Source organism: Streptococcus oralis (assembly GCF_003943415.1).
Lineage (GTDB): Bacteria > Bacillota > Bacilli > Lactobacillales > Streptococcaceae > Streptococcus > Streptococcus oralis_BJ.
This window is the reverse complement of sequence record NZ_RJPK01000007.1, coordinates 1-57,671: the sequence shown is the minus strand read 5'-3', so window position 1 is coordinate 57,671 and position 57,671 is coordinate 1. Positions and strand designations below refer to the sequence as shown.

The 57,671-nt window shown below is 41.5% G+C and carries 36 protein-coding genes and 2 pseudogenes; 35 read left to right on the top strand and 3 right to left on the bottom strand.

Annotated features, from left to right (window positions below):
- Nucleotides 1-180: 180 nt before the first annotated feature.
- From spxB to manA, 4 genes are all read left to right on the top strand, one after another.
- Nucleotides 181-1,956: a pyruvate oxidase gene (gene spxB, locus D8801_RS08675; protein ID WP_125406299.1), complete on the top strand. Its 1,776-nt coding sequence runs from the start codon at nucleotides 181-183 to the stop codon at nucleotides 1,954-1,956.
- A 110-nt stretch (nucleotides 1,957-2,066) separates the two neighbouring features.
- The gene (locus D8801_RS08670) at nucleotides 2,067-2,414 is read left to right on the top strand and encodes a VOC family protein (RefSeq protein ID WP_125849222.1); all 348 of its coding nucleotides are present in this window, start codon (nucleotides 2,067-2,069) and stop codon (nucleotides 2,412-2,414) included.
- 218 nt (nucleotides 2,415-2,632) lie between these two features.
- Nucleotides 2,633-2,893, top strand: a complete 261-nt coding sequence (locus D8801_RS08665; protein WP_001291473.1) for a SemiSWEET family transporter — start codon at nucleotides 2,633-2,635, stop codon at nucleotides 2,891-2,893.
- Nucleotides 2,894-3,150: 257 nt separating this feature from the next.
- Entirely contained in the window at nucleotides 3,151-4,095 is a 945-nt protein-coding gene (gene manA, locus D8801_RS08660) for a mannose-6-phosphate isomerase, class I (RefSeq protein ID WP_125849220.1), read from the top strand.
- Nucleotides 4,096-4,135: 40 nt separating this feature from the next.
- Here manA and D8801_RS08655 read toward each other — a convergent pair whose 3' ends face one another.
- Nucleotides 4,136-5,476, bottom strand: coding sequence for a sodium-dependent transporter (locus tag D8801_RS08655; RefSeq protein WP_125849270.1), 1,341 nt, complete (start codon nucleotides 5,474-5,476; stop codon nucleotides 4,136-4,138).
- 358 nt (nucleotides 5,477-5,834) lie between these two features.
- Here D8801_RS08655 and D8801_RS08645 point away from each other — a divergent pair, with 358 nt between their 5' ends.
- Nucleotides 5,835-6,575, top strand: coding sequence for a MerR family transcriptional regulator (locus tag D8801_RS08645; protein ID WP_125849218.1), 741 nt, complete (start codon nucleotides 5,835-5,837; stop codon nucleotides 6,573-6,575).
- A gap of 28 nt (nucleotides 6,576-6,603) precedes the next feature.
- On the opposite strand, the pseudogene D8801_RS10070 reads toward D8801_RS08645, so the two are convergent.
- Nucleotides 6,604-6,843, bottom strand: a pseudogene (locus tag D8801_RS10070) (NUDIX hydrolase); the annotation flags it as partial.
- Between D8801_RS10070 and D8801_RS10025 the strand changes: the two are divergent.
- The 12 genes and pseudogenes from D8801_RS10025 to D8801_RS08575 form a co-directional block, all read left to right on the top strand.
- A pseudogene (locus tag D8801_RS10025) lies at nucleotides 6,831-6,974 on the top strand (GNAT family N-acetyltransferase); the annotation flags it as partial. The pseudogenes D8801_RS10070 and D8801_RS10025 overlap by 13 nt on opposite strands.
- Nucleotides 6,975-7,136: 162 nt before the next feature.
- On the top strand, nucleotides 7,137-7,847 hold the full coding sequence (gene ccdA2, locus D8801_RS08630) for a thiol-disulfide oxidoreductase-associated membrane protein CcdA2 (protein ID WP_125849216.1): 711 nt from the start codon (nucleotides 7,137-7,139) through the stop codon (nucleotides 7,845-7,847).
- Nucleotides 7,848-7,860: 13 nt separating this feature from the next.
- Entirely contained in the window at nucleotides 7,861-8,424 is a 564-nt protein-coding gene (locus D8801_RS08625) for a redoxin family protein (RefSeq protein WP_125849214.1), read from the top strand.
- A 9-nt stretch (nucleotides 8,425-8,433) separates the two neighbouring features.
- Nucleotides 8,434-9,546 carry a peptide-methionine (R)-S-oxide reductase MsrB gene (msrB, locus tag D8801_RS08620; RefSeq protein ID WP_125849212.1) on the top strand — a complete coding sequence of 371 codons (1,113 nt, stop codon included), beginning with the start codon at nucleotides 8,434-8,436 and terminating at the stop codon, nucleotides 9,544-9,546.
- 262 nt (nucleotides 9,547-9,808) lie between these two features.
- Nucleotides 9,809-10,546 carry a response regulator transcription factor gene (locus D8801_RS08615; protein WP_125849209.1) on the top strand — a complete coding sequence of 246 codons (738 nt, stop codon included), beginning with the start codon at nucleotides 9,809-9,811 and terminating at the stop codon, nucleotides 10,544-10,546.
- Complete coding sequence (locus D8801_RS08610) at nucleotides 10,543-12,234, top strand: cache domain-containing sensor histidine kinase (protein WP_125849207.1); 1,692 nt, start codon at nucleotides 10,543-10,545, stop codon at nucleotides 12,232-12,234. The genes D8801_RS08615 and D8801_RS08610 overlap by 4 nt, the downstream gene beginning before the upstream one ends.
- Before the next feature lie 110 nt (nucleotides 12,235-12,344).
- Nucleotides 12,345-12,908 (top strand): TIGR01440 family protein, encoded by a 564-nt coding sequence (locus D8801_RS08605; protein ID WP_125399049.1) that lies wholly within the window; start codon nucleotides 12,345-12,347, stop codon nucleotides 12,906-12,908.
- Between the two features lie 2 nt (nucleotides 12,909-12,910).
- Nucleotides 12,911-18,994: a ZmpA/ZmpB/ZmpC family metallo-endopeptidase gene (locus D8801_RS08600; protein ID WP_125849205.1), complete on the top strand. Its 6,084-nt coding sequence runs from the start codon at nucleotides 12,911-12,913 to the stop codon at nucleotides 18,992-18,994.
- Nucleotides 18,995-19,060: 66 nt separating this feature from the next.
- Nucleotides 19,061-20,776 carry an aminodeoxychorismate synthase component I gene (gene pabB, locus D8801_RS08595; protein WP_125849203.1) on the top strand — a complete coding sequence of 572 codons (1,716 nt, stop codon included), beginning with the start codon at nucleotides 19,061-19,063 and terminating at the stop codon, nucleotides 20,774-20,776.
- A gap of 118 nt (nucleotides 20,777-20,894) precedes the next feature.
- Nucleotides 20,895-23,006: an Ltp family lipoprotein gene (locus tag D8801_RS09875; RefSeq protein ID WP_260468152.1), complete on the top strand. Its 2,112-nt coding sequence runs from the start codon at nucleotides 20,895-20,897 to the stop codon at nucleotides 23,004-23,006.
- Nucleotides 23,007-23,109: 103 nt separating this feature from the next.
- Entirely contained in the window at nucleotides 23,110-24,069 is a 960-nt protein-coding gene (locus tag D8801_RS08580; RefSeq protein WP_125849201.1) for an ROK family glucokinase, read from the top strand.
- Between the two features lie 98 nt (nucleotides 24,070-24,167).
- Nucleotides 24,168-25,007 (top strand): thymidylate synthase, encoded by an 840-nt coding sequence (locus tag D8801_RS08575; protein ID WP_125849199.1) that lies wholly within the window; start codon nucleotides 24,168-24,170, stop codon nucleotides 25,005-25,007.
- Between the two features lie 42 nt (nucleotides 25,008-25,049).
- On the opposite strand, the gene D8801_RS08570 is transcribed toward D8801_RS08575, so the two are convergent.
- Complete coding sequence (locus tag D8801_RS08570; protein ID WP_001051782.1) at nucleotides 25,050-25,220, bottom strand: DUF3042 family protein; 171 nt, start codon at nucleotides 25,218-25,220, stop codon at nucleotides 25,050-25,052.
- Between the two features lie 120 nt (nucleotides 25,221-25,340).
- Here D8801_RS08570 and miaA point away from each other — a divergent pair, with 120 nt between their 5' ends.
- The 18 genes from miaA to D8801_RS09975 all read left to right on the top strand — a co-directional run.
- Nucleotides 25,341-26,225, top strand: coding sequence for a tRNA (adenosine(37)-N6)-dimethylallyltransferase MiaA (gene miaA / locus D8801_RS08565; protein ID WP_125849197.1), 885 nt, complete (start codon nucleotides 25,341-25,343; stop codon nucleotides 26,223-26,225).
- Nucleotides 26,218-27,456, top strand: a complete 1,239-nt coding sequence (gene hflX / locus D8801_RS08560) for a GTPase HflX (protein WP_125849195.1) — start codon at nucleotides 26,218-26,220, stop codon at nucleotides 27,454-27,456. Before miaA ends, hflX begins: the two co-directional genes overlap by 8 nt.
- The gene (locus D8801_RS08555) at nucleotides 27,449-28,072 is read left to right on the top strand and encodes a cystathionine beta-lyase (protein ID WP_125849193.1); all 624 of its coding nucleotides are present in this window, start codon (nucleotides 27,449-27,451) and stop codon (nucleotides 28,070-28,072) included. The genes hflX and D8801_RS08555 overlap by 8 nt, the downstream gene beginning before the upstream one ends.
- A 14-nt stretch (nucleotides 28,073-28,086) precedes the next feature.
- Nucleotides 28,087-29,016 (top strand): ribonuclease Z, encoded by a 930-nt coding sequence (gene rnz / locus D8801_RS08550; protein WP_125849191.1) that lies wholly within the window; start codon nucleotides 28,087-28,089, stop codon nucleotides 29,014-29,016.
- A gap of 21 nt (nucleotides 29,017-29,037) precedes the next feature.
- Nucleotides 29,038-29,793, top strand: a complete 756-nt coding sequence (locus D8801_RS08545; RefSeq protein WP_125849188.1) for an SDR family NAD(P)-dependent oxidoreductase — start codon at nucleotides 29,038-29,040, stop codon at nucleotides 29,791-29,793.
- A 248-nt stretch (nucleotides 29,794-30,041) separates the two neighbouring features.
- A complete protein-coding gene (gene bgaA, locus D8801_RS08540; protein ID WP_125849186.1) occupies nucleotides 30,042-37,283 on the top strand; it encodes an LPXTG-anchored adhesin/beta-galactosidase BgaA in 7,242 nt (2,413 codons plus the stop codon).
- Between the two features lie 677 nt (nucleotides 37,284-37,960).
- Complete coding sequence (locus tag D8801_RS08535; protein WP_125849183.1) at nucleotides 37,961-39,220, top strand: accessory Sec system protein translocase subunit SecY2; 1,260 nt, start codon at nucleotides 37,961-37,963, stop codon at nucleotides 39,218-39,220.
- Between the two features lie 6 nt (nucleotides 39,221-39,226).
- A complete protein-coding gene (gene asp1 / locus D8801_RS08530) occupies nucleotides 39,227-40,825 on the top strand; it encodes an accessory Sec system protein Asp1 (protein ID WP_125849181.1) in 1,599 nt (532 codons plus the stop codon).
- Nucleotides 40,812-42,392 carry an accessory Sec system protein Asp2 gene (gene asp2, locus D8801_RS08525; RefSeq protein WP_125849179.1) on the top strand — a complete coding sequence of 527 codons (1,581 nt, stop codon included), beginning with the start codon at nucleotides 40,812-40,814 and terminating at the stop codon, nucleotides 42,390-42,392. The genes asp1 and asp2 overlap by 14 nt, the downstream gene beginning before the upstream one ends.
- Nucleotides 42,389-43,423: an accessory Sec system protein Asp3 gene (asp3, locus tag D8801_RS08520; RefSeq protein ID WP_125849177.1), complete on the top strand. Its 1,035-nt coding sequence runs from the start codon at nucleotides 42,389-42,391 to the stop codon at nucleotides 43,421-43,423. The genes asp2 and asp3 overlap by 4 nt, the downstream gene beginning before the upstream one ends.
- The gene (gene secA2 / locus D8801_RS08515; protein WP_125849175.1) at nucleotides 43,413-45,800 is read left to right on the top strand and encodes an accessory Sec system translocase SecA2; all 2,388 of its coding nucleotides are present in this window, start codon (nucleotides 43,413-43,415) and stop codon (nucleotides 45,798-45,800) included. The genes asp3 and secA2 overlap by 11 nt, the downstream gene beginning before the upstream one ends.
- Before the next feature lie 68 nt (nucleotides 45,801-45,868).
- Entirely contained in the window at nucleotides 45,869-48,211 is a 2,343-nt protein-coding gene (locus tag D8801_RS08510) for a hypothetical protein (RefSeq protein WP_125849173.1), read from the top strand.
- A 56-nt stretch (nucleotides 48,212-48,267) separates the two neighbouring features.
- Nucleotides 48,268-49,443, top strand: coding sequence for a family 1 glycosylhydrolase (locus D8801_RS08505; RefSeq protein ID WP_000620805.1), 1,176 nt, complete (start codon nucleotides 48,268-48,270; stop codon nucleotides 49,441-49,443).
- A 256-nt stretch (nucleotides 49,444-49,699) separates the two neighbouring features.
- Nucleotides 49,700-50,386 carry a hypothetical protein gene (locus D8801_RS08500; protein ID WP_004246484.1) on the top strand — a complete coding sequence of 229 codons (687 nt, stop codon included), beginning with the start codon at nucleotides 49,700-49,702 and terminating at the stop codon, nucleotides 50,384-50,386.
- A gap of 14 nt (nucleotides 50,387-50,400) precedes the next feature.
- Nucleotides 50,401-51,930, top strand: coding sequence for an accessory Sec system glycosyltransferase GtfA (gene gtfA, locus D8801_RS08495; protein ID WP_125849171.1), 1,530 nt, complete (start codon nucleotides 50,401-50,403; stop codon nucleotides 51,928-51,930).
- A 27-nt stretch (nucleotides 51,931-51,957) separates the two neighbouring features.
- Nucleotides 51,958-53,286, top strand: coding sequence for an accessory Sec system glycosylation chaperone GtfB (gene gtfB, locus D8801_RS08490; RefSeq protein WP_125849169.1), 1,329 nt, complete (start codon nucleotides 51,958-51,960; stop codon nucleotides 53,284-53,286).
- A 68-nt stretch (nucleotides 53,287-53,354) separates the two neighbouring features.
- A complete protein-coding gene (locus D8801_RS08485) occupies nucleotides 53,355-53,531 on the top strand; it encodes a hypothetical protein (RefSeq protein WP_000066115.1) in 177 nt (58 codons plus the stop codon).
- Between the two features lie 430 nt (nucleotides 53,532-53,961).
- Nucleotides 53,962-57,671: KxYKxGKxW signal peptide domain-containing protein (locus tag D8801_RS09975; RefSeq protein ID WP_260468151.1), on the top strand; the 3,710-nt coding region annotated here is incomplete at its 3' end.

Genomic DNA, 57,671 nt, shown 5'->3' with positions numbered 1-57,671 from the left:
ACAGATATTAAAAACGTTTCCAGTCTGTGCTGTAATAGAGAATGAAGACTTCTGAGCACATTCTTAGGATACTCAAAGTAAATGTGGTAAATTAGGATTGTAAATTTACTGAATCGCTTTCAAACAACATATAAAAGCGCTTTTTGTAAATGTATGAAATTATTTTGAAGGAGAGTTATTATGACTCAAGGGAAAATTACTGCATCTGCAGCAATGCTCAACGTGTTGAAGACATGGGGCGTAGACACAATCTACGGTATCCCATCAGGAACACTCAGCTCACTTATGGATGCTTTGGCTGAAGACAAAGATATCCGCTTCTTGCAAGTTCGCCACGAAGAAACAGGTGCTCTTGCAGCGGTCATGCAAGCTAAGTTTGGTGGCTCAATCGGGGTTGCAGTAGGTTCAGGTGGTCCAGGTGCGACTCACTTGATCAACGGTGTTTACGATGCAGCTATGGATAACACTCCATTCCTTGCTATCCTTGGATCACGTCCAGTTAACGAACTCAACATGGATGCCTTCCAAGAATTGAACCAAAACCCAATGTACAACGGTATCGCTGTCTACAACAAACGTGTAGCTTACGCTGAGCAATTGCCAAAAGTAATCGACGAAGCTTGCCGTGCTGCAGTTTCTAAAAAGGGTCCAGCTGTTGTTGAAATCCCAGTAAACTTCGGTTTCCAAGAAATCGACGAAAACTCATACTACGGTTCAGGTTCTTACGAGCGTTCATTCATCGCTCCTGCATTGAACGAAGTTGAAATCAACAAAGCTGTTGAAATCTTGAACAATGCTGAACGTCCAGTTATCTATGCTGGTTACGGTGGTGTTAAAGCTGGTGAAGTGATCACTGAATTGTCACGTAAAATCAAAGCACCAATCATCACAACTGGTAAAAACTTTGAAGCTTTCGAATGGAACTACGAAGGTTTGACAGGTTCTGCTTACCGTGTTGGTTGGAAACCAGCCAATGAAGTGGTTTTCGAAGCAGACACAGTTCTTTTCCTTGGTTCAAACTTCCCATTTGCTGAAGTTTACGAAGCATTCAAGAACACTGAAAAATTCATCCAAGTGGACATCGACCCATACAAACTTGGTAAACGTCATGCCCTTGATGCTTCTATCCTTGGTGATGCAGGTCAAGCAGCTAAAGCAATCCTTGACAAAGTAAACCCAGTTGAATCAACTCCATGGTGGCGTGCAAACGTTAAGAATAACCAAAACTGGCGTGATTACATGAACAAACTCGAAGGTAAAACTGAGGGTGAGTTGCAATTGTACCAAGTTTACAATGCAATCAACAAACATGCTGATCAAGACGCTATCTACTCAATCGACGTAGGTGACACTACTCAAACATCTACTCGTCACCTTCACATGACACCTAAGAACATGTGGCGTACATCTCCACTCTTTGCGACAATGGGTATTGCCCTTCCTGGTGGTATCGCTGCTAAGAAAGACAACCCAGATCGCCAAGTATGGAACATCATGGGTGACGGTGCATTCAACATGTGCTACCCAGACGTAATCACAAACGTTCAATACGACCTTCCAGTTATCAACGTTGTCTTCTCAAATGGTAAATATGCCTTCATCAAGGACAAATACGAAGACACAAACAAACACTTGTTTGGTTGTGACTTCCCTAATGCTGACTATGCGAAAATCGCTGAAGCACAAGGTGCTGTTGGATTTACAGTAGATCGTATCGAAGACATCGATGCAGTTGTTGCAGAAGCTGTTAAATTGAACAAAGAAGGTAAAACTGTTGTCATCGATGCGCGCATCACGCAACACCGTCCACTTCCAGTAGAAGTGCTTGAACTCGATCCAAAACTTCACTCAGAAGAAGCAATCAAAGCCTTCAAGGAAAAATACGAAGCAGAAGAACTCGTACCATTCCGCCTCTTCTTGGAAGAAGAAGGATTGCAATCACGCGCAATCAAATAATTCCTCTCGTGAAAAATCAAATGTAAAGCGTGTAGACTTTATTCTTTGATTTTCATAGAGCGGAACTTGAAAAGATCGGAGCAATCCGGTCTTTTTATGGAGGATAGTAAATGAATTTAAATCAATTAGATATTATTGTTGCAGATGTTCCTAGAGTCTGTGCTGGTTTGGAGCGACTTTTGGATAAAAAGGCTGATTATGCTGATGATGCTTTTGCTCAGTTTACGATTGGCAGTCACTGTCTTATGTTATCACAAAATCACCTGATTCCTTTGAACAATTTTCAGTCAGGAATCATTCTTCACATCGAGGTTGAGGATGTAGAGCAGAACTACCAACGATTGAAAGAGCTTGGTACCGAGATTTTATACGGTCCTTCTGAAACGGATTGGGGAACGGTGTCCCTGCTAGTTAAAGGACCTGCTGGCCTAGTGATTGATTTTTATCGTATGAAATAGGTCGCGTAGTCATTTGACGTTAACCATAATTATTCTTAATACAGAATGTGAGAATATGAACTATTGAAAAGATCGGAGCAATCCGGTCTTTTTCTGTTTCCTCTTTCTTATCACAAGATTGTGATAGTTTACATCTTCATAACAAAAGCTTCAAAGTCTTGATTGTTTTTAAAAAAGATTATAAAATATGATTCATAAAAATGAAAGAGGTTTTGAAAATGTCTGAAAAACAAATGAAAATTTTGGGCTGGGTAGCGACCTTCATGTCTGTTATGATGTACGTGTCTTACTTCCCACAAATTATGAACAACCTGGCTGGTCAAAAAGGAAACTTCATCCAACCCTTGGTCGCAGCCATTAACTGTAGTCTTTGGGTTTACTACGGTCTTTTTAAGAAAGAAAGAGATATTCCACTTGCAGCTGCCAATGCGCCAGGTATCGTTTTTGGTCTAGTAACGGCTATCACAGCTTTGATTTAAAAATAAGACTGGTTTCAGTCTTTTTTTGTACATAAAAATAGATTCTCAAGTAAAGAAAGTCTAATGAGAGTTGAGGAAAACAGCCGTTGACAGCGAGCTTTCTGAGTGCTGCTTTAAGGGTTCCTCCATCAAGTAAAAGATTATTTCGTTACTATTTTTATAAAATCTTCTCCCTACTTTATAAGAACTGAAAAAGAGTTCAATTCGAACTCTTTTTTTGCTATAATGAGGGAAGAAAAATCAGACAGGAGATCGACATGTCAGAACCACTATTTTTACAATCAGTTATGCAAGAAAAAATCTGGGGTGGTACCAAGCTACGTGATGAGTTTGGTTACGACATTCCAAGTGAAAAAATCGGGGAATACTGGGCTATTTCAGCCCACCCAAATGGGGTTTCAAAGGTGGCTAATGGCCACTATGAAGGAACAGACCTGGCTACATTGTATGAGGAGCACCGTGAATTGTTTGGTAATCGTCCAGAACCTGTATTTCCACTATTGACAAAAATCCTCGATGCCAACGACTGGCTCAGTGTCCAAGTGCACCCAGACGATGCTTATGGACTAGAACACGAAGGCGAGCTTGGAAAAACCGAGTGCTGGTACATTATCGCTGCGGAGGAAGGTTCAGAGATTATCTATGGTCACAATGCCAAGTCAAAAGAAGAACTCCGCCAGCAAATTGAGGATAAGAACTGGGATGCCTTGCTTACCAAAGTCCCTGTTAAGGCTGGAGATTTCTTCTATGTACCAAGCGGAACCATGCACGCTATCGGAGCAGGCATCTTGATTCTTGAAACCCAGCAGTCTAGTGACACCACCTACCGTGTCTATGACTTTGACCGCAAGGATGACAAGGGCAACTTGCGTGAACTTCATCTTGAAAAATCCATCGATGTTTTAAACATTGGAGAACCTGCCAATAGCCGACCTGTCACTGTCAAAGCAGATGATCTACGTTCCACTCTCCTTGTATCCAATGATTTCTTCGCAGTTTACAAATGGGAAATCACTGGAAAAGTTGACTTTGAAAAGACAGCTGACTATAGCTTGTTTAGTGTCTTGGCTGGTCAAGGTCAACTAACTGTTGACGGGAAAAACTATCCAATCCAAAAAGGGAGCCACTTTATCCTACCAAGTGATGTTGAATCTTGGACTTTAGAAGGACAAGATTTGGAATTGATTGTTAGTCATCCATAAAAAAGAAAGGGCCTGAGTTCACTACTCAAGTCCTTTTTGATTACATAAATTGGGCTATAAAAACCACGATGATGATGATTGGAATGATGAAACGAAGGAGGAAGAGCCAGACTTGGAAAAGTCCTTGTTTCCAGGCTCTTTCATCAAGATGGAGTTCCTCCATGGCAAGTGTCTTCTTAAAGATATAGCCTGTAAAGAGAGAAAGGCAAAGAGCGCCAAATGGCATGAGGAGATTGGAAACCAAGAAATCCATGGCATCAAAGAAAGTCTTACCTAAGATGTGAACATCCGCCATAACTCCATAGGATAGGGCTGAAGGAATTCCAAAGATGAAGGTCAAGATTCCTAAAATGGCACTCCACTTAGCCCGCTTGCTGTTGTCCTGATTGGTGATATTGCCCACATTGATTTCCAGCATCACGACTGAAGAAGTGACTGTCGCAAAAAGGAAGAGCAAGAGGAAGAGGATGTAGAAAATGGTTCCAAAAGGCATCTTGTCAAAGAGTTGAGGCAAGACGATAAAGAGCAGGCTTGGTCCCCCTTCAGACTGGATATTAAAGGCTGACATGGCTGGGAAAATGGCTAGACCTGCCATGATGGATACCGAGATGTTCATGACTACGATGGAAATCCCTGATTGGAACAGATTGGTTTTCTTATCCAAGTAGGAAGCATAGGTCAGCATGGCTGTAACCCCTAGTGAGAGAGCAAAGAAAGATTGTCCCAGAGCATAGAGGAGACCAGCACTGGTCAGTTTTGAAAAGTCTGGTTTGAGGAAGTAGATAACGCCTTCCATGGCATTTGGCAAACTGAGAGAGCGTCCAATAATCACGACAAAGATGATAAAGAGCAGGGGCATCATGACTTTCGAAGCTCTTTCGATCCCTTTTTGGACCCCACGTGATACAATAAAGATATTCAACAAGATAAAGGAAGCTTGAGCCCCTAGAGCAATGGCTGGATTTGAGATGATTGAAGTAAATAACTGAGCATAATCACCCGTTCCACCAAGTTGGAACAATTTCCCAAACTCAATACCCAGATAGACTAGAATCCATCCTCCGATAACACTGTAAAAGGATAGGAGGATAAAGAGGGCAAAGGCACCAATCCAACCGATAAAGTTGTACTTGTTATTGTTACCAAGTTTTCCAAAGGTTTTGATAGCGGAAACGCCAGCACTACGGCCAAGGGCAAACTCAGCCAGTAGGAGCGGGAAACCGATTAAAATAGTGGAAATGAGAAAGACTAGTAAAAAGCCTCCACCGCCATTAGCAGCAGTCATGTAGGGGAACTTCCAAACGGCTCCAAGTCCGATAGCTGAACCAGCAGATGCTAGAATAAAGCCTAGTTTTGAGCTCCATTGCGATTTTTCTGACATAGTTGAAACTCCAATCTCCTTTTTTAAAATAAGAAAAGGCTACTTGAGTTGTCAAATAGCCTTCTCTCAATGGCTCTTTATGAGCCTTTTGTTTGATTGATAGACTTGACTATCCTATCATGTTTTCTGATGTCTGTCAAGAAAACCATTTTCAAGTTTTCACACCTTTCTCAAAAAGTTAGAAAAATTTCGCAAAAACGCTTGACTCTGACCTGAGGGGAGGGGTTATACTATCAATGTAATACTCTTCGAAAATCAAATTCAAACCACGTCAGCGTCGCCTTACCGTACTCAAGTACAGCCTGCGGCTAGCTTCCTAGTTTGCTCTTTGATTTTCATTGAGTATAAGGAGGAAATCATGTACCATGTAAAAGAAGCTGCGCAGCTTTCAGGTGTCTCTGTAAAGACACTGCACCACTACGATAAGATAGGACTCTTGGTTCCGTTAAAGTCGGAAAACGGCTATCGAACCTACAGTCAAGAGGATTTGGAACGTCTTCAGGTCATTCTGTATTATAAATATCTAGGCTTTTCTTTAGAAAAAATAGCAGAGCTGTTAAAGGAAGATAAATCAGATTTATTGCCCCATTTGACCAGGCAGTTGGACTATCTAACTCGAGAAAGGCAACATCTGGATACCTTGATTTCCACCTTGCAAAAAACCATTCAAGAACAAAAAGGAGAAAGAAAAATGACGATTGAGGAAAAATTCACTGGATTTAGCTATCAAGATCATCAAAAATACCACCAAGAGGCGGTAGAGAAATATGGTCAAGAAGTCATGGGCCAGGCTCTCGAGCGCCAAAGTGGTAGAGAAGATGAGGCTACGGCTGCCTTTAACCAAGTTTTTCAAGCTCTGGCTAAAAACCTTAAAAATGGACTAGCTGCAACAGCAGACGAAAATCAAGAAGAAGCTGCTAAACTCTTGCAAGCCATCCGTACTTATGGATTTGACTGCTCTATTGAGGTATTCGGTCATATCGGTAAAGGTTACGTCTACAACCCAGAGTTTAAGGAAAACATTGACAAGTTTGGTTCTGGAACAGCCCAGTACACGTCAGATGTCATTGCGGCTTACGTTCAGACAAATGCAGAATAAATAGGCTAGGAATTTCCTAGCCTATTTATTACTTCAAATCATAAAGCCAATCTTCGTCGTCTTTATAGTAGAAGAATTCACTGAGATCATCTTCCAAAAAAACACGAAGCATATCAGACATATCCTTAGTTGCCAGTTTTAGATGAGATAGATTTTCTAACTCTTCCCACCATACCTTTCCTTCATCTGAAGATTGGAGCTCGCTAGTAAAGTGTTCGGTCTTGTAAAATAGAACGACGTAACGGTAATCCTCGTCGTCATACCAGTCTCAACCCAGCTTCAGGTCGTGTGATGGAAAAAGCGGGAATGTCCTATCTTAAGACGGTTGCCAATGGTGTAGAGAGAAAAGACTACGTTGCGGATCTTATTTATTACCAGATAAGTAGGGAAGACAGGTGATTTTCTTTTCTGTTTCTATCAAAGTCAGACCTTGTCTGACTTTTTTTCGTAAGATTTCTAAATAAGCTGATTAAATTCCTATTTTTCCCTATCATTGTCCCTATTTTTTCTGGAGTTTTGGAGTTATAATAGTCCTATCAAATCAAAGAATGGAGGAAGGCAATGGACAATGTATTCTTTTTTATCAGTGTTTTTCTTGCTGGAATTCTTTCCTTTTTTTCTCCTTGTATCTTACCCTTGTTACCGGTCTATGCAGGGATCTTGTTGGATGACAAAGATGGTGCTCAGGCTTCTAGCGGAAAAATTTCAATCTCACTTGTTAGTTTATTGCGAACTCTGGCCTTTATAGCGGGGATTTCTTTTATCTTTATCTTACTGGGCTATGGAGCTGGTTTTTTAGGCAATTTGCTGTATGCTTCTTGGTTTCATTATGTGACGGGTGCGGTTATCATTCTCTTGGGCTTACACCAGATGGAAGTTTTACATTTGCAGGGGCTCTACAAGGAAAGAAGGCTACAATTAAAGAGACAGGATCAAAACGCTAACGGTTATAGTCAGGCATTTTTACTGGGGTTGACCTTTAGTTTTGCTTGGACGCCATGTGTAGGGCCGGTTCTGGGGTCTGTTTTGGCTTTAGCGGCTTCAGGTGGCTCAGGTGCTTGGCAGGGAGCTGGTCTCATGTTGCTTTACACACTGGGTTTGGCGCTACCATTTTTGGTTCTAGCTCTCGCCTCCAGCTATGTTTTGAAACATTTCCGAAAACTTCATCCCTACCTCGGAACCCTCAAAAAAGTGGGTGGTTTCCTCATTATCGTGATGGGAATTTTGGTGCTTTTGGGAAATGCTTCCATTTTGACTACATTATTTGAATAGAGAGGAAGAAGAAATGAAAAAATGGCAAACATGTCTCCTTGGAGTAGGCTCAATTTGTTGCTTAGCAGCCTGTTCGGCTAAAAACATGTCAGACGAGTCTACTATGAAGGAGCAATCCAAAACAGAACAAGTCAGTTCACAAACTGCCACCAAGGGTCAGACAGCCGCTGATTTTGAACTGACAGGAGTAGATGGTAAGACCTATCGCTTGTCTGATTACAAAGGTAAGAAAGTCTATCTCAAATTCTGGGCTTCTTGGTGTTCCATCTGTCTAGCCAGCCTTCCAGATACGGACGAAATCGCTAAGGATGCTGGTGATGACTATGTGGTCTTGACAGTTGTATCTCCTGGCCACAAGGGGGAGCAAGCAGAAGCGAACTTTAAGAACTGGTACAAGGGATTGGATTATAAAAATTTTCCAGTTTTAATTGATCCGTCAGGCAAACTTTTGGAAAGTTATGGTGTTCGTTCTTACCCGACTCAAGCCTTTATAGACAAGGAAGGCAAGCTGGTCAAAACGCAACCAGGTTTTATGGATAAGGATATGATTTTAAAAGAATTGAAAGAAATGGGGTAGAGAAAGGCTATGAATGATAAAGTAAAACTTTTTGTCTTGGCAGGGGTCATTCTCCTAGCCATAACCGGTTTCTATTTTCTATTGATGCGAAATGCAGGGCAGACAGATAGCTCGCAAATTGAGAAAGCTTCAGTTAGTCAAGGAGGAAAAACAGTGAAAAAAACAGAAATTAGTAAAGACGCAGACTTGCATGAAATTTATCTAGCTGGGGGATGTTTCTGGGGAGTTGAGGAATACTTCTCACGCGTTCCCGGAGTGACAGATGCCGTTTCAGGCTATGCAAATGGTAGAGGGGAAACAACCAAGTACGAATTGATCAACCAAACAGGACATGCGGAAACCGTCCATGTCACCTATGATGCTAACCAAATTTCCCTCAAGGAAATCCTGCTTCATTACTTCCGCATTATCAATCCAACCAGCAAAAATAAACAAGGAAATGATGTGGGGACTCAGTATCGTACCGGCGTTTATTACACAGATGACAAGGATTTGGAAGTAATCAACCAAGTCTTTGATGAAGTTGCTAAAAAATATGACCAACCTCTGGCAGTTGAAAAGGAGACCTTGAAGAATTTTGTGGTGGCTGAGGATTACCACCAAGACTACCTCAAGAAAAATCCAAATGGCTACTGTCATATCAATGTCAATCAGGCTGCCTATCCCGTCATCGATGCCAGCAAATATCCCAAACCAAGCGATGAAGAATTGAAAAAGACCTTGTCACCTGAGGAGTATGCAGTAACCCAGAAAAATCAAACAGAACGAGCTTTTTCAAACCGCTACTGGGATAAATTTGAATCCGGTATCTATGTGGATGTGGCTACTGGCGAACCTCTCTTTTCATCAAAGGACAAGTTTGAGTCTGGTTGTGGCTGGCCTAGTTTCACCCAACCCATCAGCCCGGATGTTGCCACTTACAAGGAAGATAAGTCTTACAATATGACGCGTATGGAAGTGCGGAGCCGAGTTGGAGATTCTCACCTTGGCCATGTCTTTACGGATGGACCAGAAGACAAGGGGGGCTTGCGCTACTGTATCAATAGTCTTTCCATTCGCTTTATTCCTAAAGCCCAAATGGAAGAAAAAGGTTATGCTTATTTACTAGATTATGTTGATTAAGACTCTTCAAACTACTTCAGCGTCGCCTTACCGTCCCCATACGTATAGTTACTGACTTCGTCAGTTTCATCTACAACCTCAAAACAGTGTTTTTGAGCTGACTTTGTCAGTTTTATCTACAACCTCAAAGCTGAACTTTGCGCAACCTGCGGTTAGCTTCCTAGTTTGCTATTTGATTTTCATTGAGTATAAGAGAGCTTTCCTAAGCAGTTAGAGGAGAATTTTGCTATACTGATACTAGTAAGTGACAAAGGAGCAGAGCATGACCTACACAATCTTAATCGTAGAAGATGAGTATCTGGTAAGACAGGGCTTGAGCAAGCTGGTCAATGTAGCAGCCTACGATATGGAAATCATCGGTCAGGCTGAAAATGGAAGACAGGCTTGGGACTTGATTCAAAGGCAGGTGCCAGATATCATTTTAACTGATATCAATATGCCTCAGCTAAATGGCATCCAGTTGGCCAGTCTGGTACGAGAAACCTATCCTCAGGTGCATCTGGTATTTTTGACGGGTTACGATGATTTTGATTATGCCTTGTCTGCTGTCAAACTCGGTGTAGATGATTACCTACTCAAACCCTTTTCTCGTCAGGATATTGAGGAAATGTTAGGGAAAATCAAGCAAAAACTAGATAAGGAAGAGAAGGAAGAGCAGTTACAAGATTTACTGACCGATAAGTTTGAAGGAAACATAGCCCAGAAGATCCAGTCTCATCTAGCTGACAGCCAATTTAGTTTAAAGTCTTTGGCCAGTGAATTGGGCTTTAGTTCGACTTATCTGAGCTCCTTGATTAAGAAAGAGTTGGGCCTACCTTTTCAGGATTATTTGGTGAGAGAGCGTGTCAAACAAGCCAAGCTCTTGCTCTTGACCACGGATTTAAAGATTTACCAGATAGCCGAAAAGGTTGGTTTTGAAGATATGAACTACTTTACCCAACGCTTTAAACAGATTGCAGGTGTGACACCTCGTCAGTTTAAGAAGGGAGAAGGCCGATGAAGCGTTCTTCTCTCCTAGTCAGAATGGTTATTTCCATCTTTCTGGTCTTTCTCATTCTCCTAGCTGTAGTTGGGACTTTCTATTATCAATCTAGTTCATCAGCTATTGAGGCCACTATTGAGGGCAATAGCCAAACGACTATCAGTCAAACTAGCCACTTTATCCAGTCTTATATCAAAAAATTAGAAACCACCTCAACCAGTTTGACCCAGCAGAAGGATGTGTTAGCCTATGCTGAGAATCCCAGTCAAGACAAGGTCAAGGGAATCCGAGATCTATTTTTGACCATCTTGAAGGCAGACCAGGACTTGAAGACTGTGGTTTTGGTAACAAAATCTGGTCAGGTCATTTCCACTGATGACAGTGTACAGATGAAAACTTCCTCAGATATGATGGCTGAGGATTGGTACCAAAAGGCCATTCATCAGGGGGCTAATCCGGTTTTGACACCAGCTCGTAAATCAGACAGCCAGTGGGTCATTTCTGTTACTCAGGAACTTGTTGATGCAAAGGGAGCTAATTTGGGCGTGCTTCGTTTGGACATTTCCTACGAAACTCTGGAAGCCTATCTCAACCAACTCCAGTTGGGTCAGCAGGGTTTTGCCTTTATCATCAATGAAAAGCATGAATTTGTTTACCATCCTAAACACACAGTTTATAGTTCGTCTAGCGAAATGGATGCCATGAAACCCTATATTGAGGTAGGGCAGGGTTATACTCCAGACCACCAATCCTATGTGAGTCAGGAAAAGATTGCAGGAACTGATTGGACGGTTATAGGCGTGTCTTCACTGGAAAAGTTAGACCAGGTTCGGAGTCAACTCATGTGGACCTTGCTTGGGGCTAGTGTAATATCTCTTCTTGCCTGTCTCTGCTTGGTGTGGTTCAGCCTCAAACGCTGGATTGCGCCTTTGGAGGATTTGAGAGAAACCATGCTGAAAATTGCTTCTGGTGATCAGAATCTTCGTGCCAAGGAAGCTGGTGCCTATGAACTGAGAGAAGTGACTCGCCAGTTCAATGATATGTTGGATCAGATTGATCAGCTAATGGCTGATATTCGCAGGCAGGAAGAAACGACCCGCCAGTACCAACTTCAAGCCTTGTCAAGTCAGATCAATCCGCATTTCCTCTACAATACTTTGGACACTATCATCTGGATGGCTGAATTTCAGGATAGTCAGCGAGTGGTTCAGGTGACCAAGTCCTTGGCTACCTATTTTCGCTTGGCGCTCAATCAAGGTAAGGACTTGATTTGCCTGTCTGATGAGATCAATCATGTCCGTCAGTACCTCTTTATCCAGAAACAACGCTATGGAGATAAGCTGGAATATGAAATTGATGAAAATCCTGTATTTGAAAACCTAGTCTTACCCAAGTTGGTGCTACAACCCCTAGTAGAAAATGCTCTTTACCACGGTATCAAGGAAAAGGACGGTCAGGGACATATTAGAGTTTCTGTCCAGAAAAAGGATACAGTGCTTGTCATCCGCATTGAGGATGATGGTGTTGGTTTCCAAGCTGCTGGCGATAGTAGTCAAAGTCAGCTCAAACGTGGGGGAGTTGGCCTTCAAAATGTTGACCAACGACTCAAACTTCATTTTGGAGACAATTACAAGATGAAGATTAATTCTGCACCCGAAAAAGGGACGACAGTTGAAATATACATAAATAGAATAGAAACTAGCTAACTCCCAGTTCATTCTGGGAGTTTTACTTTCAAATATCAGAATGATTAGTCCGCCTTGATAAAATCATTAAAAAAAGATATGATAGTAGGAGAAAAATGAGGTTAAGAGTGATGGACAAAAGTAGAATTAAAACAGAAACACAGCAGGTAATTGAAGATGTTTTGGAAAAGGCTGGATTGCGTGAAGGAAGCCTCTTTGTCCTAGGTCTATCCTCTAGCGAAGTTTTAGGAGGCCATATTGGCAAGGAATCAAGCCAAGAAATTGGTGAAATCATTGTGAAGACCATTTTGGATATCCTGAAAGTGAAAGGAATTCACCTAGCCGTTCAAGGCTGTGAACATGTCAATCGGGCCCTCGTCGTTGAACGTCAAGTAGCGGAGCAGTTTGGTCTGGAAATCGTTAGCGTCCTTCCAACTCTTCATGCAGGGGGTTCGGGTCAGCTAGCAGCCTTCAAGTTTATGAAGGACCCTGTTGAAGTGGAGTTCATCACGGCTCATGTGGGAATTGATATCGGAGATACCGCAATCGGCATGCATGTCAAACATGTGCAGGTTCCGATTCGACCAGTTTTGCGTGAGATTGGGCATGCCCATGTTACGGCTCTAGCAAGTCGTCCAAAATTAATCGGTGGTGCGCGTGCGCAGTATCCACAAGATTCTATTAGAAAGATATGAGAATGAAAAAGAGAAAAGAACAGTTTCAAAAAAACCTAAAGTATTCTATTCGTAAATTGACTGTTGGAGTTGGTCCTGTAGCAATCGGGGCCTTTCTTGTTGGTGCCAGCTTGTTGTTAACTGGTAAAGTCCAAGCAGATGAATTAGCTGAAGTGAATTCAGTCCATTATCGATATTTGACGGAGCAAGAATTAACCGAGTCTGAAAAAGCCTTGATTCATCATGAAGTTCCTACAGAATTTCAAGATGAAGATATTATTTATGTAGTTTATCGCAAGAAGGCAACTAACAGTCAACAACTTCCCTATACAGGAAGTAAAGAATTTGCTTTAGCAGGTCTTGGTCTTGCAACAGCATCTTTAGCTGTTTTTTTGGTGTCTAAAAAACAGCGTCAGAAAGTTCTTGGAGTGCTTTTGATTGGTTCTCTTGGTGTCAGCAACTTCATTCCTTTTGCTACTTTTGCCTTTGAGAATAAAGAATTACTTTCTTACAATCAAACGATCTCGGCCTCCTCAAATGAAGAACTAACGAAAGGTGTGATCGATATTGGAGGATATGAGTATATTGGTTATTTTAAAGGAACTGACATAAAAGTAGCTAGTTTTTCTAAAAAAGGGAAATCTCTAGTCCAAGACAATGCCCCAGATTATACTGGGAAACTTGAAAGTAAAGGTACCCAAGAAGTAGGTAAAGAAGGCCAATCTCTAATTCAAGATAGTTTGCCAACGTATACTGAAAAACTTGAAAGCAAGGGCACTCAAGAAGTAGGTAAAGAAGGCGAGTCCCTTGTCCAAGATAGTTTACCAGAATATACTAAAAAACTTGAAAGTAAGGGCACCCAAGAGGTAGGCCAGGAAGGCGAGTCCCTTGTTCAAGATAGTTTGCCAGCGTATACTGGAAAACTTGAAAGCAAAGGCACTCAGGAACTCGGTAAAGAAGGTCAATCACTTATTCAAGATAGTTTGCCAGCGTATACCGAGAAACTTGAAAGTAAGGGTACTCAGGAATCCGGCAAAGAGGGTGAATCCTTGGTTCAAAAGCCTCGGGCAGAATATACTGGAAAGGTTGAGGCAAAAGGCACTCAAGAGTCTGGTAAAGAAGGTGACTCCCTTGTTCAAGACAATTCCCCAGCGTATACTGGAAAACTTGAAAGCAAAGGCACTCAGGAACCCGGTAAAGAAGGTCAATCACTTATTCAAGATAGTTTGCCAGCGTATACCGAGAAACTTGAAAGTAAGGGTACTCAGGAATCCGGCAAAGAGGGTGAATCCTTGGTTCAAGAGCCTCGGGCAGAATATACTGGAAAACTTGAGAGCAAAGGTACACAAGAACCTGGCCAGGAAGGCGAGTCCCTTGTTCAAGATAGTTTGCCAGCGTATACTGAGAAACTTGAAAGTAAAGGCACCCAGGAAACTGGTAAGGAAGGTCACTCCCTTGTTCAAGAGGACCTTCCAGAATATACAGTAACTGAAGGAACAATTACTAAAGACACAATCGCAGAGATTGACTACCAGACGGAAATCTATGATGATCCTACAAAATACACTGACGAAGAAACAGTGGTTCAAAACGGTGAAAAAGGGATCCAAGTTACCAAAACGACCTATAAAGCTGTCGAAGGTGTTGAGACTGACCAAGTTTTAAATACAACAACCACTGTCATCAAAAAACCAGTCACTAAAAAAATAAGTCGTGGTACGAAACCAATAGAAGGAACTCTTGCAGAAGAAAGTCTTGAAAAAATTCCGTTTAAAGAGATAGTCGAAGAAGACGCGCAATTGAAAAAGGGCGATAAAGTTACGATCCAAGAAGGAAAAGACGGTCAGAAAAAGGTTATCAAAACCTACAAGACCATCAAAGGAATCAAGACGCAGGAAGCGCCTGAAATTCTTGAACAGGTCATCGAGTTAGCCCAAGACCGTATTGTTAAACTAGGTACCAAAAACTTCGAAAAGCCAGTGTTGACTTTTTCAAAGGTTGATATTCAGGATTTGAAACGCTCATCTCAGATTCACTATAATCTGGAAAATCCAAGTAAGGCAGCGATTAAATCGATCACTTTAACCCTGAAAAAAGGCGACGAAGTCGTCAAAACTATGACGGTTTCACCGGATAACTTGACTGCAACTCTAACAGATTTGCAATATTACAAAGATTATAAACTCGAAACAAAAATGGTTTATGATCGTGGCGAAGGAAGCGAGGAAGAAATTCTCAAAGAAGAATCACTGAGAATTGATTTAAAAAAGGTCGAAGTTAAAAATATAAAAGAAACAAGCCTCATAAGTGTTGACGACAATGGCATGGAAACGGATAATAGTTTCTTAACTTCTGTTCCAAGTGATGTAAGGTCTTACTATCTAAAAATTGCTACACGTGATAATAAGATGACGCGTCTTGCGATTGACAAAATTAAAGAAGTGACAGTCGATGGAAAAACGCTTTATAAGGTCACTGCCAAAGCGCCTGACCTCGTTCAGCATACGGATGGTAACCAGCTCAGTGAGGAATACGTCCATTATTTTGCCAAACCAAAAACTCATGAGGAGAATGTATACTACGATTTCAATGAACTTGTAAAAGCTATGCAGGCCAATCCATCTGGTGAATTTAAAATTGGTGCGGACTTGAATGCGGTCAATGTTCCTGCAGCTGGTAAATCATATGTAACGACGAAGTTCCGAGGCAAGTTATCAAGTGTGGACGGTCAACGATATACGATTCATAACTTGGAACGTCCACTATTAGGCGATACTGAAGGCGCCCATATCCATGACCTTAACCTCGGTAAGGTAAACATTCATATGCCATGGGCAAATAGAGTTGCTCCCTTGGCTGCTGTTGTAAAAAACACAACGATCAATAATGTGAAAGTAACGGGTACAGTTGTTGGAAATAATGACGTATCAGGTTTGATCAATAAAATTGATAATAACGGCAGATTAACAAATGTGGCATTCATTGGTAAGCTTCATGCTGGTGGGAATCAAGGCGCCTTTCTTGCTGGAATTGTTGGAGAAAACTGGAAAGGTTCTGTTGAGAAGGCCTATGTTGATGCACAAATAACAGGTAATAAAGCGAAAGTTGCGGGCATTGCCTATTGGTCACAAAATGGTGGGGATAACCATGCAGTTTATCGGGACGGAGCCATTAAAAAATCTGTAGCTAAAGGTACTATCGATGTGAGAGAACCGATTAGCGCGGGTGGTGTTGTAGGCAGTACAAATGCCTTGGGCTCCGTTGAAGATACTGTTTCAATGATAAAAGTTAAGAACGGTGAGATTTTCTATGGCTCATCTGATATTGATGATGATCCTTATTGGACAGGTGACCGCTTAAATCGAAACTTTGTTGTTACTGGTGTGAGTGAAGGAAAATCTTCATATAGATATTCTAAACAACAGCATCGTATTAAGCCTATTTCGCAAGAAGAAGCAGACAAGAAAATTGCTGCTCTGGGAATCACAGCGCATGAGTATGAAATCAATGATCCTGTTGTAGATAAATTAAACCGTTTGACACACCGTGAAGACGAGTACAAGGCTATTCAAGACTACAGAGCTGACCGCGAACTTGCCTATCGCAATATTGAAAAATTACAACCATTCTATAACAAGGAGTGGATTGTCAATCAGGCTAATAAACTAGATGCAAGCTCAAACTTGGTGACCAAAGAAGTCCTTTCTGTAACTGGTTTGAAGAATGGACAGTTTGTAACAGACTTGTCAGCTATTGATCAGATCATGATTCACTATGCTGATGGTACCAAAGAAGAATTGGCCATTACTGTCAAAGCTGACTCTGATGTAAAACAAGTCAAAGAGTACGAAGTGACCAACCAGAATATCGTTTATACGTCAAATATGCTAGTGAAAGATCGTTCTGGTTTGATTGCAAAGGCAAAAGAAACATTATCCAGTGTGGAGTTGATTTCTCCTGAAGTGCGCGCTCTTATGGACAAGCGGAACAAACCTCAAGAAAACACAGATGAACGAAAAAATGGCTACATTCGCGATTTATTCTTAGAAGAAAGTTTTGCTGAAGTAAAACAAAATCTTGGAAACTTGGTGAAACAAATTGTTGAAAATGAAGATCATCAACTAAATGATGATGAAGCAGCTCAACGTGCTTTCATTAAGAAAGTTGAAGACAATAAGGCCAACATTATGATGGGGCTTGCTTATTTGAACCAATACTATGGCATTAAATATGATGGATTGTCGATCAAAGATATTATGATGTTTAAACCAGATTTTTATGGTAAGAACGTGAATGTCTTAGATCGCTTGATCACTATCGGCTCAAAAGAGAATAATCTTAAGGGTGACCAATCCCAAGATGCGTATAGTCGAGTGATTGCAGGTGCTACAGGTAAAGGAAGCCTTCATGAGTTTCTAACATATAACATGAAATTGTTTACAAATGAAACTGATATGAATGTTTGGTTTAAAAAGGCGATTGAAAAGAATGCTTATGTGGTAGAACAGCCATCATTGAACCCCGATTTTGCTCATAAGAAGTATCGTCTGTATGAAGGGATTAATAATGGCGTGCATGGTCGGATGATTTTGCCTCTATTAAACTTGAAGAACTCGCATCTCTTCATGATTTCGACCTATAATACCATTTCTTTTAGTGCTTTTGAAAAATATGGTAAAAATACTGAGGAGGCTCGTGAAGCTTTCAAGAGTGAAATCAATAAGAGAGCAAAAGAGCAGGTGAACTACTTAGACTTTTGGTCAAAATTAGCTGCTGATAATGTACGTAATAAGCTCCTCAAGAGTGAAAATAGTGTTCCAACACCTGTTTGGGACAATCATGATGCGCCGGGTATCGGTTGGGCAAACCGATATGGTCACAAGGATGGGAAACCAGATTATGCTCCGATTCGAGAGTTCTTTGGACGGATCCATAAATATCATGGCTATCAGTATGGATATGGTGCTTACGCATATATCTTTGCAGCTCCAAATCAGCAAGATGCTGTCTACTTTGTTATGACAGAGTTGATAAGTGATTTTGGGACATCGGCCTTTACACATGAAACGACTCACGTGAATGATCGTATGGCTTACTATGGTGGTTGGTATCATCGTGAAGGGACGGACTTAGAGTCCTTTGCGCAAGGTATGCTCCAGTCACCATCGTTGACAAATCCAAATGGTGAATACGGCGCCTTAGGTTTGAACATGGCTTATGAACGTCAGAATGATGGCAATCAAATCTACAATTATGATCCAAATAAGTTAAAGAACCGTGAAGAAATTGATCACTATATGAAGAACTATAACGAGGCTCTGATGATGCTGGACCATCTAGAAGCAGATGCAGTTATTGGAAAACACTTGGACGACAACAGCAAGTGGTTCAAGAAGATGGACCGAGAATGGCGTACGAACGCTGAGCGAAACAATCTGAAAGGCGAGCCACATCAATGGGATAAATTACGTGATTTAACGGATAATGAGAAGAAATTGACGATTACGAACATCGATCAATTGGTTGATCATAACTTCGTTACAAAACATGGTATGCCAGGGAATGGACGTTATCGTTCGGAAGGTTTTGACAGTGCTTACCAAACCGTAAATATGATGTCGGGTATCTTTGGTGGAAACACCAGCAAGAGTACAGTTGGTTCGATTTCATTCAAACATAATGCTTTCCGTATGTGGGGATACTATGGTTATCTTAACGGATTTATTGGTTACGCTTCAAACAAATATAAAGCGGAAGCCAACAAGGAAAACAAAGGATTGTTGGGTGATGACTTCATTATCAAGAAAGTCTCTAATGGCCAATTTGATACTCTTGAAGCATGGAAGAAACATTGGTATAAAGAAGTCTATGACAAAGCTCAAAACGGCTTCACTACAATCGAAATCAATGGCAGATCTATCTCTACTTATGCTGAGTTGAAGTCCTTATTTGATGAAGCTGTTCAAAAAGACCTAGATAGCATGGAAAATCCAAATATAAAGAATCATTATAAAAATACTGAAGATCTTAAATGGAAGGTTTACAAACAGCTCCTTCAAAAATCAGATGGATTCTCTGGAAATTTATTTGCCAAAACATCGTTATAAAGTCGAAATGACTAAAAAGGTGGATCAGCTTAAGCTGCATCTGCCTTTTTGTGCTATACTTAAGATATGCATAGAAAAACAGTGATTGATTTTAGGGCTTTGGGGGAGAGATACACCTTTATCCAGCCCATCAAAGAGTTAAAAACGAGAGATTTATCAGAAGTGGCAAACTTGCTGGCACAAGTGGAAAGCTACCAAGAGCAAGGCTATTATGTAGTGGGCTATGTCAGTTACGAGGCTGCACCTGCTTTTGAGGAAAAACTAGCAGTTCACAAGGTTCCTCTACTAGGCGAGTATTTGCTTTACTTTACTGTTCATGATAGGGTAGAAACATCCCCTATTCCTCTGACTTATGAAGAAGTAGATCTTCCTTCAAAGTGGCGGGAACAAACATCTGCAACAGACTATGAAAAAGCTATTTCCCAGATTCACCATCATTTGCGTCAAGGTGACACCTATCAGGTCAATTACACCGTCCAACTCAAGCAAAACTTAAGTGCCAATCCTTTTGCAATCTACAATCGCATGGTGGTAGAACAGGAGGCGGGCTACAATGCCTATGTGGAACATGATGAGATGGCAGTGATTTCCATGAGCCCAGAGCTCTTTTTTGAGCAAAATGATCGAGAATTAACGACTCGTCCAATGAAGGGAACAACCCAGCGGGGAGTGACTGACCAAGAAGACCTTGCCCAAGCTAGCTGGTTGGAGCAGGATCCTAAAAATCGCTCTGAAAATATGATGATTGTGGATCTCTTGCGAAACGATATGAACCGTATTTCTGAAGTTGGAAGTGAGCATGTGGAGCGTCTGTGCCAAGTGGAGCAGTATTCGACTGTTTGGCAGATGACTTCGACCATCAAGAGTCAGTTGCGAGAGGATGTGGACTTGGTTGCCATTTTTCGTTCTCTCTTTCCTTGTGGTTCCATAACGGGTGCACCCAAAATTGCGACCATGGAAATCATCAAGGACTTGGAGCCACAACCCAGAGGAGTTTACTGTGGAACGATTGGTCTCTTGCTTCCAAATGGGCGACGGATTTTTAATGTTGCCATTCGGACCATTCAACTCTACAAAGGGCAAGCTATTTATGGAGTTGGCGGAGGGATTACTTGGGATAGCACCTGGGAATCTGAATACCGTGAAGTTCATCAAAAGGCGGCTGTTCTCTATCGTAAACAAGCACGTTTCCAATTGATTACAACTGGGAAAATCAGCCAGAAGAGTTTGTTGTTTGAAGGTCAACATCTGGAAAGACTGACAAAGGCGAGTCGTTATTTTGCTTATCCTTTTGATCCAGAAGAACTGAGACAAAAGATAGAGGAAGAGTGCCAAGTTTGTGATGTTAATCAAGACTACCGTTTGCGAATTAGTCTCAGCAAATCTGGAGAGATGAAACTCAGTCGCCAAATCTTAACACCCCTCAGTCCAAGTTTCTGCAAAGCCAAACTTTGTCTGCAAGAAGCAGATTTGAATCAAGCATTTACCTACTTCAAAACTACTCATAGACCACATTTAAGCCTAGGAGAGCAAGAGAAGATTTACCACAATAAGTCAGAAGAACTACTTGAGACCTCCATTGGAAATCTGGTCTTAAAAATTAATGGTAAACTCTACACACCACCCATCAGTCAAGGAATCTTGCCAGGAATTTATCGCCAGCATTTGTTGGAAACAGGACAGGTAGAGGAAAAAGTCTTGACTGTGCCAGACTTGGACCAAGCGGAAACTATCTATGGCTGTAATGCAGTCAGAGGTTTGTATGAGTTGGAAGTGATATAACTATGGATTTTTCAATTAAGTTTTAGATTTATTTCTGAATATTTAATATTTGATTTGAAAGCAAAATAAAGTATATGGTATACTATAGGTATAAATCATTAAAACAATGGAGATTTTTATGAAAAAATCAAAAAAAATTTTAGTAACCAGCTTAGCAACTGCCACACTGGGACTTATTTCATTTGCAGATACAACTGAAGCCTTTCCTTTTTCGGCTCAGCATGTTTCTGCTCAAGAAAAGGATTCATCTAAAAATGGTAAGGTTGTAAAAGAGAATACAACTTCGGCACCAAATCAAACTGAGAAACCGAAAACACCAGCGCCGAAATCAGCACCGAAATCAGCACCGAAACCAGAACCAAAACCAGCGCCAAAGCCGGCACCAAAACCCGCACCGAAGCCGGCACCAAAACCCGCACCGAAACCAGAACCAAAACCCGCTCCGAAGCCGGCACCAAAACCCGCACCGAAGCCGGCACCAAAACCCGCGCCGAAGCCGACACCAAAACCCGCACCGAAGCCGACACCAAAACCCGCACCGAAGCCGGCACCAAAACCAGCGCCGAAGCCGGCACCAAAACCCGCACCGAAGCCGGCACCAAAACCCGCACCGAAGCCGGCACCAAAACCCGCGCCGAAGCCAACACCAAAACCCGCGCCGAAGCCGGCACTAAAACCCGCGCCGAAGCCGGCACCAAAACCTGCGCCGAAGCCGGCACCAAAACCAGCTGAGAAACCGAAAACGCCAGCACCGAAACCCGCTGAGAAACCGAAAACGCCAGCTCAAAAACCTGCTGAGAAACCAAAAACACCAGCACAAAAACCTGCTGAGAAACCAAAAACACCAGCACCAAAACCAGCTGAGAAACCGAAAACGCCAGCTCAAAAACCTGCTGAGAAACCGAAAACGCCAGCACCAAAACCAGCTGAGAAACCGAAAACGCCAGCTCAAAAACCTGCTGAGAAACCGAAAACACCAGCACAAAAACCTGCTGATAAACCAAAAACACCGGCACCAAAACCGACTGAAAAAGCTAAAGAAACAACTCCTAAACAGGATAAATCACAATCTAAAGTTCAGTCTGGCTGGGTAGGAAATTACTACCTCAAATCAGATGGAAAGAGAGCTAAAAATGAATGGGTAGATGGTGGTCGTTATTATGTTGATTCTGATGGAAAAAAGGTTAAAAGTGACTGGATTTATGATAAAAACTATGGTTCATATTATTATCTAACAGCAGAAGGAAGCTCTGCTCGCAATAAATGGGTAGGAAATTCTTATCTCAAATCAGATGGAAAGATGGCCAAGAATGAATGGGTAGATGGTGGCCGTTACTATGTTGATTCTGAAGGCAAAATGGTAAGGGAAAAATGGGTAGATGGTGGCCGTTACTATGTAGGATACGATGGTGTGCGGCAACCAAAACCAGCAGATGGGAACCAGTACAATGCTGCTTTAAGGAGAGCGAAAAGCTATAATTCGTGGGCAAATATGTCAAAAAAAGCTCTCTATGACCAATTAATGTTTCATGGTTTTTCAAGTTCAGCAGTGCAGTATGCCATCGATCACTTGAATGCAGATTACAAAGCAAATGCCTTAGCTAAAGCAAGAGAATACCGAAAATATAGTAATATCTCAAAAATTGAAATTTATGACAGGCTAACTTCTTCTTGGATTGGAAAATTTACAAAAGAAGAAGCAAACTATGCCATTCAAAAACTTAATCTACCATCAGAAGGCAGCCATGTTCGCAATAAATGGGTAGGAGCTTATTATTATAAACCGGATGGAAAGATGGCCAAGAATGAATGGGTAGATGGCGGTCGTTACTATGTTGATTCTGAAGGCAAAATGGTAAGGGATAAATGGGTAGATGGTGGTCGTTACTATGTAGGATACGATGGTGTGCGGCAACCAAAACCAGCAGATGGGAACCAGTACAATGCTGCTTTAAGGAGAGCGAAAAGCTATAATTCGTGGGCAAATATGTCAAAAAAAGCTCTCTATGACCAATTAATGTTTCATGGTTTTTCAAGTTCAGCAGTGCAGTATGCCATCGATCACTTGAATGCAGATTATAAGGCAAAAGCCTTAGCTAAAGCAAGAGAATATCGAAAATATAGTAATATCTCAAAAACTGAAATTTATGACAGGCTAACTTCTTCTTGGATTGGAAAATTTACAAAAGAAGAAGCAAACTATGCCATTCAACATCTAGGGGATAAATAGTTATTAATTATAAAATGTAACTTTTTCATGCAAACCTTTGCACAAATTTGATGATTTTGTTATACTAGTACTGTAAGCATTTTCAATTAAAAAGGAGAATATGATGAGTCAAAAGATTATCGGGATTGACCTTGGTGGAACTTCTATCAAATTTGCAATCTTGACAACAGCAGGAGAAATCCAAGAAAAATGGTCTATCAAGACTAATATTTTGGATGAAGGAAGCCATATTGTAGATGATATGATTGAGTCTATTCAACATCGTTTGGACTTGCTTGGATTGTCAGCTTCGGATTTCCGAGGGATTGGAATGGGATCACCTGGTGTAGTTGACCGTGAAAAAGGAACTGTTATCGGTGCCTACAACCTCAACTGGAAAACCCTTCAACCGATTAAAGAAAAGATTGAAAAAGCCTTGAGTATTCCATTCTTCATCGATAATGATGCCAACGTAGCTGCTCTTGGTGAGCGCTGGATGGGTGCTGGTGAAAACCAACCAGACGTTGTCTTTATGACACTTGGTACAGGTGTTGGTGGCGGTATCGTGGCAGAAGGCAAATTGCTTCACGGTGTTGCTGGTGCAGCAGGAGAGCTTGGCCACATCACTGTTGACTTTGACCAACCAATCGCTTGTACTTGTGGTAAGAAAGGCTGTCTTGAGACAGTTGCTTCTGCAACAGGGATTGTCAACTTGACACGTCGTTATGCTGATGAATACGAAGGCGATGCAGCCTTGAAACGCTTGATTGATGACGGTGAAGAAGTAACTGCTAAAACTGTCTTTGACCTTGCAAAAGAAGGGGATGACCTTGCCTTGATCGTTTACCGAAACTTCTCACGTTACTTGGGAATCGCTTGTGCTAATATTGGCTCAATCCTAAACCCATCAACAATCGTTATTGGTGGTGGAGTATCAGCTGCAGGAGAATTCCTTCTCCAAGGCGTGCAAAAGGTTTATGATGAAAATACCTTCCCACAAGTACGCACATCAACTAAATTAGCTCTCGCAACTCTAGGAAATGACGCTGGAGTAATTGGGGCAGCATCACTTGTATTGCAATAAAATAATAAAAGAGGGAAAATGCTAACCTAGAGTTAGTAATGTTCCTCTTTTATTATTTTATGCTATACTAGTTAAGACTATAAATGAGGTGAGAGTAAATGACAAAAGCAGATACGATTTTTAAAGAGAATATTGAACGAATCCTCAAAGACGGTGTCTTTTCTGAACAAGCACGTCCCAAATACAAGGATGGGACTGTTGCCAACTCCAAGTACGTAACGGGTGCCTTTGCAGAGTATGATTTGTCAAAGGGTGAATTTCCCATTACAACCCTACGTCCAATTGCCATCAAATCAGCTATCAAGGAAGTCCTTTGGATCTACCAAGATCAGTCTAATAGTCTAGAAGTGCTAAATAGCAAGTATAACGTCCACTACTGGAATGATTGGGAAGTGGGAGACACGGGAACCATCGGTGAGCGCTATGGGGCGGTCGTTAAGAAACATGATATCATCAATAAGATTCTCAAGCAGTTGGAGGCTAACCCTTGGAACCGTCGCAATATTATCTCTCTCTGGGATTACCAAGCTTTTGAGGAGACAGATGGTCTTCTTCCATGTGCTTTCCAGACTATGTTTGATGTTCGTCGGGTAGATGGGGACATCTATCTGGATGCGACCTTGACTCAGCGCTCTAATGACATTCTGGTGGCCCACCATATCAATGCCATGCAGTACGTGGCTTTACAGATGATGATTGCTAAGCATTTTGGCTGGAAGGTTGGGAAGTTTTTCTACTTTATCAATAACCTTCATATCTATGATAATCAGTTTGAACAAGCAGAGGAATTGCTTCGTCGGGAGCCGTCAAACTGCCAACCTCGCTTGGTTTTGAATGTACCAGATGGGACTAATTTCTTTGATATCAAAGCGGAAGACTTTGAGTTGGTTGACTATGATCCGGTTAAGCCGCAGCTGAAGTTTGATTTGGCTATTTAAGAAAATAAAAAGAAGTTGAGAAATCTCAACTTCTTTTGTTGCTTAGTGTGATACGCGACGGCGAGCTGCTTTTTTACGGTTTTCTTCGATGAAAGCTGCTTTTTGCTCTTCTGGCTCAATCACTTTCTTTTTAATTGCGTATACTGCACCTGCAACGGCAGCGACAGTTCCTGCGACACCTGTTACAAGACCTTTAGCGAATCCTTTAGCCATGAGTCTTCCTCCTTTATCTTCCCGATCAGCCAGGCTCCTCAAGAGATAGCATTTTTCTGACTGACCTTTTTGTGATATAATAATAGTAACGAAAAAATGGGAATTTTTCAAGGAAAAAAGATGAAAACAAAAATAATTGTGATTGTTGGGCCGACTGCTGTTGGGAAGACAGCCCTTGCTATTGAAGTAGCCAAGCGCTTTGGTGGAGAGGTGGTCAGTGGTGACAGTCAGCAAGTATACAGAGGGTTGGATATTGGAACAGCCAAGGCTAGCCCGGAGGAGCAAGCTGTTGTTCCTCATCATTTGATTGATGTCAGAGAGGTGACCGAGTCTTACTCGGCTTTTGATTTTGTTTCAGAAGCTAAGGCAGCCATAGAGGACATCCAAAGTCGTGGCAAGCTTGCTATTATCGCTGGAGGCACAGGGCTTTATATCCAGAGCTTGCTGGAAGGATACCATTTAGGTGGGGAGACACCTCATGAGGAGATTGTAGCCTATCGGGCTAGTTTGGAGCCTTATTCAGATGAGGAATTAGCCCATCTTGTGGAGCAAGCAGGCCTTGAAATTCCCCAGTTCAACCGTCGTCGTGCCATGCGTGCCTTGGAAATTGTCCATTTTGGTCAGGATTTGGAAAATCAAGAGACCTTGTATGAACCTCTGATTATCTGCTTGGATGATGAACGCAGTCAGCTTTATGAACGTATCAACCACCGAGTGGATCTGATGTTTGAGGCTGGGCTTTTGGATGAGGCTAAGTGGCTTTTTGAAAATTATCCAGATGTGCAGGCAGCCAAAGGCATTGGCTACAAGGAACTCTTTCCTTATTTCCGTGGGGAGCAAACTCTTGAGGAGGCGAGCGAGAGTCTCAAACAGGCGACTCGTCGTTTTGCCAAGCGTCAGTTGACCTGGTTCCGTAATCGCATGCAGGTGACTTTTTATCAGTTCGGAGAGTCTGGTGTGCAAGAGAGTATTTTTAGCCAGATAGAGGAGTTTTTAGATGATTGAAACGGAGAAAAAAGAGGAACGGGTCCTACTCATTGGTGTAGAACTGCAGGGAATGGACAATTTTGACCTCTCCATGGAAGAGTTGGCCAGTCTGGCTAAGACAGCTGGGGCAGTCGTTGTCAATAGCTACAGACAAAAACGTGAAAAGTATGACTCCAAGACCTTCGTCGGTTCTGGTAAGTTGGAAGAAATTGCGCTCATGGTGGATGCAGAAGAAATTACTACTGTCATTGTCAACAACCGTCTGACACCACGGCAAAATGTCAATCTAGAGGAAGTTCTGGGAGTTAAGGTTATTGACCGTATGCAGTTGATTCTGGATATTTTTGCTATGCAGGCTCGAAGCCATGAAGGGAAACTCCAAGTGCATTTGGCTCAGCTCAAGTATCTCTTACCTCGCTTGGTTGGTCAGGGGATTATGCTCAGCCGCCAGGCAGGGGGAATTGGTTCCCGTGGACCTGGTGAAAGCCAGCTGGAACTGAACCGTCGTAGTGTTCGCAACCAAATCACAGATATCGAGCGCCAGCTCAAGGTGGTTGAGAAAAATCGGGCGACAGTCAGAGAAAAACGTCTGGAGTCTAGCACCTTTAAGATTGGTTTGATTGGTTACACCAATGCTGGGAAATCAACCATCATGAACACCTTGACCACTAAGACCCAGTATGAAGCAGACGAGCTGTTTGCGACTCTGGATGCGACGACAAAGAGTATCCATTTGGGAGGTAATCTTCAGGTTACCTTGACTGATACGGTTGGATTTATCCAAGATTTGCCGACTGAATTGGTGTCCAGTTTCAAGTCAACCTTGGAAGAAAGTAAACATGTGGATCTTCTGGTTCATGTCATCGATGCCAGCAATCCTTACCATGAGGAACATGAAAAAACGGTCCTATCCATCATGAAAGACTTGGATATGGAGGATATTCCTCGTCTGCCCCTTTATAATAAAGCGGATTTGGTGGAGGATTTCACGCCTACTCAAACGCCTTATGCCCTCATTTCTGCCAAGTCTGAGGATAGTCGTGAGAACTTGCAAGCTTTATTGCTAGATAAGATCAAGGAAATTTTTGAACCCTTTACTCTACGCGTGCCCTTTTCTAAGTCTTACAAGATTCATGATTTAGAAAGTGTGGCGATTCTTGAAGAGCGCGATTATCAAGATGACGGGGAAGTCATTATAGGCTATATTTCCGAGAAAAATAAATGGAGGTTAGAAGAATTTTATGATTGATATCAAAACTTTGGCTCTAAAATATGGGGGCTATACGAGTCTAGACAAGGTCTATCTGGATCAGCTTCTAGCTGGTAAAACAGAGCAGGAGCAATTGGCTCTCATCACACCTCCTCCGAGTGTAGTCAATGCTTACTTTGCTGAACTTTATCAGAAAAAGAGCCCTGAAGCAGCGACTGATTATTTTTCAGAAGTCAGTCAGGAACTAAACCTCTACAATGTTGAGCCAAGTTTCACCTTTGAAAACAAGCCTTTTATTCGGCTTAATTTATCTGGCAAATCTTTTGGTTTTTGCTATGAGAGGGAGGGACTTTGTCGCATTTTCTCAGAAGCTGAGGAAGCAATCACAGATAACTTGCTTTTTGAGATTGCGCAAATTTTCCCCCATCAACTCGTCTTTGAAGAGTCTGGAAAGATTTACATGAAAGCTGTCGGAGATGAGGAAGTTGTTAGTGTCAAAAATCTCACAGCCTTGACAGATTTGGAAAGTTTGGCTGATGGTCGCAAACGTCTCAAAGGCTATAGCCAAGAGGATTTACTGCAAGAAGCTGCTGCTTTTTCTGGCAAGCGCTATTTCCGATCGGAAAACCGCACAGCCATGTTATATATTGATTAATTAGAAAGTATCGAATGGATATTCAATTTTTAGGAACAGGGGCTGGTCAGCCCTCTAAAGCCCGCAACGTCTCTAGTCTCGCTCTGAAACTCTTGGACGAGATTAACGAAGTCTGGCTCTTTGACTGTGGCGAAGGAACGCAAAATCGCATTCTGGAAACCACGATTCGACCACGTAAGGTCAGCAAAATCTTTATCACCCACCTGCATGGAGACCACATTTTTGGTTTACCAGGTTTTCTCTCCAGCCGTGCTTTTCAGGCCAATGAAGAGCAGACAGATTTGGAAATCTATGGTCCCCAAGGGATTAAGTCATTTGTTTTAACCAGTCTTCGTGTGTCCGGTTCTCGTTTGCCCTACCGCATTCATTTTCATGAGTTTGACCAAAATTCTCTGGGGAAAATCCTTGAAACCGATAAATTCACTGTGTATGCAGAGGAGTTGGACCACACTATTTTCTGCGTTGGCTATCGTGTCATGCAAAAGGACTTGGAAGGAACGCTGGATGCTGAAAAACTTAAGGCTGCTGGTGTCCCATTTGGCCCGCTTTTTGGAAAAATCAAAAACGGTCAGGATGTTGTTCTGGATGATGGAACTGAAATCAAGGCGGCAGACTATATCTCAGCACCGAGACCTGGCAAGGTAGTTACTATTCTTGGTGACACGCGAAAAACCAATGCCAGCGTGCGTCTAGGCGTCAATGCTGATGTCCTGGTCCATGAATCGACTTATGGAAAGGGTGATGAGAAAATTGCCCGCAATCACGGTCACTCAACCAATATGCAGGCTGCGCAAGTAGCAGCAGAAGCAGGAGCCAAGCGCCTCTTGCTCAATCATATCAGCGCCCGCTTCCTCTCAAAAGATATCAGCCATCTCAAGAAGGATGCGGCAACTGTTTTTGAAAATGTCCATGTGGTCAAAGACTTGGAAGAAGTGGAAATCTAACAGTTATTGAAAGGACGAAGCATGTCTACTATTCTCATTACAGGAGCTAGTGGCGGATTGGCCCAAGAAATGGTCAAACTCTTGCCAGATGACCAACTCATCTTACTAGGTAGAAACAAGGAAAAACTGTCGGAGCTATATGGAAACCATCCCCATGTGGAATTGATTGAAATCGACATTACTGATGACTCGGTTCTAGAAGATCTGGTAGCTGACCTCTATCTCCGTTATGGTAAAATTGATGTCTTAATCAACAATGCTGGCTATGGTATTTTTGAAGACTTTGACAAGATCTCTGATCAAGACATTCACCAGATGTTCGAGGTTAATACCTTTGCCCTGATGAATCTGTCTCGTCGTCTTGCAGCTCGTATGAAAGAAAGCCGAAAAGGCCATATCATCAATATCGTCAGCATGGCAGGTTTGATAGCTACAGGAAAATCCAGTCTCTACTCAGCGACCAAGTTTGCGGCTATTGGATTTTCAAATGCTCTGCGCCTCGAACTGATGCCCTATGGTGTTTATGTAACGACGGTTAATCCAGGACCGATTCGTACTGCCTTTTTTGACCAGGCCGACCCAGATGGCAGCTACCTCCAGTCTGTGGACCGTTTTCTCTTGGAACCAGATGCAGTCGCTAGAAAGATTGTCAAAACCATAGGAAAAAATAAACGAGAACTCAATCTTCCACTTTTGCTCAATTTAGCCCACAAATTTTATAGCCTCTTTCCTAAACTAGCTGATAAGTTGGCAGGGGGAATATTTAATTATAAGTAAAAGGAGTTCCTTACAAAAGGAACTTTTTTATAATATTTAACTGAGTGTCAAAAATTGTTTGTTTTTGTTCTAAATCTATATTCACATTTTTTAAATCTTCTACAAATTTTAGAAAAAACAATCAAAAGTATGATTTTTATGCTGCCAGTATTGAAGTTTCTTATATTATTTTATAAAATAGTGGTAAAAGGCTATGGAAAAGTAATACGCTTACAATGAAATGGAAGCGGTTACCAAAGGAGGATTTTATGGAAAAAGGCCATTGGAATCGTAAAAGAGTCTACAGCATTCGTAAGTTTGCCGTAGGCGCTTGCTCTGTCATGATTGGAACCTGTGCGGTTCTATTTGGAGGAAGTGTCGTTGGAGAATCACCAGTTTTCGCGGATGAAACTCCAATTACTCACACTGTGGAACAAGCAAAAGAGGAAAGTCCAGCAGTGGAGGAAAAAGAAGATCAAGCTGTAGCAGAACACAAGGATGTTGCAAGTGTTGACCAAAGTCAAGCTACTCCAACTGAAACAAGCAAACCAGAGAAGAAAGAAGATGAACCTGTAGCTCCAAAAGAGGAGAAAGTGTCTCTCAAACCTGAAGAAACAGCTCCAAAGGTAGAATCTCAAGCTTCAAGTCAAGAAAAGCCTGTCAAGGAAGATTTGAAAGCTGCGACAAATGAAGAAGTGAATCAAATGATTGAAGATAGAAAAGTGAATTTTAATCAAAATTGGCACTTTAAACTCAATGCGAATCCTAAAGAAGCTGTGAAACCAGATGCCGATGTATCAACATGGCAAAAATTGGATCTTCCACATGACTGGAGTATCTTTAATGATTTTGATCATCAGTCACCTGCCCAAAACGAAGGTGGCCAGCTCAATGGTGGTGAAGCTTGGTATCGTAAGACCTTTAAACTTGATGAAAAAGATCTCAAGAAGAATGTTCGTGTGACCTTTGATGGTGTCTACATGGACTCTCAAGTCTATGTCAATGGTCAGTTAGTAGGACATTATCCAAATGGTTACAACCAGTTCTCATACGATATCACCAAATACCTTCACAAAGATGGTCGTGAGAATGTGATTGCTGTCCATGCAATCAACAAACAACCAAGTAGCCGTTGGTACTCAGGTAGCGGTATTTATCGTGATGTGACCTTGCAAGTGACAGATAAAGTTCATGTTGAGAAAAATGGAACAACCATCTTAACGCCAAAACTGGAACAACAGCAACATGGCAAGGTTGAAACTCATGTAGCCAGCAAAATCATCAATACAGATGATAAAGACCATGAACTGGTGGCAGAATATCAAATCGTTGAACGTGGTGGTCAGGCTGTAACGGGCTTGGTTCGTACAGCGAGTCGTACCTTGAAAGCACATGAATCAACAAGTCTTGATGCGATTTTAGAAGTTGAAAGACCAAAACTCTGGACAGTTTTAAATGATAAACCTGCCTTGTACGAATTGATTACGCGTGTTTACCGTGACGGTCAGTTGGTTGATGCTAAGAAGGATTTGTTTGGTTACCGTTACTATAATTGGACTCCAAATGAAGGCTTCTCTTTAAATGGTGAACGCATTAAATTCCATGGCGTTTCCTTGCACCATGACCACGGAGCGCTTGGAGCAGAAGAAAATTATAAAGCAGAATATCGCCGTCTCAAACAAATGAAGGAGATGGGGGTTAACTCTATTCGTACAACCCACAACCCTGCTAGTGAGCAAACCTTGCAAATCGCAGCAGAACTTGGTTTGCTTGTTCAGGAAGAGGCCTTTGATACCTGGTATAATGGCAAAAAACCTTATGATTACGGACGTTTCTTTGAAAAAGATGCCACTCACCCAGAAGCTCGAAAAGGCGAAAAATGGTCTGATTACGATCTACGTACTATGGTCGAAAGAGACAAAAATAACCCAGCTGTCTTCATGTGGTCTATCGGAAACGAAATCGGTGAAGCCAACGGTGATGCTCATTCTCTAGCAACTGTAAAACGTTTGGTCAAAGTTATCAAGGATGTTGATAAAACTCGTTACGTTACCATGGGAGCAGATAAGTTCCGTTTCGGTAATGGTAGTGGTGGACATGAGAAAATTGCTGATGAACTGGATGCGGTTGGATTCAACTATTCTGAAGACAACTACAAAGCCCTTCGTGCGAAACATCCAAACTGGTTGATTTACGGCTCTGAGACATCTTCAGCAACCCGTACACGTGGAAGTTACTATCGTCCTGAACAGGAATTGAAACATAGTAACGGACCTGAGCGTAACTACGAACAGTCTGACTATGGTAATGACCGTGTTGGTTGGGGTAAAACTGCAACAGATTCATGGACTTTTGACCGCGACAATGCTGGCTATGCTGGACAGTTTATCTGGACAGGTACGGACTATATCGGTGAGCCTACTCCATGGCACAACCAAAACCATACACCGGTTAAGAGCTCTTATTTTGGAATCGTAGATACAGCTGGTATTCCAAAACATGACTTCTATCTTTACCAAAGCCAATGGGTTTCTGTTAAGAAGAAACCAATGGTTCACCTCCTTCCTCACTGGAACTGGGAAAACCCTACTCTAAAAGCGAATGTAGCTGATGCAGACGGAAAAATCCCAGTTCGCGCCTATTCAAACGCTGCAAGCGTTGAATTGTTCTTGAACGGTCAATCTCTCGGAGTTAAGACCTTCAACAAAAAACAAACCAGCGATGGCCGTACCTACCAAGAAGGCGCCAATGCCAAGGAACTCTACCTTGAGTGGAAGGTTGCTTACCAACCAGGTACTTTAGAAGCAGTAGCTCGTGATGAAGCTGGTAAAGAAATTGCACGTGACAAGATTACCACTGCAGGCCAACCAGCAGGTGTTCGTCTTGTCAAGGAAGAACACGCAATCGCCGCAGATGGAAAAGACTTGACCTACATCTACTACGAAATCGTTGATAGTCAAGGAAATGTAGTGCCAACTGCCAATAATTTGGTTCGTTTCCAATTGCATGGACAAGGTCAACTAGTCGGTGTTGATAATGGGGAACAAGCCAGCCGTGAACGCTACAAGGCGCAAGCAGATGGCTCTTGGATTCGCAGAGCCTTTAACGGTAAAGGGGTTGCCATTGTCAAATCAACTGAACAAGCAGGTAAATTCACGCTGACAGCTCATTCGGATCTCTTGAAATCTGGTCAAGTAACAGTCTTTACTGGTAAGAAAGAAGGACAAGAAAAGACAGTTCTAGGAACAGAGGTACCAAAAGTACGTACTGTTATCGAGAAAGAACCGAAAATGCCGAAGACTGTTGCTTTTGTTTACAGTGATGGCAGTCGTGAAAAACGTCCAGTAACATGGTCTTCAGTTGATGTGAGTCAAGCTGGAGTTGTGACAGTTAAAGGCATGGCAGACGGACGTGAGGTAGAGGCTCGTGTTGAGGTTCTAGCAATTGCGAAAGAACTACCAACTGTTAAACGTGTTGCTCCAGGAACAGATTTAAATGCTGTTGATAAATACGTTTCTATCGCTGTAACAGATGGAAGCGTTCAAGAATACGAAGTTGATAAGTGGGAGATTGCGGAAGCAGATAAAGCCAAACTTTCAGTAGCAGGATCACGTATTCAAATGACTGGTCAATTAGGAGGCGAAACCGTACATGCTACTCTTGTAGTAGAAGAAGGCAATCCTGCAGCACCTGTAGCACCAAATGTAACTGTTGGCGGTGAAGCTGTCACAGGCCTTACTAGTCAAAATCCAATGCAATATCGAACTCTTGCTTATGGTGCCCAATTGTCAGAAGTTACAGCAAGTGCTGAAAATGCTGATGTTACAGTCCTTCAAGCAAGTGCAGTAAACGGCATGCGTGCAAGCATCTATGTTCAACCAAAAGATGGTGGCCCTCTTCAAATGTATGCTATTCAGTTCCTCGAAGAAGCACCAAAAATTGACCATTTGAGCCTACAAGTGGAGAAAGCTGATGCTCTCAAAGAAGACCAAACAGTCAAATTGTCTGTACTCGCTCACTATCAAGACGGAACACAAGCAGTTTTACCAGCTGATAAAGTAACCTTCTCTACAAGTGGTGAAGGGGAAGTCGCAGTTCGTAAAGGAATGCTTGAGTTACATAAGCCAGGAGCAGTCACTCTCAAAGCAGAATATGAGGGAGCTACAGGCCAAGTTGAACTCACTATCCAAGCCAACACTGAGAAGAAGGTTGCACAATCTATCCGCCCTGTAAATGTAGTGACTGACTTGCATCAAGAACCTACTCTTCCATCAACAGTAACTGTTGAGTACGACAAAGGTTTCCCTAAAGCTCACAAAGTCACTTGGCAAGCTATTCCAAAAGAAAAACTAGACCATTATCAAACCTTTGAAGTTCTAGGTAAAGTTGAAGGGATTAACCTTGAAGCGCGTGCTAAAGTATCTGTAGAAGGTATCGTTTCAGTTGAAGAAGTTAGTGTGACAACACCAATCGCAGAAGCGCCACAATTACCAGAAAGTGTTCGTACCTACGATTCAAATGGTCACGTTTCATCAGCTAAGGTTACATGGGATGCGATTCAATCAGACCAATACGCTAAGGAAGGTGTCTTTACAGTTAATGGTCGCCTAGAAGGTTCGCAATTAACTACCAAACTTCATGTTCGTGTGTCTGCTCAAACTGAGCAAGGTGCAAACATTTCTGACCAATGGACAGGTTCAGAATTGCCACTGGCTTTTGCTTCAGACTCAAATCCGAGCGACCCTGTTTCAAACGTCAACGATAAATTGATTTCCTTTAATGACCGCCCAGCTAATCGTTGGACGAACTGGAATCGTAGTAATCCAGAAGCTTCAGTTGGTGTTCTATTTGGAGATTCAGGTATCTTGAGCAAACGTTCAGTTGATAATCTAAGTGTCGGATTCCACGAAGACCATGGGGTAGGTGCACCGAAGTCTTATGTGATCGAGTATTATGTTGGTAAGACCGTTCCGACAGCTCCTAAAAACCCTAGCTTTGTAGGTGAGGAAAACCATGTATTTAACGATCCAGCCAACTGGAAACCTGTTACAAATCTAAAAGCCCCAGCTCAACTCAAGGCTGGAGAAATGAATCACTTTAGCTTTGATAAAGTTGAAACCTATGCTGTTCGCATTCGCATGGTGAAAGCAGATAATAAGCGTGGAACTTCTATCACAGAAGTACAAATCTTTGCGAAACAAGTTGCGGCAGCCAAACAAGGACAAACAAGAATCCAAGTTGATGGTAAAGGCTTAGCAAACTTCAACCCTGAATTGACAGACTACTACCTTGAGTCTGCAGATGGAAAAGTTCCTGCAGTAACAGCAAGTGTTAGCAACAATGGTCTCGCTACCGTCGTTCCAAGTGTTCGTGAAGGTGAGCCAGTTCGTGTTATCGCGAAAGCTGAAAATGGCGACATCCTAGGAGAATACCGTCTGCACTTCACTAAGGATAAAGACTTGCTCTCTCGTAAACCAGTTGTAGCGGTTAAACAAGCTCGCTTGTTGCAAGTAGGGCAACCACTTGAATTGCCAACTAAGGTTCCTGTTTACTTCACGGGTAAAGACGGTTACGAAACAAAAGACTTGGCAGTTGAATGGGAAGAAGTTCCAGCAGAAAATCTGACAAAAGCAGGTCAATTTACTGTTCGCGGTCGTGTCCTTGGTAGTGACCTCGTTGCGGAGTTCACTGTACGAGTGACGGACAAACTTGGTGAGGCTCTCTCAAACAACCCTAACTATGATGAAAACAGTAACCAAGCCTTTGCTTCTGCAACTAATGATATTGATCCAAGTTCACATGACCGTGTAGACTATATCAATGATGGAGACCACAATGAAAATCGTCGTTGGACAAACTGGTCTCCAACACCATCTTCTAATCCAGAAGTATCAACAGGTGTTATTTTCCGTGAAAATGGTAAGATTGTAGAACGGACTGTTGCGCAATCCAAACTTCACTTCTTTGCAGATAGTGGAACGGATGCGCCATCTAAACTTGTTTTGGAACGTTATATTGGCCCAGATTTTGAAGTGCCTACCTACTATTCAAACTACCAAGCCTACGATGCAGCCCATCCATTCAACAATCCAGAAAATTGGGAAGCTGTTCCTTATCGTGCGGATAAAGACATTGAAGCTGGAGATGAAATTAACGTAACATTTAAAGCTGTGAAAGCCAAAGCTATGAGATGGCGTATGGAGCGTAAAGCAGACAAGAGCGGTGTTGCGATGATTGAGATGACCTTCCTTGCACCAAGCGAACTGCCTCAAGAAAGCACTGCATCGAAGATTCTTGTAGATGGAAAAGAACTTCCTGATTTCGCTGAAAATCGTCAAGACTATCAAATTACCTATAAAGGTCAACGTCCAAAAGTTTCAGTTGAAGAAACAGACCAAGTAGCTTCAACAGTTGTAGATAGTGGCGATGATAACCTTCCAGTACTTGTTCGCCTCGTTTCAGAAAGTGGAAAACAAGTCAAGGAATACCGTATCCAACTAGTCAAGGAAAAACCAGTTTCTGAGAAACCAGCCCCTGCTATTCAAGAAGAAAATCCAAGTCTTGAGCTTGTCGAAAAAGAACTTGCCTTCCAAACTGTTGAAAAAGAAGATTCAAGTCTATATGTAGGTGAAAGCCGTGTAGAACAAGAAGGACAAGTTGGTAAGGAACGCATTCTTACATCTGTTAGCCCAGACGGAACTCGTGAAGAGAAACTCCATGAAGTGATCCAGGCTCCTGTTAACCGGATCCTTCTCGTTGGAACTAAACGTGGTACGGCTCAACCGCTTGATGGTGTCAAAGATTTGGTTCATCACAAACCAGAACTCCTAGTGGAAGAAGAGGCAATTGATTTCAAAGTTCAAGAACGTAAGACTGATAAACTTTATGTGGGTGAAAGTCGTGTTCTTCAAGAAGGTCAAAAGGGTGTTCGTATTCATCTAGTAGAAGTCGAAAACGGTAAGCGTACATCAAAAGAAACCTTTGATAAGATAGTTGCGCAAGATCGTATCGTGGAAGTTGGGACTAAACGTGGTACGGCTCAACCACTTGATGGTGTCAGAGATTTGGTTCATCACAAACCAGAACTCCTAGTGGAAGAAGAGGCAATTGATTTCAAAGTTCAAGAACGTAAGACTGACAAACTTTATGTGGGTGAAAGTCGTGTTCTTCAAGAAGGTCAAAAAGGTGTTCGTGTCCACCTAGTAGAAGTCGAAAATGGTAAGCGTACATCGAAAGAAACCTTTGATAAGATAGTTGCGCAAGATCGTATCGTGGAAGTGGGAACTGCTGTAGCAGAAGAAGAACTAAACCCACAAGTTCCTGTCAATCCAGATGCGCACCAACTGGCTCAAACAGGAGCACAATCTCAAGAAGAAAAAGTGACACAAACTGAAAAAGGTCACCTTCCAAATACAGGAAGTGAGTCTCAGGTGTCAGCTTTAGCAGCAGGATTGGCTATCTTGGGCTTAGGTGCAGGACTTGCAGCTACTACTCGCAAAAAAGAAGACTAAGTTTAGTTACAAGCTAAACTGAACAGGAAAAGGCCAGAGTGACGCTCTGGTCTTTTTCGTCTGAGTTGTAATAGTAAATAAATGTTTAGAATAGTCAATCCTATTCCAAATGGATTTTGTTCAAAATTCATAAAGTGCTCTTCACACTTATAAAAAGAGAGGTCGTGTTTGAAAATAATTGATAAATATGCTACAATAGTAGGAACTGGTAATTTTTATAAATGATTTTTTAATGAGAAAAATCGGAAAAAATCCATTCAACTTTCGAAGAATCATGATCAGATGAGAAAGCGTAAAATTCCTTACCCTTCAGAGATTTGGTATGGGAATGGTTTTTTAGATGTCAATCATGATGACAGAGTTGATATACTTATAAAAATTTTAAGGATTAAGTAAATCCGTTTATGCATTTGATAATGTTCAAATAGAAAAAATGGAAGAACAGGTGTTCTCACATGAAAATATTCAAGGATAGAAGAGAAGCTCCAAGTAGATTTACACTCATGAGGTGCTCCTGTATTTCGTAGGTGAAATATCATGGTAAGCCAGTTAATTCTATCTTGATTATCAGTGGGATGAGCCTGTTTTCTTGAGTTGTCTTGCTGTTACGATGGTGCATGAACATTGCTAGAAAATGATCGCAAGACTTGCTAAATATAAAGAATAAAGGATGACAGATGAAACATTTCGGTCTTAAGAAACAGAAACGAACAAGTATTTTTTTCCGAAGAGCAGTTTTTACAATTTTGATCATTGCGATCTATTTACTTGGTCGCCATATTTTACTTCCAGGATACAATGGCAATACAGGTTTTTCGCAAATAACTGAGCAAAATCCCTTGGCCTATTTGTATTCCTTAGCAGGAGTAGATGTCTCTAAGATTTCCATGTTTTCTCTGGGATTAGGTCCATGGATTACGACGATGATCGTTTGGCAGGTCATCAACTTGAATAAAAGTTGGAATATCCAGTCCTGGTCATTGAAAAAAGCGGATTTTGTGCAAAAGATTCTCACTTTGATTTTTTCCGTGTTACAGGGGATAGCTGTTATGTACACGGCTCGTTCGGAAAATGGACGCTTTTTGCTTCTTGTAGATGATTGGATTTATAATATGGCTGTACTGGCAACTGTTGTAGCAGGAGGCTTTGTTATTATCTGGTTGGCTAGTTTGAATGTTAGCAAGGGAGTAGGTGGGCAGACAATTATTATTATTTCAGGAATTCTGCTACAATTTGCTAACCAATTAGTGGTATTGATAGGACAATCTGTTTTGTCTAAAGAAGGATTAGCCTTTCTAGTAGGTGCGGCGATCTCATTTTTGCTCTTGGGCTATATTGCCGTGGTCTGCGAGAGAGCTGAAATTCGTTTGCCTCTAAATCGAGTCATGTTAAGTAGTCGTTACTATGGCAAATCTTACCTCCCTATCAAATTTCTTCCCTCTGGGGGAATGCCTATTATGTATGCCTCAAGTGTTATTATGTTGCTTCAGTTGGTATTAGACTGGTTTGGCCATGGTTTTACAAAAAATTTTGGTAGTTTATTTGACTTTACAAAACCCTTAAGTTTAGCCTTTTATTTGCTTGCTATCTATCTTCTTGCAATTTTATTTGCCTATATCAACTTAGAACCAGAAGAAACAGCGAAACGTTTACAACGTCAAGGAGAATACCTAGATTATATCCAGCCTGGGAAAGCAACTTTAAAAGTTTTGAAACATTACATTTCCTTACAATCTAATGTAGGAGCACTCTACCTGATCGTTTTTATTGGTTTACCCTATTTCATTAATTTCTTCCTACCTCTTCCAAATTTGCTTTTGACTATACCAAGTACATTGATCATTTTAGTCAGTATGCTCTTGCCTTTGCATGAAGAAATACGTATCTTGAGAATTGGGACTTACTACCACAAAGAATTAGAATTTAAAGGAGAATAGAGGGATATGTTTTACTTTGTACCATCTTGGTATAGACAAGATCGGAAATGGTATTCTACCACCCTGCCTTTCTATTACGTGTCTAAAAATATGATGTTTGATGATGCGGTGAATTTGCTGCGAATGTTTCAGCAATCAGGAGAGGCAAATACCACTCTGATTTTGAACTATTCACCACATATTCGAACCTTTCTTTATCAGCAAAGAATATTGCCAGAAACTGTATGGAATCTATTTGATACCATACAAGGTCTGACGGATGTATCTGTACGTAAAATTCGTCTGGAAGATATTAAATGGCCTCAAGGAGTAGAATTCTTCTATACTCCTTTTATGATTGAGGTATATTTAAATCAAGAACATTATGCTAAAATTAACTTCTCACAAACAGGTAATTTCTTTGATATTACTTATTTTGAGGGTGGACAGACAAATCATCAGTTGATTTTTGATGATCGTGGATTTGTTTCAAGCATCATCTATTTTGAAAATGATCAACCTTACTACCAAGATTATTTAAATTTACAAGGTACATGGCAGTTTAGGGAATTTTTGGGCACAGAAAATCATCAAGTACTTATCAACCCTGAGGCGCAGGCTACATTTGCAAAAGAAGTTTACCAAGATATCGAAGAATTGATCAATGAAAAATTAGATCAGTATCTAACTTCTTCGCTAACCAAGGATGATACGATTGTGATTTCGTCAGATGTACAGCACAACCACTTTTTCCAAAAGGTTAAGGAAAACCATCATGTTATCTTGTCTTTTTTTGGAGATCGCTATCCAATCACAAACCAGGAGCAGCTGCTAACGGATTTGACAGACACGCCGTTCTTCGTTGTTGATAGTTTAAATAAAATTGAAACGATAGCAGCTAATGTGGATCTAGAACAGTTGCCGGGATTTTATGAGATTCCGCCTTATGATACTCATCTAAACCTAGGGCATAGTCAAAGAAAAAAAGAGTTAATTGTTTACGTCAATTACGACAATCTACCAGCAGATCAAATTCAATATGTGTTTACGACTTTGTTTGAAATGATGTTGAAAAATGAATGGATTGACTTGCTGGTTGGAACACAAAGTCAGGATTTTGGCCGAGAGGCCTATATAAAACAGGTACTAGAAAACTATCGAACTCTTAAGCCAGAATATGAACAAGAATTGATTTTTGTTGATAAAGAGAAAAGAGCGAGAGGTGAGAACCGAGTTCTTGATGATGAAGAGGAGATTGTTCGCGAACGGATTGATATTGAGACCATTCATAGCGACATCGATTTGATTAAAGCTCTGAAGTACGTTCGTATTATACTAGATTTGGGAACTCCAGCTGATGTGTTGACTCAAATCGCTGGCATTAGTGGAGGGATCCCTCAGGTTAACTTGTATAGTTCTTCTTATGTGAAGCATGGAGAAAATGGTTGGATTCTAGATGATATTTCAGATTTTGAAGAGGCACTCTTATACTACCTCACAAACTTAGAACATTGGAATCAATCTCTAGTTCACTCAGTCAAGAAGATTGAACAGTATACAAGGGGTGAGATTGTCGATATGTGGAAAAATACCATAAAGGAATTAAAAGGAAATGAAAAAAATTAGTGTTTTGCAAATTGCTGATGAAAATTGGCAGGAGCAATATGAAATTCCTAGTAATATAAAATGGACATTTGTCAAACCAGAAGACATCGTCTCTTTATTGCCAGAAGATATCGGGATCTTAAATAGAGAAGTTGAGGCGGAAAACGGGAAAAAAAAGAAGAAAAAAGTAGATAAACCGTTTGATGTCGTGTTAGTAGATACTGCTGAATATTTAGAGTATGTCACTATCTTGGATCAGAAAATTCAGGTTTACCGTCTGTTCTATCATGAGCGTTGTCAAATCACTACAAAAACGTTGGAACGATTTCTTTTGCGCAAAAAAGCTGTGAAAACAAATTTTGAAAATCCAGAGCAGATGCTACATATATTTTCACGTGGTTTTTTCTCTAAGCAAAATGGAACGAAACTAAATGTTAATCATCTAGTCGCTGCACCATCTTTTGAGGGGCAAGTCAGTTATGAAGGGACAAATTATCTTCGTTTGTGTGGCCGATACGGCGAGGATTATCAGACTATTGCGACCTATCAACATAATGTTTTTCTGAGTGGGGAGATGCCCTTAGATCTGTGGCCTGAGTTCAGGGTTTCAGAAGATTGTTCGATCCGCTACGTTGTTAAAGGTTTTCCAGCTGGAAATTCTCCCATGCAAGAATGGATTTATGATGAAACGAGCTTTGATCGGTCTCTGACGTTAGATGTAAATGATTCGTATTATTTGAGTATCAGTATTCAAGCAAAAGGACAAGGAATTGTAAAACTTGGTCCCTGCCACTATCGAGACTCCCATCTAGGTTATGGAGACTTGTTAGTCGGAGGAAAACGAATTAGCGATAAAAATAGAGAAGAACTGATTTATTTCTTTCATCCAGGAGATTTGAAACCACCGTTGAACATCTATTTTTCAGGGTACCGTCCTGCAGAGGGATTTGAAGGATACTGGATGATGAATAATTTGGGATCGCCATTCTTACTAGTAGGGGATCCGCGTTCAGAGGGGGGCGCATTCTATCTTGGATCGGAGGAGCTCGAACAAAAACTTCTCCAAGTGGTTCATAATTGCTTAGATGAACTTGGTTTTACGAAGGAACAACTGACCTTGTCAGGTTTATCAATGGGGACTTTTGGCGCTCTTTACTATAGTTCTAAGTTGGAACCTCATGCCGTCATTGTCGGAAAACCTCTTGTCAACTTAGGAGATATGGCAGAAAATGAGTCGACTATTCGTCCGGGAGGATTTCCAACGTCACTGGATTTGGTGTACCGCACAATAGGAGAATTATCAAGTGAAGCTACAGCTCAGCTTAACGAACGTTTCTGGACGGCTTTTGAGTCAGCTGATTTCTCAAGAACAAAATTCATTATCTCCTTTATGTATCAAGATGACTATGACATGTCGGCCTATCCCGATATGCTGGATGAATTAGGACAGCGAGATTACCGCGTCAGCGTTATCAGTAAGGGGTTGACTGGACGACACAACGACGATACACAAGGTATTGTCGAATGGTTCTTTAATCAATATAAAACGCTATTAATGAATAGTTTTGAAAGGGAGTTTAAATCGTGAGATACAAGGAAGAAGTCTATTTTGCTTATTGGGATATCCAAAGCGTATCTCAGTATCTATACGGTTCATCTGTCAAACTGTTAGATGGTGGTCATGTTTTGTATGAAAATCAGTTCATGCCTTCGGGAACAGTTATTCATGAATGGCATTCACGGGCAAACTATCAGGCTTTACGCAATACGAGTCAGCTTCCTGAATTGAAACGTGGGCAAAACTATATTTTTGGCAGTCATATAGAAACCATCCCAGAAAATTCAACATACTTAAAGGTTGAATTTATGGATGCTCGAGATGAAGAAATTTCGAATCAAATCATTAAACAGGGAGAGAGTGTGAGCGTATGCGTTCCAGATAGCACACAATATTATAAGGTGCAGTTAGTCAGCTCGGGTTGTCATCGCTTCCTGTTTGAAGGGATTTATGTTGCTGAGGAGCAGTTGGCGGATTATACAGTGGATCGCTACTGGATATCTGATTTGCTTCATCAGGATTCCGAGAAAGAAACGATGTATGTTTGCTTTACTGAACCCGAACTCAATCGAACAGGTTTTATCTCAGAACATGTTCGTGAGCATTTCTCAAATGTATTGATTGTTAATTCATCATATAGAGAAGCGCTCCTATATATGGAGGAACGTTTTTACGAAACTTTGCTTGAAACGATTGAAGAATTAGCGCAAGAGCATCTTTTTGAAAAAGTGGCTTTTGTTGGTTATGGAGCGATTTCTAATATTGCGGCCTTGCATTACTCCAAACAATTTGGAAATTCATACGCTCTTGTGACGGATGAGTTTTTAAGCGAACTAGACTATCAACGCTTGCTGGAACGTTACCGTAATCGAGTGAATCCGCCTATTTTTAAAGAATTATTGCTACAGCAATTTAATCCGACAAAAGTTGAGGAATATGCGGACTTGAAGACTAGACCACGTGAACTAGCAAACATTGAATATTTATTAGATAAGTCATTTTTACTTCAAGCGATTGACTTGGAAAAGATTGAAGAGTGGATGAGAGAGAATGAAAACTAAACGATTCAATTTGACCAACTCCTATAAACTAATGCGTTACAAAAAGATTTTGGAGAAGGTTAATAAACTATCTGATAGTTATGCAGCTATGTCAAATGAGAAACTGCAAGCTCAGACAAAATGGTTTAAAGAACGCCTTTCTGGAGGAGCAAGCTTGCAGTCCATTTTGCCGGAAGCGTATGCAACCATTCGTGAGGCAGCCAAGCGTGTATTAGGATTATATCCTTATGATGTTCAGGTTTTAGGGGCCTTGGTTATGCAGGACAATCAGATTGCAGAAATGAGAACAGGGGAAGGAAAAACCTTGACAGCTATCCTTCCTTTATACCTAAATGCTTTGACAGAAAAAAGTACAATCCTAGTCACGGCCAATGAATATTTGGCAGCGCGTGATGCTAAACAAATGGCACCCGTTTTTCGATTTTTAGGAATGACAGTTGGGGTTGGTGTCTCGGACGATCCGACAAAAAAGCTTAAAATTCCTCAAAAACAACAAATCTATAAGTGTGATATTGTCTATACAACACATAGTGCGTTAGGGTTTGATTACCTAGAAGAAAACTTGGCGACATCTCAATCAAAGAAGTTTTTACCAAAATTTTATTTTTGTTTGGTCGATGAAGTCGATGCAGCCTTGCTAGATAGTGCGCAGATGCCCCTAATCATTTCAGGTTCTCCTCGGGTTCAATCCAACCTCTTTCTCTCGTGTGATGAGTTTGTAAAAACTCTAAAAGAAGGGGAAGATTTCAATTTAGACTCCACTCGGACGTCTGTATGGTTGACGAGAAAAGGAGTAAAGGAAGCAGAGGTTTATTTCCGCGTTCAGAATGCCTATGATCCAGATAATTACCAGCTCATTCGCCAAATTAACCTAGCTTTGAGGGCTAACCACTTGTTTGAAAAAGATCGTCAGTACACAGTGGATAATGGCGAAGTTAAACTGATGGATGAGGCGACAGGACGTCTTTTGGAAGGAAACAAACTCCAATCAGGACTGCACCAAGCACTAGAAGCCAGAGAACGTGTGAAAATCACATTGGAAACGCGTTCGATGGCCTCTATTACCTATCAAAATTTATTTAGAATGTTTCCAAAATTAGCAGGAATGACGGGTACTGGTAAAGTTTGTGAGGAGGAGTTCAGAGACGTTTACGACTTAGGAGTCGTAGTTGTTCCTACACGAAAACCCAATTTGCGAATTGATTATCCAGATGAAATCTATCTCACGATTCCTCAAAAATTATATGCTTCATTGGAGTATATCAAAAAATTACATAAAAAAGGCCAGCCTGTTTTAATTGCGACAGGATCAGTTGGAATGTCTGAGATTTATTCTATGCTCTTACTCCAAGAGGGAATCGCCCATAATGTGTTGAACGCCCATAATGCAGCGAAAGAGGCTGAGATGATCGCACTGGCTGGTAGACGTTCTGCAGTGACGGTAGCAACATCAATGGCAGGTCGTGGAACAGATATTATCTTGGAAGAAGGGGTTGCTGAATTGGGTGGACTTGCTGTTGTTGGAACAGAGAGAATGTCTAGTGAGCGAGTCGATTTGCAGCTTCGTGGTCGTGCCGGACGACAAGGTGCTCCAGGATTGAGCAAATTCTTTATTTCTCTTGAGGATGATCTTATTTCCAAGTCTGGTAGCAAATGGATTAGTGAGTACTATCACAAAGAAATTGCAAAACCAGAGGAAAAACAAAAGATTCATTTGACCTCTCGTCGTATTAGATATGCGGTTGAAGAAGCTCAGAAGAATAGTGATAACGCATCAGCTGCTTCCAGACGTTCAACGGAACGATATGATGAAAGTATCCGTATTCAGCGACAGATTATCTACAATAAGCGTAATAAGCTCATCTCTCATCCAGATTTTGATTTGACCTATTTCTTGTCTACCCTATCGGATGCAGTAGACATTTATACAAGTAAAACACCGTTTAAAGAGCGGGCGGATTTATTTCGCTTTGTTTTGGATAACATTAGTTATTACTGCGAGGATATTCCAGATGATCTAGATGTCACGGATTTACGGCAAGTTAAAAAGTTTTTATCTGACCTCCTTGTTTCAGAATACCAGCAGAAAAAAGATAAAATCAAGGATTCAGAGTTGTTCAATCAATTTCAACGAACTGTTGTTTTGAGAGCGATAGATGACTGTTGGGTTGAGCAGGTTGACTATTTACAGCAATTTCAAGGTTTGGTGTCTAGTCAAGGATACGCCCAAAAAAATCCTGTCTTTGAGTTTCATAAAGAAGCTTTTAAATCATACAAAAGAATGAATGCAGATATAAATCTAAACATTATAAAAAATATGGCATTGAGTTACATTAATATTAAGCCTTCTGGGAAGTTAGAAGTTTTCTTTGGCTAATGCTTTGACAGATTCTGTTGTAGACTTTATAATGATGATATAACTGTATTTTTGGAGAAAATCATATTATGAGCAAAAATAATAACGAAGAGCTAAAGGGATTTAAACGTTTGATATCAAAGTTTAAGCAAAAGGGTAGGGAAGATAGTGATTACCGTAGCTTGGATGCAACTAAATCAAAGCCCGTTAGTCGAAAACTCAAAGAGCAAAAGGAAATTATTCTGAGTGCTAGTGAAGATCTTGAGTTACCAACAGAATCAGTTTCTGTCATGGAAGCCTTAGAAGACTTTCAGGAAAGGAACAGTTTGGGAGTGGCTGACTTGATAAGGAATGTTAGTCAGAGTTTATCAACTAGCGCTTTAGCTTCCCTCAGCCTTTCTGTCGCAGATTCGTACAGTGAGTCGTTTAGCCAGAGTATATCAGCAAAAGGATTCTCGCTTCGAGAGTCCATGTCTGAGAACTACTCATTAGTGGTCTCTTCTTCAGAATCTGAATTTGAGTCCCTTTCCTTGGTTGATAGCCTCTCTGTTTCTGAGTATTTGACAGGGGAGTCCCTTTGTCAGGATACGGATGCATTCTCTTTGAGTGAAAGTATTGCATACTCAGAGTCTCTTTCCTTGAGTGAATCAGAACAAGCGAGTCAGAGTGTCTCCGAGTCCGAGTTCTATAGCCTAAGCCAGAGTGAATGGGAATCGATATCCGAATCCCAAAGCTCTTCAGAATCAGAGTGGTGGAGTTCTTCCGAATCAGAGCAGGAAAGTCAGAGTGTTTCCGAGTCCGAGTTCTATAGCCTGAGCCAGAGTGAATGGGAATCCATATCCGAATCCCAAAGCTCTTCAGAATCAGAGTGGTGGAGTTCTTCCGAATCAGAACAAGCGAGTCAGAGTGTTTCCGAGTCTGAGTCCTATAGCCTAAGCCAGAGTGAATGGGAATCCATATCCGAATCCCAAAGTCACTCAGAATCAGAGTGGTGGAGTTCTTCCGAATCAGAACAAGCAAGTCAGAGTGTTTCCGAGTCTGAGTTCTATAGCCTGAGCCAGAGTGAGTGGGAATCCATATCCGAATCCCAAAGCTCTTCAGAATCAGAGTGGTGGAGTTCTTCCGAATCGGAGCAAGCAAGTCAGAGTGTTTCCGAGTCAGAGTTCTATAGCCTAAGCCAGAGTGAATGGGAATCCATATCCGAATCCCAAAGCTCTTCAGAATCAGAGTGGTGGAGTTCTTCCGAATCGGAGCAAGCAAGTCAGAGTGTTTCCGAGTCCGAGTTCTATAGCCTAAGCCAGAGTGAATGGGAATCCATATCCGAATCCCAAAGCTCTTCAGAATCAGAGTGGTGGAGTTCTTCCGAATCGGAGCAAGCAAGTCAGAGTGTTTCCGAGTCCGAGTTTTATAGCTTGAGTCAGAGCGAGTGGGAATCCATATCCGAATCTCAAAGTCACTCAGAATCAGAGTGGTGGAGTTCTTCCGAATCAGAGCAAGCGAGTCAGAGTGTCTCTGGGTCAGAGTTCTATAGCCTAAGCCAGAGTGAGTGGGAATCCGTTTCAGAATCTCAAAGCCTTTCAGAAGCAGAGTGGTGGAGCTATTCCGAATCAGAGCAAGCGAGTCAGAGTGTCTCTGAGTCCGAGTTCTACAGCCTAAGCCAGAGTGAGTGGGAATCTGATTCAGAATCCCAAAGCATTTCAGAAGCAGAGTGGTGGAGTTATTCCGAATCAGAACAAGCAAGCCAGAGTGTCTCTGAATCCGAGTTCTATAGCCTGAGCCAGAGTGAATGGGAATCCCTTTCGGAGTCTGAATCCTTGAGTGAGATGATTTCTCATTTACTTTCGGAGTCCGAGTCGTTAAGTTTGAGCGAAGTCCTCTATCTCAGTGAGTCTGAATCCTTGAGTCAAAGCCAACAAATATCTGAATCCTTAAGTCAAAGTCAGAGTGTAGCTGATTCGGTGAGTTTAAGGAAAGCATCCCTATCTCAATCCTATAGTATGTTAGAATCAGAATTTGGTTCCTATAGACAGAGTGTAGCGGAGACAGAAGTATTCGCGCATGACTTGCATACTTCGGAACGTCTGTATAAGAGCCTCTCTGAACTGGATATGAGCCCTCTAACTCACCAGCAAAAAGTGATGACACTTGAAATTTCTGAAGAAGAATCGTCTCAAACACATATTGTTGAGGAGCAACAGGAGCTTGAAAATAGAGAAGAATCAATAAAGAATATAGATTTGCAAGACTCTCTGAAACATCTGTCTCACTATTCAGAATCAAATGGAACCAATTTAAGGATGACGGAACGCCAACTCTATCACCTACTCAGACCAGGTTCGCAGCCCCTAGCACGTGACTTAAGAAATGTTGCAAGTGAATTGTCTGGTTTGGCTGCTATTACTCAAAAAAAGGAAGATGCTAAATCATCCTAAAAATATCAGAACTTGCAATCATTAAATAGAAATAATAAAAATCAAAAGGAGCCACTATGATTAGAAATATGATGTCAAATAGTAACAAAGGTTTGGGTACTACAGATGTATTACCAGTTGACCAATCTCGGATAGAAGTTCTGAATGGAACAGTTGACTACAAAAATGTACCTTTAGGATCTTATGATATCCTAGGGAGATTTGCTTCAGTAGGTCAGAGAGATTATACGGAAGAGCTGAATTTAATTCAATCAATGGGTTTTAATGCCTATAGAATCTCGATTTCTTGGGCACGCATCTTTCCAAATGGTGAAGAGCTGCAACCGAGTGAAGAGGGATTGAAATATTATGAAGCAATCATCGATGACGTATTAGAAAAAGATATCGAACCTATTGTGACCTTGAGTCACTTTGACCTTCCGCTGAATCTATACGAAAAATATGGAGCTTGGAAAAGCCGCAAGATGATTGAACTCTTTGAGCGTTATGCAGAAGCTGTCTTTCAGTACTTTAAGGACAAAGTGAAGTATTGGATTACCTTCAATGAGTTCAACGTTTTGCACCATTTGCCGTTTCTTGGTGGAGGATTGTCTTTTGGAGCGGATGACAATCAAGAACAGGTGATTTGGCAAGCAGCTCATTATCAATTAGTTGCTTCTGCACGTGCAATCAAGCTCGGAAAAACAATCAACCCAGAGTTTCAGTTTGGTGGGATGATGGTTGTTAGTAAAAACTACAGTCAGCAAACTGAAAATGCTATTGATGTAATGGAAGCAGAAGTCAAAGATAGGGAAAATTATTTGTTTACAGACGTGCAAGTTCGTGGATACTACCCAAATCACTTTTTACGTCGTTTGGAACGTGATCAAATCGCCTTGGATATTGAAAATGATGACCTCTTTGTCCTAAGAGATGGGAAAATTGACTTTGTCAGCTTCAGTTATTATGCATCAAGCAATTCCCAAGAAGTTTTTATCAACAAATATGCAAGTAATGGCCAAAATCAAAATCGCATTGATTCTGTTGGACTTCGTCTCGTGATGAACAATCTTTATGATCGTTACCAAAAACCACTCTTCGTCGTGGAAGATGATGTGGTCTTGGATGATTCAAATAGTGTAGCAACTGAAGAATTGAAAACAAACATCCAAGAGATCGTGAAAACAGTCGAGTATGATGGTGTGGAATTGCTTGGCTATACACCGCTTACTTGGACGGAACTAAATTTTTAAAATAGGGAGTAATGACTCGAATTCTTTCTGGTTTAGAAGCAGCGTTCATGTTTTTACTTTTAAAAATGTCTGACCTATCAATCAGACATTTTTTTAGAAATGGATGAGCTTTAAGCTAAGTTCGGGTTTTGCTTGATAGCGTTTCATGATATTTTCCTTATTTGGAGCTTAGAAAAGAATAGCAATTTGCGCTATTTTATGCTACAATGAGGGGTAGTGGTGTAAATCAGAATAAGTAAGGAATAGAGGGAGCAAAATGAGACTGAAGAAAACATTGTTCGGTAACTACCGTGCTAAGGAAGTCGAAGATTGTATCGAAGCATTAGAGGAAGGATTCGATCGTGAAATTCAAAAGAAGAATGAAAAAATCGAATCTCTACGTAAAAAAATCGACTCTATGAAGAATCAAGAAAAAGAGATCGGTGAAGCAGTCATTTATGCCAAATCTCTTGTCATTGAAGCTCATGATAGGGCCGAAAAAGAAGCTAAAGAAGTTTTAGAAAAGGCACAAAAAGACTACTTGGATACGAGAGAATCTATTCTCGAAGAAATCGATACTCTGACCAAAAAACGGGCAGAGGCTGAGAGATTGTATAATTTACAAAAAGAAAAAATTAAAAATATTATTAGTCGAATTGATGATTTTCTAGAACTGGACGATATCGATGGTAAACCAAAAGATATCAAAAAAATTCAAGAATTGCGTAAAGAACTTGATAGACCAGAAGAAGTTGCTAAGGAGAAAGAAGAGGTGGTGCCTGAGAGAGAGAAAATCCATCTCGAACAACCCCTTGCAAAAACAGGAACAGATAGTACCATCTCTGTCAGCTACATCACTTCACGTCGCGCAAAACCTAAAAAGAAAGACGAAGATAAGTTAGATGATGATAAGGGTAAGAGAATCAAACGTCTTTCAAGAATTAAACGAGATAACTTTTTGTAAGAGGATAATCAAATATGACAATTTATAACATCAATTTGGGGATTGGCTGGGCGAGTAGCGGTGTAGAATATGCGCAGATCTACCGTGCAAAATTGCTTCGTAGTGTTGGCTTAGAAGCGAAGTTCATCTTTATGGATTTTATATCTGCTGATAACATTGAACATTTGACAAAGAATATCGGCTTTGAAGATTCTGAGGTTATCTGGCTTTATCAGCATTTTACAGATGTCAAAATTGCACCGACGACCTATACGCTAGCACAGGTCTTAGCGAGTTTCGATAAAGAGCCCCTCGAAATTATCCGCGACACCGATATGAAGACGATTCGATTAGTATTTGGTGATGGTGATTTTGTAACTTGTTATGCCTGTGATATGGATAAAGAGTTGATTGAACGCGCCGAAATTGTTTCGCGTGGTTGTCTGATTCAAAAAGAGTACTACACTTATACGAAGAATTTTGTCGAGTATTTTAGTCCGATGAATGGTCATGCGCAATTATATCAACGTACCTGGCTAAATGAAGATGGCAGTGTGGCTTATGAGGAAATCATCAATGAAGTCGATGGTAGACAGGAGACGCAAGTCTATCGTTTCCCAAATCATGTTTTCTATTCTAAGCAAGAGTTTGTCGCGCATTTTATGAGAAGTCTGTCTCTGACGGACAAAGATTTGTTGATCTTAGACCGAGAGACAGATATTGGTCAAGCTATCTTTGCTAATAAGGGCGCTGCAAAGCTAGTCGTAATCGTTCATGCAGACCACTTTAGTGAAAATCCTGCTGAGAAAGACTATATTTTATGGAATAACTATTATGAGTATCAGTTCGAATATGCTGACGAAGTGGACTATATCATTAACTCGACCGATGCGCAAACGAATCTACTCAAAGAACAATTCGCTCAATATACAACCATCAAACCAAAGAAAATCTTGACTATTCCGGTGGGAAGTTTGGATCAATTGCGTCATCCAGAAGGAGAGCGCAAGCCGTTTGGATTGATTACAGCTTCGCGCTTGGCCAGTGAAAAGCATATCGATTGGTTGATTCACTCTGTAGTGAAGGCACATGAGCAATTACCTGAAATCACTTTTGATATCTATGGTACGGGTGGCGAAAGAGCCATGTTGGAGCAGTTGATTCATGAGTTAAATGCAGAAGACTATATTCGTCTGATGGGGCATCACCACATGGCAGATGTGTATCGAAATTACTCTGCTTACCTCTCTGCCTCCACAAGTGAAGGATTTGGTTTGACCTTGTTAGAGGCGGTTGGTTCTGGTCTGCCAATTATTGGTTTTGATGTACGTTATGGAAATCCAACCTTTATCCGTGATGGGGAAAATGGCTACTTGATTCCTGAGGCACGTCCAGATGATTTGGATGCAATGACAACGGAATACGCAGAAAAGATTGTTCAGCTATTTACTCAACATTCCCAAGAAGATCTATCCCATGTATCCTACGAGGTGGCAGAACCATATCTTGATGAACATATTGCCCAGCGTTGGTATGATCTTGTTCAATCTGCACAGCATCAGTAGGGATTCGAAAAGAAAGGCATAAACACTATGATTTGTTTATTTGAACGCTATGATCAAGCGAGTTTTGATTTACTACGTTCACTTAAGGCAGCTGGGCTAGACTGCCCTGTTGTCGTGATCCGAGACGATGGCTACCTCGCACCTGATGTCGAGTCGCCTTACAGTTACTTTACTGGAGATGTGGCTTCAGAGGACGATCTACCTCTTTATTTTAACCTTGTTCCGAAACCTCATTTGTGGGAAATCCGCTCGAGCAATGTTAATGGTGAAATCTTGGATATGGGCAAAAAACGTGCCAATATCTTTTACCGTCAACCAACACACGAACGTCGCGTGCGTGCAGTCGAGTGGCTGGATGATCAAGGTCATGTACGTGCTGCTGACATTTACAATCGCAAGGGACGTCTCTTTGCACAGATTACCTATGATGATGCTCAGCGTCCAACTCATACACGCTACTTTAATCAAGATAATGTAACGGTGATTATGGAAAATCATCTAACAGAGGATATTATCTTAACTCTTGATGGAAAACGCCATATTTTTAATTCTAAGCAAGAGTTTGTAATCTTTTACTTGCGATATCGTGGATATGATACAGATCGCATTATCTACAATTCTCTAGCAACACCATTTTTAGTAGCTGTTGGTCTGACTCCGAAAGAAGGACGAGCAGAGGATATTCTTTTCTGGCAGGAGCCGATTGGAGAGGAGTTGCCGGGTAACATGAAAGCGGCGATGCAGTTGCCTCATCGTAACATCCGTATTGCAGTACAGGACAAGCAAGTTTATGATAAAATCCTCAAGCTTGCAACACCAAAAGAGAAGAGTTACTTCCGCAATATTGGTTATCTTTATCAATACCATCGCCTCAATAATATGAATCCAGAAGCTTTGATTCTGACGAATAGTGACCAAATCGAGCAAATTGAGCCACTTTTGACTCAATTACCAAATGTTCATTTCCATATTGGAGCAATCACGGAGATGTCAAGTCGTTTAATGGAATTAAATCGCTATCCGAATATTTCCCTCTACCCTAATATTCGTCCAGCTAAGGTGAATGAGCTCTTTGCTCGCTGTGACTTGTATCTGGATATCAATATCAGTGATGAAATTCTCAATGGTAGTCGAACAGCTTTTGAGAATAATATGCTGATTCTCAGTTTTGAGACGACTTGTCACAATCATCGTTTCGTTGCAGAAAGCCACATTTATCCGGTGGAAAATGTATCAGCCATGGTAGGTAAGATTCAGGGAGTTCTCTCTCTTCCGTCTGAGATGGAGGCTGCCCTTGCTAAGCAAAAACAGGCGGCGAATCAGGCTGATCTGGAAGCCTATAAGGCAATTTTATAAGCTAATAAGACAAGGGCTTGCTTTCGATGAAAGCAAGTTCCTTTCTATCAACAGAAAAGGAGGAGCACATGTCTAACAAGGACAATGGCATTTTACAAGAACATATACGAGAACAGCTAGATAATCGAAAGAAACCCCTAAAAAGGGAGAAGCAAGATTTTAGCATGATTGCCGTGCTGGGCGGAGTTCTCTTTCTCGTCACCCTTTTGGTCACGCTACTCATGCAGTTGGGACACTTTTTTTAGGATCTTTTCTGGACGGAGGAGTTCTCTAGAACAGATGAACCTTGACGATTTGCTCGTCAAGGTTTTTTGTCTCTGTCTAATTGAACTAGTGTGAAAGGCGGGAGTAGGGATTTCGAAAGATGATAAAACGCTTCCAACAATTTGAAACTTAAAAGCGAATTTTAGATAAAAATTAGGTGTTTTCATTTGTCATTTCGAGTATAATTGCTTGAAAAGGAGGAGCTGTTTTGATAAAATGATAAATGGTATATACTAGTTAAAAGCAACTGGTATATCCCAGATGGAATCTGTTTTTTCTAAGTCAAAGGGATAAAAACTGAGACTGACTGCGGTTTTATTATCTCTGGTTTTGAGAGGGCAGCGTAACTACGCTTTGTTAATGATCATGAGGTTAACAAAGGGTCGCAATTGGATAAAAGAAAGGAATAGAATGTTTCGAAGTAAAAAATTTAACAAAGATTTCGAGATCGTAGATGAGAAAAAGCGTTATAAGCTTTACAAGTCGGGGAAAAACTGGGTAAAAGCCTCGAACTCTCAATTGGATCTCTTCCGTATCGGTGGGATGGGCGAAGTTGTCTCTAGTACCCTGTCAGACACTGAAGAACTTGATCACGCACACCTTAGTTTTAACACGCTAGCGGGTATAGGGGGAATCCTGGCCGCGGGAGCTGCAGGATTTGTGATGACTCAAGAGCAAACTGTTTATGCGGATGAAACATCTGAGTATGCAGAAAAGGATAAAACAGTCATCGCAGCTGAACCAAAAGCGGCTGAAACAACTGAAACAAGTACTAACTCAATCATTGCTCAAGCGCAAGCAGAAGTAAAGAAAGCTCAAACAGAACAAGCATCTGCAACAGCTTCTGTATCAGTCAGTCAATCTGTTGAGGCTCAAGCGAGTGCGAGTCAGTCAGCATCTGTAAGTGCTTCAACATCAGCGAGTCAGTCAGTATCTGCAAGTGCTTCAACATCAGCAAGTCAGTCAACTGCTCCAGCATCTGCCTCAGCTAGTCAATCAACATCAGCTCCTGCATCAGCTTCAGCAAGTGCCAAAGCATCTGCATCAGTAAGCTCTACACCATCAGCGTCAGCGAGCGCTCAAGCTTCAACTTCACTAGTTGAGAGCACTAGTGCAACGAGTGGATCAGAAGTACAAGCATCTGTCTCAACTTCTACATCAGCATCACTCAATGCCGATACCAAACCTGCAGCTAGCTTAGCATCAAGCAAACTCGGTGATGCTTTGTCTAGTGCAACTCAACTTAGTAGCCAAGCAGCAACAACAAGCAACAACCTTGCAGCTGGTGTTGTAGCAGATAAGAACCAAGCCCAAGGTAAGGATACAACCAAGCAAGCTGAGAAAAACCAAAAGGTTGACAATACTGTAGCGACTGCACCAAAGACAGGGTATTCTGGATTTAGAGCAAATCCGATCGATACTGGATCAAAAGAACCTTTCTTTCTAAATACCGATCCATATAGCATCAACTCTCCAGAAACAAGTGGTCGTTTAAATAGACAACGGGTCTTTCTGGGACGAGCAGGTGTTCCTTTCTCGGTAACATATTATATGCATAAGTCTCAATTTGATGCGGACGAATATCCTTACGGTTCATATAAGGATAGTGAGTTTGCAGGACTTTCTCCAAGACAAACTCTAGAGACTCGAAACTGGCAAGAAGCACAAGAGAAATATAATATTACCTCGGAAACAGGTCGTGTGGAAGTGGCTCCTGGACGTTATATTCCATATGTAACTTTCAAGAGTGATAATCCAAAAGCATTTAGTAGTAGTGTCAATCTGGATGTGACCTTTGATGGACGTAGCTTTCCTCAAACCAGCATATTCATGAACCTTACTACTACTCAGTTTAAGGGACCTGCTGTAACGTATGATGCTGAGGGGAAAAAAGAAGCATTGGCTCCTCTTGCAAAATATAAAGTAGGCGATAGAGTTAATGAAACTTTATATTTCCATAATGATATACAGTATAGATATGAGCAAGATGCTAAAAATTCTATGTTTTTGTACACTGGTAATGGTGGTACAACAAAATATAGTGGCTTGAGGTATATTGTAGGGGTGGAAAGGCGTGCTGATTTCACCTATGTTCCAAAACTCACTATTACAGGGACGGTTTTAACTGAAAATCCTAATATGCTCGTCAGACAGACTAATGGATCGGGAGGTAAGGATGCTGAATTCTTTACCTATCTAGGCCGTCCAGAAGAAGTTGTAACTGAGGCTGCGCAGGAGTCAATTATCAACAAGAGCAAAGACTCACTAACTCCTTCCCCTGAACCACTAGTTCCTGAAGTTGAAGTTGGTAAACGAGTTAATGAAACTTTATATGTTCATGATGGTAATAACAAAGGAGACAAGTCTGTTGGTTCTTGGCAAAGTCCTTACCTTGCAGATCAAGCGGTTGAACTGATTCATGGTAAGAAAGAACTAGAAGCACTTGGATTAACAGTTACTACTAAAACCGTTCCATCAGGGGGTGGTAAAACTGGCTATATCCCATCTATCCAAATTTCTGGGACGCCTACTGGAACAGGAACTGTAACACTTAAAATTAAGATTACTGACGAAGCAGGACAGCTTAACTTTAAGGACATTCAAGTAAATGTTAAAGAAAGCGGATCCCTTAGCCAATCAGTTTCAGCATCAGTATCTGCAAGTCAAAGTGCTTCAGCTTCAGTAAGTTCAAGTCAAAGTGCTTCAGCGAGTGCTTCGCTTAGCGCCGGTCAATCTCACTCAGCAAGCTTGAGTGCTAGTCAGAGTGCATCAGCCAGCGCATCGCTTAGCGCGAGTCGTTCAGCCTCAGCAAGTGTAAGTTCAAGCCGTTCAGCCAGTGCATCAGCCAGCGCATCGCTTAACGCAAGTCGTTCAGCCTCAGCAAGTGTAAGCTCAAGTCGCTCAGCTTCAGCATCAGTAAGTTCGAGCCGTTCGGCCAGTGCCTCAGCCAGTGCATCACTTAGCGCAAGTCGCTCAGCTTCGGCTTCTGTAAGCTCAAGCCAATCAACTAGCGCATCAGTAAGCTCAAGCCAATCAGCTTCAGCTTCAGTATCTGCAAGTCGCTCAGCTTCAGCTTCTGTAAGTTCGAGCCGTTCGGCCAGTGCGTCAGCTAGCGCATCGCTTAGCGCAAGTCGTTCAGCCTCAGCAAGTGTAAGCTCAAGCCGTTCGGCCAGTGCCTCAGCTAGTGCATCGCTCAGCGCGAGTCGTTCAGCAAGCACATCAGTAAGCTCAAGTCAATCGGCTTCAGCATCAGTATCTGCAAGTCAATCAGCTTCAGCGTCTGTAAGCTCAAGTCAATCGGCTTCAGCATCAGTATCTGCAAGTCAATCAGCTTCAGCGTCTGTAAGTGCAAGCCAAAGCGCATCAGCATCAGTATCAGCAAGCATCAGTGCTAGCCAATCAGCATCTGTATCAGCTAGTCAATCAGCTTCGGCTTCTGTAAGCTCAAGCCAATCAACTAGCGCATCAGCATCAGTATCAGCAAGCATCAGTGCGAGCCAATCAGCATCTGTATCAGCTAGTCAATCAGCTTCAGCATCTGTAAGTGCAAGCGACTCAGCGTCTGTATCAGCTAGCCAATCAGCAAGCGCATCTGTAAGTGCAAGTCAAAGTGCTTCAACATCAGTAAGCGCCAGCCAAAGTGCCTCAGCTTCAGCATCAGTATCTGCAAGTCAATCAGCTTCAGCGTCTGTAAGTTCAAGCCAATCAGCTAGCACATCAGTAAGCTCAAGTCAATCAGCTTCAGCGTCTGTAAGTGCAAGCCAAAGCGCATCAGCATCAGTATCAGCAAGCATCAGTGCTAGCCAATCAGCATCTGTATCAGCTAGTCAATCAGCTTCAGCTTCTGTAAGTTCAAGCCAATCAGCATCTGTATCAGCTAGTCAATCAGCTTCAGCATCTGTAAGTGCAAGCGACTCAGCGTCTGTATCAGCTAGCCAATCAGCAAGCGCATCTGTAAGTGCAAGTCAAAGTGCTTCAACATCAGTAAGCGCCAGCCAAAGTGCCTCAGCTTCAGCATCTAACAACCAGAACTCAGCTTCTATCTCAGCAAGCGCGAGCCAGTCTGCGTCAATTAGTGCAAGCCAAAGCGCATCAGCATCAGTATCAGCAAGCATCAGTGC

Bases quoted from the DNA above. Each gene is read 5' to 3' on its own strand.
- D8801_RS08625 (WP_125849214.1), top strand. From the start codon at position 7,861: ATGAAAAAATGGCAAACATGTCTCCTTGGAGTAGGCTCAATTTGTTGC.
- D8801_RS08535 (WP_125849183.1), top strand. From the start codon at position 37,961: ATGAAACATTTCGGTCTTAAGAAACAGAAACGAACAAGTATTTTTTTC.
- D8801_RS08670 (WP_125849222.1), top strand. From the start codon at position 2,067: ATGAATTTAAATCAATTAGATATTATTGTTGCAGATGTTCCTAGAGTC.
- D8801_RS08485 (WP_000066115.1), top strand. From the start codon at position 53,355: ATGTCTAACAAGGACAATGGCATTTTACAAGAACATATACGAGAACAG.
- D8801_RS08645 (WP_125849218.1), top strand. From the start codon at position 5,835: ATGTACCATGTAAAAGAAGCTGCGCAGCTTTCAGGTGTCTCTGTAAAG.
- D8801_RS08615 (WP_125849209.1), top strand. From the start codon at position 9,809: ATGACCTACACAATCTTAATCGTAGAAGATGAGTATCTGGTAAGACAG.
- D8801_RS08600 (WP_125849205.1), top strand. From the start codon at position 12,911: ATGAAAAAGAGAAAAGAACAGTTTCAAAAAAACCTAAAGTATTCTATT.
- msrB (WP_125849212.1), top strand. From the start codon at position 8,434: ATGAATGATAAAGTAAAACTTTTTGTCTTGGCAGGGGTCATTCTCCTA.
- D8801_RS08510 (WP_125849173.1), top strand. From the start codon at position 45,869: ATGAGCAAAAATAATAACGAAGAGCTAAAGGGATTTAAACGTTTGATA.
- bgaA (WP_125849186.1), top strand. From the start codon at position 30,042: ATGGAAAAAGGCCATTGGAATCGTAAAAGAGTCTACAGCATTCGTAAG.
- D8801_RS08555 (WP_125849193.1), top strand. From the start codon at position 27,449: ATGATTGATATCAAAACTTTGGCTCTAAAATATGGGGGCTATACGAGT.
- D8801_RS09875 (WP_260468152.1), top strand. From the start codon at position 20,895: ATGAAAAAATCAAAAAAAATTTTAGTAACCAGCTTAGCAACTGCCACA.
- D8801_RS08505 (WP_000620805.1), top strand. From the start codon at position 48,268: ATGATTAGAAATATGATGTCAAATAGTAACAAAGGTTTGGGTACTACA.
- rnz (WP_125849191.1), top strand. From the start codon at position 28,087: ATGGATATTCAATTTTTAGGAACAGGGGCTGGTCAGCCCTCTAAAGCC.
- D8801_RS08580 (WP_125849201.1), top strand. From the start codon at position 23,110: ATGAGTCAAAAGATTATCGGGATTGACCTTGGTGGAACTTCTATCAAA.
- manA (WP_125849220.1), top strand. From the start codon at position 3,151: ATGTCAGAACCACTATTTTTACAATCAGTTATGCAAGAAAAAATCTGG.
- gtfB (WP_125849169.1), top strand. From the start codon at position 51,958: ATGATTTGTTTATTTGAACGCTATGATCAAGCGAGTTTTGATTTACTA.
- ccdA2 (WP_125849216.1), top strand. From the start codon at position 7,137: ATGGACAATGTATTCTTTTTTATCAGTGTTTTTCTTGCTGGAATTCTT.
- D8801_RS08605 (WP_125399049.1), top strand. From the start codon at position 12,345: ATGGACAAAAGTAGAATTAAAACAGAAACACAGCAGGTAATTGAAGAT.
- D8801_RS08570 (WP_001051782.1), bottom strand. From the start codon at position 25,220: ATGGCTAAAGGATTCGCTAAAGGTCTTGTAACAGGTGTCGCAGGAACT.
- asp1 (WP_125849181.1), top strand. From the start codon at position 39,227: ATGTTTTACTTTGTACCATCTTGGTATAGACAAGATCGGAAATGGTAT.
- hflX (WP_125849195.1), top strand. From the start codon at position 26,218: ATGATTGAAACGGAGAAAAAAGAGGAACGGGTCCTACTCATTGGTGTA.
- D8801_RS08665 (WP_001291473.1), top strand. From the start codon at position 2,633: ATGTCTGAAAAACAAATGAAAATTTTGGGCTGGGTAGCGACCTTCATG.
- miaA (WP_125849197.1), top strand. From the start codon at position 25,341: ATGAAAACAAAAATAATTGTGATTGTTGGGCCGACTGCTGTTGGGAAG.
- D8801_RS08610 (WP_125849207.1), top strand. From the start codon at position 10,543: ATGAAGCGTTCTTCTCTCCTAGTCAGAATGGTTATTTCCATCTTTCTG.
- spxB (WP_125406299.1), top strand. From the start codon at position 181: ATGACTCAAGGGAAAATTACTGCATCTGCAGCAATGCTCAACGTGTTG.
- D8801_RS08500 (WP_004246484.1), top strand. From the start codon at position 49,700: ATGAGACTGAAGAAAACATTGTTCGGTAACTACCGTGCTAAGGAAGTC.
- D8801_RS08575 (WP_125849199.1), top strand. From the start codon at position 24,168: ATGACAAAAGCAGATACGATTTTTAAAGAGAATATTGAACGAATCCTC.
- D8801_RS08655 (WP_125849270.1), bottom strand. From the start codon at position 5,476: ATGTCAGAAAAATCGCAATGGAGCTCAAAACTAGGCTTTATTCTAGCA.
- pabB (WP_125849203.1), top strand. From the start codon at position 19,061: ATGCATAGAAAAACAGTGATTGATTTTAGGGCTTTGGGGGAGAGATAC.
- D8801_RS08545 (WP_125849188.1), top strand. From the start codon at position 29,038: ATGTCTACTATTCTCATTACAGGAGCTAGTGGCGGATTGGCCCAAGAA.
- asp2 (WP_125849179.1), top strand. From the start codon at position 40,812: ATGAAAAAAATTAGTGTTTTGCAAATTGCTGATGAAAATTGGCAGGAG.
- gtfA (WP_125849171.1), top strand. From the start codon at position 50,401: ATGACAATTTATAACATCAATTTGGGGATTGGCTGGGCGAGTAGCGGT.
- secA2 (WP_125849175.1), top strand. From the start codon at position 43,413: ATGAAAACTAAACGATTCAATTTGACCAACTCCTATAAACTAATGCGT.